This is a genomic window from Streptomyces sp. NPDC051976, assembly GCF_040680795.1.
GTDB lineage: Bacteria > Actinomycetota > Actinomycetes > Streptomycetales > Streptomycetaceae > Actinacidiphila.
Genome location: NZ_JBFAXL010000008.1, coordinates 173,015 through 228,966, shown reverse-complemented (window position 1 = coordinate 228,966; position 55,952 = coordinate 173,015). Strand labels below are relative to the sequence as shown.

Annotated in this window: 50 protein-coding genes and 1 pseudogene (2 of these 51 running past the window's edge); 31 read left to right on the top strand and 20 right to left on the bottom strand. The window is 72.6% G+C overall.

Annotation, left to right across the window (positions count from 1 at the left end; translation table 11 throughout):
* Positions 1 to 2,178, top strand: partial view of a BTAD domain-containing putative transcriptional regulator gene (locus AB0M29_RS12305; protein ID WP_365382139.1) — the 3' portion only. It extends 792 nt beyond the left edge of the window; the window shows 2,178 of its 2,970 coding nt (coding positions 793-2,970); its start codon lies beyond the left edge, outside the window; it ends in the stop codon at positions 2,176 to 2,178.
* Between the two features lie 119 nt (positions 2,179 to 2,297).
* Here the strand turns inward: AB0M29_RS12305 and AB0M29_RS12300 are convergent, their stop codons facing one another.
* Positions 2,298 to 2,894, bottom strand: coding sequence for a CGNR zinc finger domain-containing protein (locus AB0M29_RS12300; protein ID WP_365382138.1), 597 nt, complete (start codon positions 2,892 to 2,894; stop codon positions 2,298 to 2,300).
* Positions 2,895 to 2,984: 90 nt separating this feature from the next.
* On the opposite strand from AB0M29_RS12300, the gene AB0M29_RS12295 reads away from it, so the two are divergent.
* On the top strand, positions 2,985 to 4,289 hold the full coding sequence (locus AB0M29_RS12295; protein WP_365382137.1) for an MFS transporter: 1,305 nt from the start codon (positions 2,985 to 2,987) through the stop codon (positions 4,287 to 4,289).
* Here AB0M29_RS12295 and AB0M29_RS12290 read toward each other — a convergent pair.
* The 3 genes from AB0M29_RS12290 to AB0M29_RS12280 form a co-directional block, all read right to left on the bottom strand.
* Positions 4,228 to 5,889: a transporter gene (locus tag AB0M29_RS12290; protein WP_365382136.1), complete on the bottom strand. Its 1,662-nt coding sequence runs from the start codon at positions 5,887 to 5,889 to the stop codon at positions 4,228 to 4,230. The genes AB0M29_RS12295 and AB0M29_RS12290 overlap by 62 nt on opposite strands.
* Positions 5,886 to 6,743: an ABC transporter ATP-binding protein gene (locus AB0M29_RS12285; RefSeq protein WP_365382135.1), complete on the bottom strand. Its 858-nt coding sequence runs from the start codon at positions 6,741 to 6,743 to the stop codon at positions 5,886 to 5,888. The genes AB0M29_RS12290 and AB0M29_RS12285 overlap by 4 nt, the downstream gene beginning before the upstream one ends.
* 235 nt (positions 6,744 to 6,978) lie before the next feature.
* Positions 6,979 to 7,641, bottom strand: coding sequence for a bifunctional DNA primase/polymerase (locus tag AB0M29_RS12280; protein WP_365382134.1), 663 nt, complete (start codon positions 7,639 to 7,641; stop codon positions 6,979 to 6,981).
* Between the two features lie 256 nt (positions 7,642 to 7,897).
* On the opposite strand from AB0M29_RS12280, the gene AB0M29_RS12275 reads away from it, so the two are divergent.
* Both AB0M29_RS12275 and AB0M29_RS12270 read left to right on the top strand, forming a co-directional pair.
* Positions 7,898 to 9,277: a transcriptional regulator gene (locus AB0M29_RS12275; protein ID WP_365382133.1), complete on the top strand. Its 1,380-nt coding sequence runs from the start codon at positions 7,898 to 7,900 to the stop codon at positions 9,275 to 9,277.
* Between the two features lie 264 nt (positions 9,278 to 9,541).
* Complete coding sequence (locus tag AB0M29_RS12270; RefSeq protein ID WP_365382132.1) at positions 9,542 to 10,999, top strand: hypothetical protein; 1,458 nt, start codon at positions 9,542 to 9,544, stop codon at positions 10,997 to 10,999.
* A gap of 72 nt (positions 11,000 to 11,071) precedes the next feature.
* On the opposite strand, the gene AB0M29_RS12265 is transcribed toward AB0M29_RS12270, so the two are convergent.
* Complete coding sequence (locus tag AB0M29_RS12265) at positions 11,072 to 12,196, bottom strand: ABC transporter substrate-binding protein (protein WP_365382131.1); 1,125 nt, start codon at positions 12,194 to 12,196, stop codon at positions 11,072 to 11,074.
* Between the two features lie 295 nt (positions 12,197 to 12,491).
* On the opposite strand from AB0M29_RS12265, the gene AB0M29_RS12260 reads away from it, so the two are divergent.
* Both AB0M29_RS12260 and purU read left to right on the top strand, forming a co-directional pair.
* Positions 12,492 to 12,929 (top strand): hypothetical protein, encoded by a 438-nt coding sequence (locus AB0M29_RS12260; RefSeq protein ID WP_365382130.1) that lies wholly within the window; start codon positions 12,492 to 12,494, stop codon positions 12,927 to 12,929.
* Positions 12,930 to 12,974: 45 nt separating this feature from the next.
* The gene (gene purU / locus AB0M29_RS12255; protein ID WP_365382129.1) at positions 12,975 to 13,850 is read left to right on the top strand and encodes a formyltetrahydrofolate deformylase; all 876 of its coding nucleotides are present in this window, start codon (positions 12,975 to 12,977) and stop codon (positions 13,848 to 13,850) included.
* A gap of 63 nt (positions 13,851 to 13,913) precedes the next feature.
* On the opposite strand, the gene AB0M29_RS12250 is transcribed toward purU, so the two are convergent.
* Together AB0M29_RS12250 and AB0M29_RS12245 are read right to left on the bottom strand one after the other, a co-directional pair.
* Positions 13,914 to 15,284, bottom strand: a complete 1,371-nt coding sequence (locus tag AB0M29_RS12250) for an MDMPI N domain containing protein (RefSeq protein WP_365382170.1) — start codon at positions 15,282 to 15,284, stop codon at positions 13,914 to 13,916.
* Positions 15,285 to 15,337: 53 nt separating this feature from the next.
* A complete protein-coding gene (locus AB0M29_RS12245; RefSeq protein ID WP_365382128.1) occupies positions 15,338 to 15,913 on the bottom strand; it encodes a sigma-70 family RNA polymerase sigma factor in 576 nt (191 codons plus the stop codon).
* Between the two features lie 314 nt (positions 15,914 to 16,227).
* Between AB0M29_RS12245 and AB0M29_RS12240 the strand changes: the two genes are divergently transcribed.
* Complete coding sequence (locus AB0M29_RS12240; RefSeq protein WP_365382127.1) at positions 16,228 to 16,626, top strand: STAS domain-containing protein; 399 nt, start codon at positions 16,228 to 16,230, stop codon at positions 16,624 to 16,626.
* A gap of 76 nt (positions 16,627 to 16,702) precedes the next feature.
* Here the strand turns inward: AB0M29_RS12240 and AB0M29_RS12235 are convergent, their stop codons facing one another.
* Positions 16,703 to 17,404: a TetR family transcriptional regulator gene (locus tag AB0M29_RS12235; protein WP_365382126.1), complete on the bottom strand. Its 702-nt coding sequence runs from the start codon at positions 17,402 to 17,404 to the stop codon at positions 16,703 to 16,705.
* A 121-nt stretch (positions 17,405 to 17,525) separates the two neighbouring features.
* Here AB0M29_RS12235 and mca point away from each other — a divergent pair, with 121 nt between their 5' ends.
* Positions 17,526 to 18,362 (top strand): mycothiol conjugate amidase Mca, encoded by an 837-nt coding sequence (gene mca / locus AB0M29_RS12230; protein ID WP_365382125.1) that lies wholly within the window; start codon positions 17,526 to 17,528, stop codon positions 18,360 to 18,362.
* A 14-nt stretch (positions 18,363 to 18,376) separates the two neighbouring features.
* A complete protein-coding gene (locus AB0M29_RS12225; protein ID WP_365382124.1) occupies positions 18,377 to 18,892 on the top strand; it encodes an O-acetyl-ADP-ribose deacetylase in 516 nt (171 codons plus the stop codon).
* 2 nt (positions 18,893 to 18,894) lie between these two features.
* Here AB0M29_RS12225 and AB0M29_RS12220 read toward each other — a convergent pair whose 3' ends face one another.
* Positions 18,895 to 20,412, bottom strand: a complete 1,518-nt coding sequence (locus AB0M29_RS12220; RefSeq protein WP_365382123.1) for an AMP-binding protein — start codon at positions 20,410 to 20,412, stop codon at positions 18,895 to 18,897.
* 193 nt (positions 20,413 to 20,605) lie between these two features.
* Between AB0M29_RS12220 and AB0M29_RS12215 the strand changes: the two genes are divergently transcribed.
* From AB0M29_RS12215 to AB0M29_RS12195, 5 genes and pseudogenes are all read left to right on the top strand, one after another.
* Positions 20,606 to 21,796 carry an amidohydrolase family protein gene (locus AB0M29_RS12215; protein ID WP_365382122.1) on the top strand — a complete coding sequence of 397 codons (1,191 nt, stop codon included), beginning with the start codon at positions 20,606 to 20,608 and terminating at the stop codon, positions 21,794 to 21,796.
* Entirely contained in the window at positions 21,786 to 22,667 is an 882-nt protein-coding gene (locus tag AB0M29_RS12210) for an SDR family oxidoreductase (RefSeq protein WP_365382121.1), read from the top strand. Before AB0M29_RS12215 ends, AB0M29_RS12210 begins: the two co-directional genes overlap by 11 nt.
* Positions 22,668 to 22,673: 6 nt before the next feature.
* A pseudogene (locus AB0M29_RS12205) lies at positions 22,674 to 23,843 on the top strand (acyl-CoA dehydrogenase family protein); the annotation flags it as partial.
* 62 nt (positions 23,844 to 23,905) lie between these two features.
* The gene (locus tag AB0M29_RS12200) at positions 23,906 to 24,922 is read left to right on the top strand and encodes an acyl-CoA dehydrogenase family protein (RefSeq protein WP_365382120.1); all 1,017 of its coding nucleotides are present in this window, start codon (positions 23,906 to 23,908) and stop codon (positions 24,920 to 24,922) included.
* Between the two features lie 372 nt (positions 24,923 to 25,294).
* Positions 25,295 to 25,711 carry an ATP-binding protein gene (locus tag AB0M29_RS12195; RefSeq protein WP_365382119.1) on the top strand — a complete coding sequence of 139 codons (417 nt, stop codon included), beginning with the start codon at positions 25,295 to 25,297 and terminating at the stop codon, positions 25,709 to 25,711.
* 67 nt (positions 25,712 to 25,778) lie between these two features.
* On the opposite strand, the gene AB0M29_RS12190 is transcribed toward AB0M29_RS12195, so the two are convergent.
* The gene (locus AB0M29_RS12190) at positions 25,779 to 26,705 is read right to left on the bottom strand and encodes a cyclase family protein (RefSeq protein WP_365382118.1); all 927 of its coding nucleotides are present in this window, start codon (positions 26,703 to 26,705) and stop codon (positions 25,779 to 25,781) included.
* 135 nt (positions 26,706 to 26,840) lie between these two features.
* Between AB0M29_RS12190 and AB0M29_RS12185 the strand changes: the two genes are divergently transcribed.
* The 4 genes from AB0M29_RS12185 to AB0M29_RS12170 all read left to right on the top strand — a co-directional run bounded on the left by AB0M29_RS12185 (position 26,841) and on the right by AB0M29_RS12170 (position 30,944).
* Positions 26,841 to 27,752, top strand: coding sequence for an SDR family oxidoreductase (locus AB0M29_RS12185; protein WP_365382117.1), 912 nt, complete (start codon positions 26,841 to 26,843; stop codon positions 27,750 to 27,752).
* 27 nt (positions 27,753 to 27,779) lie between these two features.
* Complete coding sequence (locus tag AB0M29_RS12180) at positions 27,780 to 29,033, top strand: acyl-CoA dehydrogenase family protein (protein ID WP_365382116.1); 1,254 nt, start codon at positions 27,780 to 27,782, stop codon at positions 29,031 to 29,033.
* On the top strand, positions 29,030 to 29,824 hold the full coding sequence (locus AB0M29_RS12175; RefSeq protein ID WP_365382115.1) for an SDR family oxidoreductase: 795 nt from the start codon (positions 29,030 to 29,032) through the stop codon (positions 29,822 to 29,824). Before AB0M29_RS12180 ends, AB0M29_RS12175 begins: the two co-directional genes overlap by 4 nt.
* 70 nt (positions 29,825 to 29,894) lie before the next feature.
* On the top strand, positions 29,895 to 30,944 hold the full coding sequence (locus AB0M29_RS12170) for a Zn-dependent alcohol dehydrogenase (RefSeq protein WP_365382169.1): 1,050 nt from the start codon (positions 29,895 to 29,897) through the stop codon (positions 30,942 to 30,944).
* Here the strand turns inward: AB0M29_RS12170 and AB0M29_RS12165 are convergent.
* Entirely contained in the window at positions 30,934 to 31,974 is a 1,041-nt protein-coding gene (locus tag AB0M29_RS12165) for a helix-turn-helix domain-containing protein (protein WP_365382114.1), read from the bottom strand. The genes AB0M29_RS12170 and AB0M29_RS12165 overlap by 11 nt on opposite strands.
* Before the next feature lie 70 nt (positions 31,975 to 32,044).
* On the opposite strand from AB0M29_RS12165, the gene AB0M29_RS12160 reads away from it, so the two are divergent.
* Complete coding sequence (locus tag AB0M29_RS12160) at positions 32,045 to 33,373, top strand: MFS transporter (protein ID WP_365382113.1); 1,329 nt, start codon at positions 32,045 to 32,047, stop codon at positions 33,371 to 33,373.
* On the opposite strand, the gene AB0M29_RS12155 is transcribed toward AB0M29_RS12160, so the two are convergent.
* From AB0M29_RS12155 to AB0M29_RS12140, 4 genes are all read right to left on the bottom strand, one after another.
* The gene (locus AB0M29_RS12155) at positions 33,363 to 34,088 is read right to left on the bottom strand and encodes a flavin reductase family protein (protein ID WP_365382168.1); all 726 of its coding nucleotides are present in this window, start codon (positions 34,086 to 34,088) and stop codon (positions 33,363 to 33,365) included. The two genes, AB0M29_RS12160 and AB0M29_RS12155, sit on opposite strands and share 11 nt — an antisense overlap.
* Before the next feature lie 151 nt (positions 34,089 to 34,239).
* Complete coding sequence (locus tag AB0M29_RS12150) at positions 34,240 to 35,079, bottom strand: enoyl-CoA hydratase-related protein (protein WP_365382112.1); 840 nt, start codon at positions 35,077 to 35,079, stop codon at positions 34,240 to 34,242.
* 199 nt (positions 35,080 to 35,278) lie between these two features.
* Positions 35,279 to 37,456 carry an acetate--CoA ligase family protein gene (locus tag AB0M29_RS12145; RefSeq protein WP_365382111.1) on the bottom strand — a complete coding sequence of 726 codons (2,178 nt, stop codon included), beginning with the start codon at positions 37,454 to 37,456 and terminating at the stop codon, positions 35,279 to 35,281.
* A gap of 182 nt (positions 37,457 to 37,638) precedes the next feature.
* The gene (locus AB0M29_RS12140; RefSeq protein ID WP_365382110.1) at positions 37,639 to 38,826 is read right to left on the bottom strand and encodes an NAD(P)/FAD-dependent oxidoreductase; all 1,188 of its coding nucleotides are present in this window, start codon (positions 38,824 to 38,826) and stop codon (positions 37,639 to 37,641) included.
* Positions 38,827 to 39,008: 182 nt separating this feature from the next.
* Between AB0M29_RS12140 and AB0M29_RS12135 the strand changes: the two genes are divergently transcribed.
* Together AB0M29_RS12135 and AB0M29_RS12130 are read left to right on the top strand one after the other, a co-directional pair.
* Complete coding sequence (locus tag AB0M29_RS12135) at positions 39,009 to 39,461, top strand: DoxX family protein (protein ID WP_365382109.1); 453 nt, start codon at positions 39,009 to 39,011, stop codon at positions 39,459 to 39,461.
* On the top strand, positions 39,458 to 39,931 hold the full coding sequence (locus AB0M29_RS12130; RefSeq protein WP_365382108.1) for a Zn-ribbon domain-containing OB-fold protein: 474 nt from the start codon (positions 39,458 to 39,460) through the stop codon (positions 39,929 to 39,931). The genes AB0M29_RS12135 and AB0M29_RS12130 overlap by 4 nt, the downstream gene beginning before the upstream one ends.
* Here the strand turns inward: AB0M29_RS12130 and AB0M29_RS12125 are convergent.
* Positions 39,915 to 40,826: a trypsin-like serine protease gene (locus tag AB0M29_RS12125; RefSeq protein ID WP_365382107.1), complete on the bottom strand. Its 912-nt coding sequence runs from the start codon at positions 40,824 to 40,826 to the stop codon at positions 39,915 to 39,917. The genes AB0M29_RS12130 and AB0M29_RS12125 overlap by 17 nt on opposite strands.
* Before the next feature lie 191 nt (positions 40,827 to 41,017).
* Entirely contained in the window at positions 41,018 to 42,196 is a 1,179-nt protein-coding gene (locus AB0M29_RS12120; protein WP_365382106.1) for an acetyl-CoA acetyltransferase, read from the bottom strand.
* Positions 42,197 to 42,365: 169 nt separating this feature from the next.
* On the opposite strand from AB0M29_RS12120, the gene AB0M29_RS12115 reads away from it, so the two are divergent.
* On the top strand, positions 42,366 to 43,619 hold the full coding sequence (locus AB0M29_RS12115) for an acyl-CoA dehydrogenase family protein (RefSeq protein ID WP_365382105.1): 1,254 nt from the start codon (positions 42,366 to 42,368) through the stop codon (positions 43,617 to 43,619).
* Positions 43,616 to 44,095 (top strand): nitroreductase family deazaflavin-dependent oxidoreductase, encoded by a 480-nt coding sequence (locus tag AB0M29_RS12110; protein WP_365382104.1) that lies wholly within the window; start codon positions 43,616 to 43,618, stop codon positions 44,093 to 44,095. Before AB0M29_RS12115 ends, AB0M29_RS12110 begins: the two co-directional genes overlap by 4 nt.
* 235 nt (positions 44,096 to 44,330) lie before the next feature.
* Here the strand turns inward: AB0M29_RS12110 and AB0M29_RS12105 are convergent, their stop codons facing one another.
* Both AB0M29_RS12105 and AB0M29_RS12100 read right to left on the bottom strand, forming a co-directional pair.
* Complete coding sequence (locus AB0M29_RS12105; RefSeq protein ID WP_365382103.1) at positions 44,331 to 44,978, bottom strand: TetR/AcrR family transcriptional regulator; 648 nt, start codon at positions 44,976 to 44,978, stop codon at positions 44,331 to 44,333.
* A gap of 4 nt (positions 44,979 to 44,982) precedes the next feature.
* Complete coding sequence (locus AB0M29_RS12100; protein ID WP_365382102.1) at positions 44,983 to 45,765, bottom strand: SDR family oxidoreductase; 783 nt, start codon at positions 45,763 to 45,765, stop codon at positions 44,983 to 44,985.
* Positions 45,766 to 45,823: 58 nt separating this feature from the next.
* Between AB0M29_RS12100 and AB0M29_RS12095 the strand changes: the two genes are divergently transcribed.
* The 5 genes from AB0M29_RS12095 to AB0M29_RS12075 all read left to right on the top strand — a co-directional run bounded on the left by AB0M29_RS12095 (position 45,824) and on the right by AB0M29_RS12075 (position 50,210).
* Positions 45,824 to 46,573 (top strand): enoyl-CoA hydratase family protein, encoded by a 750-nt coding sequence (locus AB0M29_RS12095; protein ID WP_365382101.1) that lies wholly within the window; start codon positions 45,824 to 45,826, stop codon positions 46,571 to 46,573.
* Positions 46,570 to 47,442 (top strand): CoA-transferase, encoded by an 873-nt coding sequence (locus AB0M29_RS12090; RefSeq protein WP_365382100.1) that lies wholly within the window; start codon positions 46,570 to 46,572, stop codon positions 47,440 to 47,442. The genes AB0M29_RS12095 and AB0M29_RS12090 overlap by 4 nt, the downstream gene beginning before the upstream one ends.
* Positions 47,439 to 48,206, top strand: a complete 768-nt coding sequence (locus AB0M29_RS12085; protein ID WP_365382099.1) for a CoA-transferase — start codon at positions 47,439 to 47,441, stop codon at positions 48,204 to 48,206. Before AB0M29_RS12090 ends, AB0M29_RS12085 begins: the two co-directional genes overlap by 4 nt.
* Positions 48,203 to 49,276: a nitronate monooxygenase gene (locus AB0M29_RS12080; protein ID WP_365382098.1), complete on the top strand. Its 1,074-nt coding sequence runs from the start codon at positions 48,203 to 48,205 to the stop codon at positions 49,274 to 49,276. Before AB0M29_RS12085 ends, AB0M29_RS12080 begins: the two co-directional genes overlap by 4 nt.
* 139 nt (positions 49,277 to 49,415) lie before the next feature.
* Entirely contained in the window at positions 49,416 to 50,210 is a 795-nt protein-coding gene (locus tag AB0M29_RS12075; RefSeq protein WP_365382097.1) for a VOC family protein, read from the top strand.
* Between the two features lie 24 nt (positions 50,211 to 50,234).
* On the opposite strand, the gene AB0M29_RS12070 is transcribed toward AB0M29_RS12075, so the two are convergent.
* Positions 50,235 to 51,386 (bottom strand): acetyl-CoA C-acetyltransferase, encoded by a 1,152-nt coding sequence (locus tag AB0M29_RS12070; RefSeq protein ID WP_365382096.1) that lies wholly within the window; start codon positions 51,384 to 51,386, stop codon positions 50,235 to 50,237.
* 72 nt (positions 51,387 to 51,458) lie between these two features.
* Between AB0M29_RS12070 and AB0M29_RS12065 the strand changes: the two genes are divergently transcribed.
* The 3 genes from AB0M29_RS12065 to AB0M29_RS12055 form a co-directional block, all read left to right on the top strand.
* Positions 51,459 to 52,601, top strand: a complete 1,143-nt coding sequence (locus tag AB0M29_RS12065) for an acyl-CoA dehydrogenase family protein (protein WP_365382095.1) — start codon at positions 51,459 to 51,461, stop codon at positions 52,599 to 52,601.
* Positions 52,598 to 53,947, top strand: a complete 1,350-nt coding sequence (locus tag AB0M29_RS12060; RefSeq protein WP_365382094.1) for an acyl-CoA dehydrogenase family protein — start codon at positions 52,598 to 52,600, stop codon at positions 53,945 to 53,947. The genes AB0M29_RS12065 and AB0M29_RS12060 overlap by 4 nt, the downstream gene beginning before the upstream one ends.
* A gap of 417 nt (positions 53,948 to 54,364) precedes the next feature.
* A protein-coding gene (locus AB0M29_RS12055; RefSeq protein ID WP_365382093.1) for a PQQ-binding-like beta-propeller repeat protein crosses the window boundary here: on the top strand, positions 54,365 to 55,952 show its 5' portion. It continues 845 nt past the right edge of the window; the window shows 1,588 of its 2,433 coding nt (coding positions 1-1,588); its start codon is at positions 54,365 to 54,367; its stop codon lies off the right edge, out of view.

The window sequence follows — 55,952 nt, the reverse complement described above, 5'->3', positions numbered from 1 at the left end:
TGGGTGATGGAGATGCCCGGCGACGCGCACGGCGGCGACCTGGTGGAGATGCCGGTCGCGTCGCCGCACGTCGCCCACGACGTCAAGCACTACGCCGAGCACGGCGGCGCCAAGGACACCGTCGCCGAGGGCGCGCACGCCCAGGCGCAGCCCGCCGGCCAGGAGGCCGACGGCGGTACGGGCGGCACCGGTTCCGGCTCCGGTGGCGGCGGGCGGCACGCGGGTGGCGCCGAGCAGGTCGCGGAGCAGGGCGGAGCGGCGGGCGGGGCGCACGCGCTCGCGGCCCACGGCGCCTCGCACGGTTTCGATCTGTCCGAGGCGCTGATCGCCGCCCCGCTGCTGGCCGCGGGCCTGCTGGCGGCGCTCGGCAGGCGGCGCCGTACCGCGCTGTGGCAGTCGGTGACCGCGGGCATCCTGCGCACACCGCGCACCCCCACCGGGCCGGAGGCCGATGTCGCCGACGCGCTGCGGATCGGCGCCGACCCGGACAGCGTGGCCTTCCTCGACCGGGCGCTGCGCGCGCTGTCCGCGCTGCTCGACGCCGAGGGCCGCCAGCTGCCCACCGTCTACGCGTCCTGGCTCACCGAGGAGTCGCTGCACCTGCAACTGGCCTGGCCCGAGGGCCAGCCGCCCGCGCCCTGGCAGCTCGGCCAGGACGAGACCTTCTGGCGTCTCGACCGCCGTGACCTCGGCGAGAGCGCCGATGTGTCGGCGGCGGCCCCGTACCCCGGTCTGGTCGCGCTCGGCATGCTCGACGGGGCGCGGCTGATGCTCAACCTCGAAGCGGTGCCCGGCATCGTGTCGCTGGCCGGAGCGCGCGCCGACCGCGAGGCCGTACTCGCCTCCGTCGCCGCCGAACTGGCCACCAACGGCTGGTCGGACCGGATGACGGTCACCCTCGTCGGCTTCGCGCAGGACCTCACGGCGCTCGCGCCCGCCCGCGTCCGGCACCTCCCTGACGTGCCCGCGGTGATCGAGACGATGTCCGCGGAGACCGTGCAGCGCGCGGGCGCGCTGCGCAACGCCGGGCAGGACAGCGTGCTGACCGGCCGCACCGGCCAGGCCCAGCACACCCAGTGGGCGCCGCACCTGGTGCTGCTCGCCGCCGAGCCCACCGAGGCGGAGGCGGAGCGGCTGGCCGAACTCGCCGCCGACGCGGGCCGGCTCGGCATCGGCTACCTGGTCGCGTCCGACCGCAGGGACATGCCGGGCGCCGCCTGGGAGCTGGAGGTCACCCCCGCCGGCCGGCTGCTCGCCCCGCTGCTCGGCCTCGACCTGGAGGCCCAGGTGCTGCCCGCCGCGCAGTACGAGGCGGTGCTGCAGCTCTTCGCGCAGGCGGGCGGCGACGACGGCCCCGGCCCCGACGCCCCGCCGTTCCTGGTCGACCTCAGCGACCAGGGCCGCCCCGGCGTCTACGCCCGGCTGCTCGGCTCCTTCGAACTCGTCGGCATCGAGGCGCCGTCCGCCGAGCGCAGCGCCCTGCTGCACGAGGCGCTCGCCATGCTGCTGCTGCACCGCGAGGGCGTGCACCCGCGGGTGCTGGCCGCCGCGCTGTGGCCGCGCGGCGTCACCGAGGACGTCCGCGACGCGCTCATCGAGCGGCTGCGCGACTGGCTCGGCACCGACCCCGGCGGCGCCTCCCGGCTCTCCTTCGACGCCACCGGCCGCATCGTGCTGTCGACCTCCGTGGTCTCCGACTGGGACGTGCTGCAGACCCTGCACCACGAGGCCACCGAGGGCAGCGCCGCGGGCGACCCGACCGCCCGCAGGCGGCTGCTCACCGACGCCCTCTCGCTGGCCCGCGGCCCGCTGCTGGAGGACCGCGCCAGCGGCCGCTACGGCTGGCTCGCCCACGAGATCGTGGACGCGCAGCACCCGGTGCTGGTCGCGGAGATCGCGCTGGCCCTCAGCGAACTGCACCTGGGCGCCTCGAAGCCGAAGGCGGCCGTGGCCGCCATCGAGACCGGCCTGGCCGTCTCGCCCAACGACGAGCGCCTCTGGCTGGCCCTGCTCCGCGCCACCCAGGCCACCGGCGACCCGGCCCGCCTCGAGGCCGCCGCCAACTCCCTCATCGCCCGCAGCAACTCCCTCAACGGCCCCGCCCGCGGCCTCCCGCCCCGCGTCGAGGCCCTCCTGGACGAACTCCTCCCCGAATGGCGCGGCCGCATCGCCAACTGACCGACCCCATCCGGCGACGGAGGCTTCCGCCCCAGTGGCGGCGAACGCGTTCCAGACCGTCGTACGGTGACGGCCGCCGCTCGCTGAACCGGGAGCGGGAGCCGGGGTGCGGGCTCGGCTTACCGCGCCCGGAGGGCGGACTTCTTGGCGCGGTTGCCGCAGATGTCCATGGAGCACCAGCGGCGGGTGCCGGGGCGGGAGTGGTCGAGGAAGAGGGCGCCGCAGGTGGGGGAGGCGCAGGGGCGCAGGCGCGGGAGGAGCGCCGGGCTGGTCGCCAGGTCGAGGGCGTCGCGGGCGACGAGGGCGAGGGTGGCGGGGACCGGTTCGTCGGCGTGCCAGGTGAGGGTGGACGAGGGGCCGAGCCGGGGGATGGGCACGGGGAGCGCGGCGGCCTGGTTGAGCCGCGCGCGGGCCGCGGCGCTCAGGGGGTTGAGGATGCCGCCCTCGGGGGCGCCCATGGCGGCGGTGAGCAGCTCGTGGACGGCCTCGCGCAGCGCGCGGGCGTCGCGGACCTCGTCCTGCGTCGGCGGTGTGCCGGGCGGCGTCGTGCACGGGCCGCACTGGCGTACCCAGGCGGACAGGGCCGCGGGATCGGCCAGTTCCTCGCTGACCTCGCCCTTGCCGCGGTGCCGCAGGGTGCGCACGAAGTCCAGGCACAGCCGCCCCGCGCCCTCGCGGAAGCGGGAGCCCTCGGCGGGTGCCGCGCTGTCGCTCATACCGACCACTCTACCGCTGGAACCGGTTTAACTGGTACCTTCGAGGAACCGGTTTAACTGGTGCTGCCTTCGAGAGGTGCAGAGGTACCGATGTCCCAACCGTCCGACGCCCCGGCTCCCCCTTCGCCCCCCACCGCTCCCGGGCCGCCCCGCGCCCTCATCGTGCTGCTCGCCGTCGCCTGCGGCCTGACCGTCGCCAACCTCTACTACGCCCAGCCGCTGCTCAGCGAGCTGGGCCGGACCTTCGGCGTCGGCACCGTCACCGCGGGCGCCCTCGTCACCGTCTCCCAACTCGGCTACGCCGCAGGGCTGCTCTTCGTCGTTCCCCTCGGCGACGTCGTCGAGAAGCGGCGGCTGGCAACGATCCTGCTCTCGCTCACCGTCGGCGCCCTGGTGCTGGCCGGTGCGGCACCCGGCTTCGCCGTGCTGCTCGGCGCCCTGCTCATCGCCGGGACCACCCTGGTCGTCACCCAGATCCTGGTGCCGTTCGCCGCCGACCTGGCGCCGGACGAGAGCCGCGGCCGGGTCGTCGGCCAGGTGATGAGCGGCCTGCTCACCGGCATACTGCTCTCCCGCGCCGTCGGCAGCCTCCTCGCCGACGCCACCAACTGGCGCGTGGTGTACCTGACATCGGCCGGGCTGATGACCGTACTGACCCTGGTGCTGCGCTCCGCCCTGCCCCGCCGCGCGCCGCACCCCCACGCCGCCGCCCTGTCGTACGGGCAACTGCTGCGCTCCACCGCGCGGCTGCTGCGGGTGCACCCGGCGCTGCGCCGCCGCGCGCTCTACCAGGCGGCGATGTTCGGCGCGTTCAGCGCCTTCTGGACGACGATCTCCTTTCTGCTGACCCGGGCGCCCTTCCACTACAGCCAGTGGCAGGTGGGGCTGTTCGCCCTGGCGGGCGCGGGCGGCGCGGCGATCGCCCCGCTCGCCGGACGCTGGGCCGACCGCGGGCTGGTGCGCCCGATGACGGCCGCCGCCTTCGTCGCGGCCGCGCTGGCCTTCGCGGTCGCGGGGCTCGGACGGCACAGCATCCTCGCCCTCGGCGCCGCCGCGGTCGTGCTCGACATGGCCGCGCAGACCACGCTCGTCCTCGGCCAGCACGTGGTCTTCCAGCTCGACGGCCGGGCCAGGGCCCGGCTCAACAGCGCCTTCATGGCCGTCTTCTTCGTCGGCGGCGCGGTCGGCTCACAGGCCGGGTCGTACGCCTACCACGCCGGCGGCTGGACGGCCGTGACCCTCTTCGGCGCCGCGCTGCCGCTCCTCGCCCTCCTGTTGTGGACCACGGACCGCACGCACCACCGCAAGGACAGCCGGGTGGCGCGGACCGTGCTCACGTCTTCGACACCACGCTCAGAATCTCCGGAAGACGGTCGAGCAGCAGCGGAGCGGTGAACCGCAACGCCAGTGCGGCGGACGCGAGTCCGTAGACCGCGCCCAGCGGGAGTATCAGCCAGAGCAGGTCGTGGTGGCCGCCTGTGTGCAGGACGATGTCGAGGGCCAGCACCGGCGCGCAGAGCGCGGCGCCGCAGAGCGTGCCGCCCAGCACGTTCAGCATCACCAGACCGGTCTGGCCCGGTGCCGCGTTCCCGAACGGGTTGTTCTGCGGCACCGCGTACGGGAAGCGGACGCTGGCGAAGGCGCCGGTGGCGATCAGCGCGCCGAGGAAGGCGAAGGCCAGCCCGAGGGTCTCGGCGAGCGCCGAGGCGTGGTTCAGCAGCAGGGCGGCGCCGGTCGTCACGACGGTCACGTACGGCACGGCGATGGCCGCCAGGGTGAGCGCCCGGCCGCGCAGCTCCTGGGCCGCGTCCCGGCGGGTGCCTATCGTCGCGGAGACGGTCCAGAAGGCCGAGCCGTCGAGGCCGAACTGGTTGTACATCTGCATGCCGAGCAGCCCCGCCGCCCACAGGCACTGGTAGACCGAGCCGTGCTGGACCACCGCCACCAGCGGCAGCAGCAGGCCCACGGCGAGGCCCGATGCCCACGACGCCTTCGAGCGCGGGTCGCGCCACAGATAGCGGAACTGCCGCTCCATGACGGTGCCGGTGCGACCGCCCACCATCAGACCCGGCAGCAGCCCGCCCAATAGGGACGGCCGCGCCGCCGCCTCCTTGTCGGGCGCCGCCTGGATCGTGGAGGCGTCCGGCGTCACCATCAGCCGGAACAGGCTGCGGTACCACCAGCGTAGGATCAGCAGCAGCACGGCCACGGTGAGGGCCAGTTGGACGGCGGCCAGACCGTACGCCCCGCGCGCGGTGGAACGCACCGCGTCGACAGCGGGCGCCGGGGGGATCCAGCGCAGAACGCCCGCCACCGAAGTGGCGCGGTGCAGACCGCCGTTGGACGACAGCGAGCTGAGGCCCAGATTGACCAGCTGCGCGCCGACCGCCACGAACAGACCGCTCAGCAGCGCGAGGTCGCGACCCTTGCGGCTGGTCAGCAGCCGGGTGTTGGCGGCGGCCACCGCCCGTGACAGGGCCACGCAGACCAGCAGCACCAGCGCGACGGCGACCGCGGCCACCACCGCCGACGCCCAGCCGTGCGCGACCGCGGTGACCGCGCCCGCCGAGACCAGCAGGGTGAAGAGCGGGCCGATGCCGATCAGGGACGACGTCAGCAGGGCCGTGATCAGCGGGCGGGGGCGCAGCGGCAGCATCGCCAGCCGGGTCGGATCGAGCGTGTCGTCGCCGCCGAAGAAGAACAGCGGCATGACCGCCCAGCCCACGACGAGGATGACGGCGTTGGTGACCGCGGCCGCCTGGGCGTAGTGGTTGCCGCGCAGCGCGATCATGCCCGCGCCCAGGCCGAGGGCGTACAGCATCGCGAAGGCGACGCCGATGGACCAGCCGACGGTGCGACCGGTGGACTGGCGCAGGCCGTTGCGCATGATGGCGAGCTTCAGCCGGACGAAGACCGGCGTGAGGGACGGTGCACCGGCCGGCGTGGGAGCGGTCGCCGGGGCGGGCAGCGGCGCGGTGCCCGGGGCGGCGGTCATCGCTCGCCGCCGCTCAGCCAGTCCAGATTCTGCCCGTCCCGCCGGTCCGCCCCCACCAGCGACAGGAAGGCGTCCTGCAGGCTGGCAGCCGCCCCGCGCACCTCGGCGATCGGGCCGCGGGCCACGATCCGGCCCGCGGCCATCACCGCGACCCAGTCGCACAGGCTCTCCACCAGCTCCATCACGTGCGAGGAGAAGACGACCGTGCCGCCCGACTCCGTATAACGCACCAGCACACCGCGGATGACCTGCGCCGACACCGGGTCGACGCCCTCGAACGGCTCGTCCAGGAAGAGGACTTCCGGGCTGTGCAGCAGGGCCGCGGCCAGGCCGATCTTCTTGCGCATACCGGTGGAGTAGTCGACGACCAGCTTGTTCTGCGCGGCGGACAGATCGAGGACGTCGAGGAGCTGCGCCGCGCGCTTGTCGACCTCGTTGCCCGGCAGACCGCGCAACCGGCCCGTGTACGCCAGGAGTTCCCGCCCCGACAGCCGCTCGAAGAGCCGCAGCCCCTCGGGCAGTACGCCGATCCTGGACTTCACGCCGACCGGGTCCGACCACACGTCGCGCCCGACGATCTGCACAGCGCCGTCGTCCGGCCGCAGCAGACCGGTGATCATGGACAGGGTGGTGGTCTTCCCCGCCCCGTTCGGCCCGACAAGGCCGATGAAGCGGCCCGATGGCAGCTCCAGATCGATCCCGGCCACCGCCACCTGCTCGCCGAACCGCTTCCACAGGCCGCGCACCCGCACCGCCGCAGGCGGCGCTCCCGCGGCGACCCCGCCGGACGCCTCCGCCGCGCCCGCCGTGTCGTCGGCCCGCTTGCCGTACGCCTCAGGCTGGTCATGGCCCATGACGCGCACCTCTCTCCCCGCTACCGCTCCCCGTGGATGTTCACTGCTCGCAACAGTAGACGCGACCACTGACAGTGACGATCGATCTGAGCGTCAATTGAGGATCGGCGGCCGAAGAGGCCACGTCAGCGGCGGATGAGCGGCGGCAAACAGGGGCGAAACGGGGCGCGCGGTGGCGGTACCGCGGCGTCACGGCGGCGACGGCGCCAGGCCATGACCGGCGCCGCCGCAGACCTCAGCGGCCGCGCGCCGCCGCCAACTCACGCCCGCAGGCGTACGCGAGCGGGCTGAGCAGCTCCTCCACATCGGGCAGCCAGCGGTTGAGCGTGGTGGGCTGCCGGGCCCACTGCACGCAACCCGAGCCGGTCCGGGTCGGCGGCGCGACGACCCACTCGCCCTCCCCGCGTACCTTCAGATCGAGGGTGTCGGGGGCCCAGCCGAGCCTGCGCAGCAGGTCGGGCACCTTGACGGTGGCGCCGGGCAGGACGAAGAAGACCAGCCGCCGGTCGGGGGCGCACATCACCGGGCCGAGTGGCAGGTCCATCCGCTCCATCCGGGCCAGCGCGAGGCAGCCCGCCACCTCCGGCACGTCGATCGCGTCGAACGTCCCGCCGGTGGGCAGCAGGATCGAGGACCGCGGCTGCTTGTTCCACATCCTGCGCACGGCGGGCGCGCTCCCGCTGGCCTGCCCCGCCCAGTCGGGGCGGGTCGGATGGGCACCGGGAGCCGGGCAGGCGGCCGACCCGCAGGAGCAGCGGGCGAGCCCGGCCGGCCCGCCCGGGTCGTCCTCCAGCCAGGAGCCGGGCAGCACCTCCCAGTGCCGCTCCTCCGCGTAACGGACCGCTGAGTCGAGAAGTTGGCCGGTGAGCTGCCGCGGCGCCCCGATGGTGTCTTCCACGTGCTGCTCAACTCCCGCCACCAGCGGTGGTTACGGGGTGAAGTCGCGGCTCATGGCAGGCGCACGGATGCACGCCCGGGGGCGCGTACGGGCATCCGGCTCCCGATGCGGGTAGTCACCTGGGGGCCGCGCGGCGGTCGAACGGGGGCGGATGTGTGGGAATTGCCCTGAGATCGGGGCATTTTTCGCTTCCGGGATGGGCACGAGTCACCAGGACGGGCCTGGGGGCACCGAGGGACGTTGATAGGGGGCACAGATGGCCGCACGACCACTGGTGGCGCGTCAGCCGAACGAACGGCTCCAGGCGCTCATCCAGGAGGCAGGCTGCTCCAACGCCGGTCTCGCCCGCAGGGTCAACATGTGCGGGGCCGAACACGGCCTCGACCTGCGGTACGACAAGACGTCCGTGGCCCGCTGGCTGCGCGGCCAGCAGCCGCGCGGACGCGCGCCGGCCATCATCGCCGAGGCGCTCGGCCGCAAGCTCGGCCGCGCGGTGTCCATCGACGAGATCGGCATGGCCAACGGCAAGAACCTCGCCACCGGCATCGGACTGCACTTCGCGCCGACCGTACTCGGCGCGATCGAGCAGGTCTGCGAGCTGTGGCGCAGCGACGTCGGCCGCCGCGACTTCCTGACCGGCTCCACGGTGGCCGCGTCCGCGCTGGTCGAGCCCAGCCGCGACTGGCTGATCACCCGCCCCGACCAGGGCGTCGCGCGCAACGGCGGCGCCAGGGTGGGCATGTCCGACGTGGAGGCGGTCAAGGCGACCACCCAGGCGCTCACCGACCTCGACCACCGGTTCGGCAGCGGCCACGTCAGGCCGGTCGTCGTGCACTACCTCAACAGCGTCGTCTCCGGACTGCTCGCGGGCACCTACCGCGAGTCGGTGGGCCGCGAACTGTTCTCCGCGGTCGCCAGGTTGACTGAACTGGCGGGCTACATGGCGGTCGACACCGGCCAGCCCGGGCTCGCCCAGCGCTACTACATCCAGGCCCTTCGGCTCGCCCAGGCGGCCGGTGACCGCGGCTACGGCGGCTACATCCTCGCCGCCAGCATGAGCCACCTGGCGGCCTCGCTCGGCAACCCCCGGGAGATCGCCCAACTCGCCCGCGCCGCCCAGGAAGGGGCCCGCGGCCAGGTCACCCCCACCGCGCAGGCGATGTTCTACGCGGCGGAGGCCCGCGGGCACGCGCTGCTCGGCGACGCCCGCACCTTCGCCACCGTGGCGGGCCTGGCCGTCGAGGCGATGGAGCAGTCGCGGCCCGACCAGGACCCGCCCTGGATCGCGCACTTCGACCACGCCTACCTCGCCGACGAACTGGCGCACTGTCACCGCGACCTGGGGCAGGCCGTACCCGCCGCGCGCCGCGCGGAGGAGGCGCTCGCCGCGCACCCCGCCTCGCGCTCGCGCCGCCGCGCCATCGACCTGCTGCTGCTCGCCGACGCCCAGGTGCAGCAGCGCGACCTGGAACGCGCCTGCCACACCGGCAGTCAGGCCGTCGCCCTGCTGTCCGGCCTGCGCTCCAACCGCGGCGCCGAGTACCTGGACGACTTCCGCCGCCGCCTGGAGCCGTACGCCGCCGAGCCGGTGGTCCGCGAGTTCGGCGCCCGGCTGGTGGAACAGGAGGCCGCGTAAGAGCCGCCAGGAGACAGACGACGCCTCAGGAGCCGAATCGTTACCCGAACGACACCCGCACACCCCGCCCAGCCGCGGAACCCCCGCAGAGACCCAGGCGAGACCGGCCGGGCCCCTGCGGGGAACGGGCCGGGCGGGACCGGGAATTGCCCCGGAAACCTGTGCGGCACCGCTCAGTCGTTCGGGTACGTGGCCGGTGTTCCGGTTGACCCGGTAGCGTGGGCCGACGGTACCGACGACAGGTAGAGGCGGGAGTCAGCGGCGATGCACAGCGACGGACGCGGCGAGGAGACGCCTGAGGCGTACCGGGGCGTCGTGCTCCCCGCAGAGCGGCAGCAGCAGGCGCCCGGCACCTACGGCGAGCACGTCCAGCCGTCCGGCGGCACCCCCTGGGGCCAGCCCGCGGGCGGCCCGGAACCGGCCGACGCGACGCAGATGCTGCCGCCCTACCCGGGCTCGACGCCGCCGCCGTCCGCTCCGGTGGCCGACGCCACCCAGATGCTGCCGCCGTACCCGGGCTCCACGCCCCCGCCGTCCGCTCCGGTGGCCGACGCCACGCAGATGCTGCCGCCCTACCCCGGTGGCGCCCCGGTCGCTCCCGCCGCCGCGGGCCCCGGCCCCGTACCGCCGCTGCCGCCCGTGCCGCCGCAGGCACCGGCCGCCCCCCACCTGCCGCCGCAGCCGCCCGCCGCCGAGTCGACCCAGGCGCTGCCGCTGTCGATATTCCACGAGGAGCCGCAGCAGCAGCCCTTCGGGCAGCAGGGACAGCACGGGCAGCAGGGCCAGCACTTCGACGCGTACGGCGGCCAGCAGGCCCCGCAGCAGCCCTACGGGCAGGGCTACGACTACGGCCAGCCGTCGTACGAGCAGGAGCAGCAGACCGGCCCGCAGCACGACAGCGACTACGACCACCTGTTCCGCAGCGACGTCCCCGGACCCGAGCCGCTGCGGCAGCGCATCATCCAGCCGCCGTCCCAGCAGCAGGCGCCGCCGCAGTACGGGCAGCAGCCGCCGCAGGGCTACGACCCCGGCTACGGCTACGACGACGGCGGTGACGACCGCGGCAGACGGCGCCGGATGTCACCGGGTGTGCTGATCGGGATCGCGGTGGCCGGAGTGGTCGTCGCCGGTCTGATCGTCGGCGCCCTGATGAACGGCGGCGGCAACGCCAGCGCCGACAACACCGGCGACAAGGGCGCGACCAAGCCCCCCGCCTCGTCGAGCGCCTCCGCCACCGGCGGTGCGGGCGACGGCACCGACAGCGTCGCCAAGCAGCAGGCGCAGGCGCTCGACGCGCTCCTGAAGACCAGCGGCAGCAGCCGCAGCTCCGTGGTGAGCGCGGTCGAGTCGATCAAGAACTGCCAGAATCTGGGCACCGCCGCCTCCGACCTGCGGTCCGCCTCCAACCAGCGCACCGGCCTGGTCACCCAGCTCGGCACGCTCGCCGTGGACAAGCTGCCCGGCCACGCCGAACTCACCGACGCGCTCACCAAGGCGTGGCAGGCGTCGGCCGCCGCGGACGGCCACTACGCGAGCTGGGCCGACCAGGCCGCCCACAACCACAAGGTCTGCAAGGGCGGCCACGCCCGCGCCACGGACGAGGCGCAGGCGGGCAACCGGGAGAGCGGTTCCGCCACCGAGCAGAAGAAGCGCGCGGTCCGGCTGTGGAACACCATCGCCAAGCAGTACGGGCTCACCGAGCGGCAGTACAGCCAGCTCTGAGGCGTACGGGCGCCGCCGGTCCGACGGCGCCCCGCTTCCGGCCGGTGGTGCCGACCGCTACCGGCCGCGCGGTCAGTGCTGGCGCAGGGTCGCCGTCACGTCGACGAACCCGGGGCGCGACGGGATCAGCCGCCCCTCCCGCACCGCCTGATAGGTCACCTTGGCGTTCACCATCCGGGGGTGGTCCGGGATGCCGAGCAGATCGGCGTCGGTCCAGCCGAGGTCCGGGGTCAGGCCGCCGGTCGACAGATGCGTCGTCTTGTCCAGCGCCAGCCGCAGGCTGTTCGCCGTCACCTTGGTCTTGGAATCCGCCATCGTGCGCACCACCGTCGCGAAGGCGGAGTACGCGATCCACGTGGTCTGCACCCCGGGGTCGGCCACGTCGATCCGGTCGTCGTTGAAGGCGTACTTCTTCACGACCGCCTTGAGCTGGTCCCACTTCGGGTCGGACGCGGGCGGGTACCAGCCGGTGACCAGCGCGTTCTCCAGCGGGCTGCTCGGCCCGCCGGTGGAGTCGACGAGCGACTGCTGGACGCTGCCCAGCACCGAGGACACCTTCACCCGCGGCGCCGTGTCGCCGATCCTGCGCAGGGAGTCGAAGAACGTTCCGGTGCGGTCGCCGAGCACCGCGGTCACGCAGGTCGACGCCTTGTTGTTGCCTATCGCGTGCTCGGCGATCTGCGAGTAGTCCGTGGCGTCGTCCGGCGCGAGCAGGTCGTTGGCCTTCGCCCGTCCGCCGGCGGTGAGCCCCTGGTCGAGGAAGATCGGGAACTGGTCGCCGGTGATCGAGTCCGGCCGCACCAGGTTGACCTTCTTGCAGCTGTCCGCCAGCTGCCGCCCGTTGCCCGCGAGGAGCGTCGGCAGCCCGCCGTTGACGGGATACGACATCGGGCTCTGGAACTCGTCCTGGGTGATGCCGTAGCCGCCCAGGTACGGGATCCCTGCCGTGTCCAGGGCGGTGGTGAAGGTGCCGCCCTGCTCGCTGTACGAGCCGACGACGGCGACCACGCCCGCCTCCGTGGCCCGCTGCACGCAGCCCGCCACGGTGACGGAGTCGTCGCGGTCGTTGCAGGTGAGCACCTTCAGCTTGCGTCCGCCGAGACCGCCCTGGTCGTTGACGTACGCCTCGAATGCCTGCGCCATGGCCAGCATTCCCGGCATATTGGTGGATTTCGTGTCGACCGGTGCCCAGGTCATCACGACGATCGGCCCCGGGGAGCCCCCCGTGCCCCCCGGGATCACGCCACAGCCACTGAGCAGCGCGCCGGTGGCCAGCAGTGACAGGGCACTCAGACGGGCCCTACGCATACGCCGTTCAGTCATGTACCTGGAAGATTCCGGTTCGCACCGAACTTGGGGGTTACCGCGAGCGAATGAGAGCTCACTTTCAGGTGAATTACAGGTGTCGCCGTTCGGGAACGTACGATCCTGCGTTGTGCAAGGTTCGGAGAAGTCTTCCCGTCGCGGCCATCGCTCCTCCACGATGGGGGGCATGCCGCTCAATGACATGCCGTGGTGGCGCTGGCGCAGCAATGTGCGCTCGGCGCTGCACATGATCAGCGATCCGGTGTTCCAGCAAGAGGTATGGCAGTCCGGCCGCGAGGGATACGGCGACGTCACCGACGCCGTCTACCGCCTTGTCGAGGACACCTGGCTCGACAACTGGTCCGCCGAGAAGTACGTGGGCACGATCTTCCGCGACTCCCAGGAAGCCGCGCTGGTCGATGTCGCGGTGCTGCGCGTCCTCAAGATCCTGCACCAGGTGGGCGCCGACGCACCCGTGTCGGCCTATCTGGAGCACCACGCCTGGCCCGAGGCGGTCCGCGCGGCCCGCGAGGCCCACGTCCGGCTCGCCGCCAACGACGGCGAGGACCCGGACGCGCCGCCGCGGTCCCTGGAAGTGCTGGCGATCTACACCCGTTCCGCGTGACGGACTGATCCCCCTCGCCGGGCGTGTCTGTGCGAGGCTGGCGCGGTGAACGAACAGCAGCCGCCGCAGCCTGAACCGCAGTACGTCCTCACGCTGTCCTGCCCGGACAAACAGGGCATCGTGCACGCGGTCTCCAGCTATCTCTTCATGACCGGCTGCAACATCGTCGACAGCCAGCAGTTCGGCGACCAGGACACCGGCCTGTTCTTCATGCGGGTGCACTTCTCCGCCGGATCCGCCGTCACCGCGGACAAGCTCCGCGCGAGCTTCGCGGCGATCGGTGAGGCGTACGAGATGGACTGGCGGATCCATCCGTCCGACGAGCGGATGCGCGTCGTCCTCATGGTCAGCAAGTTCGGCCACTGCCTCAACGACCTGCTCTTTCGCACCAGCATCGGCGCCCTCCCGGTCGAGATCGCCGCCGTGGTCTCCAACCACACCGACTTCCGCGAACTGGTCGGCTCCTACGGCATCCCGTTCCACCATGTGCCGGTCACCCGGGAGACCAAGGCCGAGGCCGAGGCGCGGCTGCTGGAGATCGTGGAGAAGGAGGGCGTGGAACTCGTCGTCCTCGCCCGCTACATGCAGGTGATCTCCGACGACCTCTGCCGCCAGCTGTCGGGGCGCATCATCAACATCCACCACTCCTTCCTGCCGAGCTTCAAGGGCGCCAAGCCCTACCACCAGGCGCACGCCCGCGGGGTGAAGCTCATCGGCGCGACCGCCCACTACGTGACGGCCGACCTCGACGAGGGGCCGATCATCGAGCAGGAGGTCGAGCGCGTCGGGCACGAGGTCACTCCGCAGCAACTCGTGGCGATCGGCCGCGATGTGGAGTGCCAGGCGCTGGCCCGCGCGGTGAAGTGGCACAGCGAGCACCGGGTGCTGCTCAACGGCCGCCGCACGGTCGTCTTCGCCTGAGGTTCAGCGCACTGAGGTCCGCGCGCCTGAAAACGCGCACCTTTGGTGCCGTAATCCGCTTCCTCAGAGGCGGGAAAGGGACGCCGCGGCGAAGAGCACGTCACGAATGGCGTCGCGGTCGCCGTCCTGGCCGATGGCGATCCGCTCCGGTTCGATGTGCCCCGCGGCCAGCTGGCAGAACTCGACGCCGTCCATCGCCACATGGGCGACCATCTCGTCCTCCGAGGCGACCGCGCCGGGCGAGTCCAGCGGCAGGTACCAGCGACCGCCGCCGCTGCCCTCGACCTCCAGCAGCAACGACCGGCCACGCGTCCCCGCCGCCACCAGGCGTGAGGGCGAGGTGGCCAGACCTGCCCTGCGGCGGTCGGCGAGCGCGGACGGCAGCATCCGCGCCGCCAGGTCGATCATCCGGTTGAGGTTGCGCGGCGCGGGCGGGTCGTAGGGGTAGTCCACCGCGTCGGCGATGTCCGAGGCGTGGATCCAGCACTCGAACGCCCGGTCCAGAAAAGCGTCCTGGAGCGCCAGCTGGAAGTGGCCGTAGTCCACGTCGAGCCCGGCCGCCCCGCCGCCCGCGAACGACACCGTACGGACCAGGTTGTGGCTCTGCTCCCGCCACAAGGACCGCAGCGTCGCGCCCGGAAGCTTCCCGTACGCCGCCCAGTGCGCCGCCGTCCGCTCGGACGGCGGCAGCGGGAACTCGGCCTCGCCCCGGGCACGCCGCATCCGGGCACGCGCGGCGAGACCCATCCCGACACCCATGCCCATGCCGTGCCCGGTACGCGGGCCCTCCGACACCGGTTCCGTGCCGGGCGCGGGCAGCCCGAGCGACCTGGCCACCAGACCGTCCACCGCCGTGAGGTGGGCGATCACCTGCGCGACGGTGAACTCCGTGGACACCGGCCCGTTCTCGTGCCACTGCAGGGCGACCGGCGCCTTCCAGTAGGTGTCGCCGAGGTCCCGCAGCAGCGCGTCCAGCCGGGCGGCCTCCGCGTCGTACGGTCCCGCCCACTCGGGCACCGGGATCCGGGCCGGACGGCGGCCCAGACAGCCTTCGAGCACCCGGGCGCGCAGCAGCGGGTCGAGGTCCAGCGACTCCTCCTGGTGCAGCAGCCCCACCGCGTCCCGCAACCGCAGCGCCTCCTCCGCGCAGGTGGCGCAGTCCGTGAGGTGCACCTCGACGGCCAGCGACTCGTCCCGTGAACATGCCGCCAGCGCCCACGCGCCCAGCAGCGACTTGAGCGTGCGGTGGTCGTAGTGGGGCAGCGCCTGCTGGGGCTGCGGCCGCTCCCACGACTGCTGCTCCGGCTCGGGCCCGCTCTCCCGCGGCGCCTCCGGCGGAAGCGGCCGCGCCTGTGGGCGCCCCATTTCCGGCTCCCGTTCGGGCTCCGGCGCCGGGGAGTTCCGCTGCTCGCGCTGGTACGGCACGCGGGGCATCCCGTCGCCGTCCCCGCCGCGGGGTCCGTCGCCGTTGTGGAACGCCGGGCCGCTCACCGTCGGCCCCGCTGTCCCCGCGGTTCGAGCGCGTGGTCCGTCCTGCTGCCCGGTTCCATCGCCGTCGAGAGCATCTGGAGGCCGAGCCGCAGCCGGCGGCGCGCCTCGTCCTCGCTCACGCCCAGCCCCGCCGCCGCGGCACGGTAGTCGAGCCGCTCGCGGTAGGCGAGTTCGAGCGCGGCGCGCAGGGGCGCCGGCATCGAGGTGACGATGAAGTCCGCGCGCGCCGCCGTGTTGGCCTCCCGCACCCGTGCCTCCACCTCGTCCGGCGTCGACCGCCCGCGGTTCTCGTACTGCCGCAGCCGGTGCACCGCCTGGCGCTGGGTCAGCGTCGCGATCCACGAACGCAGCGAACCGTGCTTGGGGTTGTACGCGTCCGGGTTCTCCCAGATGTAGCCGAACACCTCTCGCGTGATGAGGTCGGCGGCATCGTCGTCGTCCATCACCCGGTGGGCGAGGCTGTGCACGAGTGACGCGTAGCGGTCGTAGAGCTCACCGAGTGCGGCCTCCTCGCCGCGCGCCAGCCGCTGCTGCATCTTGCGGTCCCAGCGCGGTGGTGCGGGTGTCGCCATGTGCACCGGCCCCCTTGCCTCGCTTCGTCGCCGCCCTTGCCGACCGTGCTCAACCCGAGGCCCCCGGCGGACCGTCCGTCATGAACACCGACCGTAGCCGAGTGTGTTCGGTCCGCCCGAACGCGCTCACGTCGAATGTAACGGCCCCCCTGGGCGACGTGCGCTGCTTTGCACCAACCTGGCGCTGCATGTGATCGGTTTTGGCGGTCTGTTATCCGGGTGTGACCAGAAGGTTGCAGAGTTACGGCTGAGAACGGGCATAGGGTCAGGATGATGACGTTGCTGAAATCGAAGCCGAGGCGAGGTGGGTGCCGATGCTGGTGACCCAGGCCGAGCGAGAAGGCTGGGTGGTGGTCACGGTCGCAGGCGAGATGGACCTGATCTCGTCACCGGCCGTCCGGCAGAAGGTCCACGACGCCGTTGCCGCCGGCCGTCGCCAGGTCGTACTCGACCTCGCTGACGTGCGCTTCTGCGACTCCAGCGGAGTCGGCGTACTCATCGGCGCCCGACGGCTGATGCGCTCCTGCGCGGGCCGCCTCCGCATCGTGCTGCCCGAGGACACCGCGCCGGACAGCCGCGCCCTCGCCGAGGGCTACGGCGGTGGCGCCCACGTCAACCGTGTGCTCGCCGCGCTCGGCGTTCGGCGGCTTTTCGAGGTCTTCCCTGACCTGACGGCCGCCACCGACGACGCCGCAAGGCCGCTCTCGGCCTGAATCAGCCGCTGTTTTCAGCCATTCCCCCTCCTTCTTTACCCTTGGTGGTCGACGCGGCACGCGTGATCACGCGCACTCATTCCACGTCTCCGGGTCCCGCTGCCCCCTGGGCTTCTTCGGGCGCCTCGCATCCGTCCGGTCCCTCCGCGGGGAACTCCCGCACCGCATAGGCCCCCAGGGAAGGCTCCAGCCGGGCGAACGCCTGCCGGGCCGTACGTCCCAGCGCGTCGAACAGCTCGACCTCCGTGGTCCCCTGCCGGACCCGGCGCTGCGCCTCACCGAACAACAGCCGCAGCACCGTGCTGAGTTGAGCGGCCGCATGGCGCGGCTCGAACGCGTCCGGTTCCTCGCCGACGGCGACGGCAAGGGTCACGGACAGCGCCTGCTCCTGGTGGTCGTACATCTCGCGCAGCCGCGCACGCAGCACGGGACTCTCGTCGATCAGCCGGGTGAAGCCGGGCTGCGTCCAGCCCAGCAGCGCGTCATGCCGCTCGACGGCCCGGAGGTAGTCGCCGCGCACCGCGTCCAGTGCCGAGTCGCCGACGGGACGGGCGGCGACGGCACGGGCGGGGCCCGTGACCACCTCTTCGTGCATGTCGAAGAACAGGTCCTCCTTCCGCGGGAAGTAGTTGGTGACGGTCATCTTCGAGACCCCGGCGGCCTCCGCGACGTCGGCGATCGTCGTGGCCTCGAAGCCCCGCTCGACGAAGAGAACGGTGGCCGCGTGGGTGATTGCCTGCCGGGTCTGCTGCTTCTTCAACTCGCGGAGTCGGGCCATGGTTCCCACATTACTAGGTCGGACCTAAAAATCCTCTTGACGGGATCTGTCGGTCCGACCTAAATTTAGGTCCATGATAAAGAACAGTACGCGGGCGCCGTCGGGCGCCCCACTCCGTCTCATGGCCGTCCACGCCCATCCCGACGACGAGTCGAGCAAGGGCGGCGCGACACTTGCCCACTACGCCCACCACGGCGTCGAGGTCACGGTCGTGACGTGCACGGGAGGTGGGCGCGGTGACGTGCTCAACCCCCTGCTCGACACGCCTGACATCCGGGCCGCGCTGTCCGAGGTGCGCCGCCGCGAGATGGCGGCCGCCGCGGAGGTGCTCGGCGTGCGTCAGCGGTTCCTCGGCTTCACCGACTCTGGCCTGCCGGGCCCGGGGGAGCCCCTGCCGGACGGCTGCTTCGCCGTGCAGGAGGTCACCACTGCCGCGGAGCGCCTGGTCGAGGTCATCCGCTCGGTCCGGCCCCATGTCCTCATCACCTACGACTCATCGGGCGGCTATCCCCATCCGGATCACCTCCAGACCCACCGCGTCGCGGTCGAGGCGTTCGACGCCGCGGGAGATCCCGCGCGCTTCGTCGGGGCGGGCCCCGTCTGGCAGCCGTTGAAGCTGTACTACCTGGTGGCCTTCTCCCGGACGTGGTTCGAGACCCTGCACCGGGGGATGACGGCACAAGGCATCCCGTCATCGATAGGCCCGGTGCTCGAGGGCTGGCCCGACTGGGCGGCCGAGCTCACCCCGACCACGCGCATCCGCTGCGACGACCACTTCGCCACCCGGGACCGCGCCTTCCGCGCCCACGCGACGCAGGCCGCGCCCGACAACCCCTTCTTCTCCCACCCCCGCGACCTGGAACGCGCCCTCTGGCCCACCGAGGACTACGTCCTCGCGCGCTCCCACGTCACCGCCCGACTGCCCGAATCCAACCTTTTCGCCGGAATCAAGGAGTGAGGCACGATGTCCCCATGGTCCAGATCACCTTCACGCAGGGCGACATCACCGAACAGCAGGTGGACGCGGTCGTCAACGCGGCCAACTCCTCCCTCCTGGGCGGTGGCGGCGTCGACGGCGCCATCCACCGCAAGGGAGGCCCGGAGATCCTCGCCGCCTGCCGTGCCCTGCGGGCCTCGCACTACGGAGGCGGACTGCCCACCGGGCAGGCGGTCGCGACCACCGCCGGCCGGCTCCCCGCCCGTTGGGTGATCCACACGGTCGGCCCGGTCTGGCAGGCACACCAGGACCAGTCGGATCTCCTGGCGTCCTGCTACCGCGAGTCGCTGCGCGTCGCCGAGGAGCTCGGCGCCGCCACCGTTGCCTTCCCGGCCATCTCCACCGGCGTCTACGGCTGGCCGATGGACGACGGCGCCCGCATCGCGGTCGAGACGGTGCGCGGCTCCGGCACTGCGGTGGAGGAAGTCCGCTTCGTGCTCTTCGACGCGTCGGCGTACGCGATCTTCGTCGCCTCAGGCGAGGGCAGCTGACGTCAGGCGACGCCGAAGCGCTCGCGGAGCTTGAACTTGAGGACCTTCCGCAAGGCTTCATTGCGGGGCAGGGCGTCGACGATCTCCAACTGCTCCGGCAGCTTGTGCACGGCGAGCCCTGCCTGCCGGAGGTGGTCGGTGACGGCGCGAAGGGTCAGGACGGGAGCACCCGGCGGCTGTTCGACGACGGCGCAGACGCGCTCACCGCGCTCGGCGTCCGGTAGGCCGATGACGGCGACATCGCCTACCGACGGGTGCTCGTAGAGGAGTTCCTCTATCTCCTTCGCGGAGATGTTCTCGCCCTTGCGGATGATCACGTCCTTGAGTCGGCCGGTCAGGACGAGATGGCCCGACTCGGTGAGGTGGCCGAGGTCCCCGGTGCGGAAGAAGCCCTTGTCGTCGAAGGCGGCGGCGGAGAGCGCCGGATCGGTGTAGCCCTGGCAGACCGCCTCGCCGCGCAGCCGCACCTCACCGTCATCGGCGATACGGATCTCCATACCCGCCGGAGGGCGCCCTTCGGTGCCTGCGCGCTGTTCGACGGTGTCGCGGGGGGAGCCCATGGTGATCATGGGGGCCTCGGTCATGCCGTAGCCGTGGGCGAGTTCGCAGCCCAGTTCGCGGACGACCTCGTGGTAGAGCTCGGGCGGCTTGGGGGCACCCCCGCCGGAGAGCAGGCGCAGGGTCGGGATCAGTTTCACGCCGGGTTGCTTGCGCTGCTCGGCCAGGAAGAGCGAGTAGAAGGCGGTGGAGCCGCCCGCCATCGTGACGCCGTGTGTCCGGTAGGCGTCCAGAGAGCCGGGGAGGGAGAACTGCTCCAGGAGCAGGGCCGGGAAGCCGTACAGCAGCAGCATCACCAGATAGTCGGGGCCGCCGATGTGGGCGAACGGAAAGGCGATCGACCCGATGTCCTCCGGTCGCATCTCCAACGCGTGTGCCAGACAGGAGCCGCCGGCGATCAGGCTGCGATCGGTGTGCAGGACGCCCTTCGGGTCCGAGGTGGTCCCGGAGGTCCAGTAGATCCAGCGGACCGCCGTGCCGTCCGACGGTGGGGCGGGGAGGACGGCGGGATCACCCTCGGGAAGGGAGTCATAGGTGACAAGAACCAGCGGTGGGACGGCGAGTTCGAGGCGCTCAGCCATCGCGGTGTAGTCGAAGCCGCGCCAGAGGCCGGGTACGGCGAAGAACTCGGCCTCGGTGCGCCGCAGAGCGTAACCGACCTCGCGATCACGGTAGATCGGGATGATCGGGACCTGGACCGCGCCGAGCCGCGCGAGGGCCAGGGAGAGGATCACGCTCTCGACGCGGGTGGGCAGTTGCCAGGCGAAGCGGCTGCCGGGCCGTACACCCAGCTCGTACAGCCCGGCGGCCGTGCGCACAGCGGCGGCCCGCAATTCGCCGAACGTGACGCGGCGGCCTTCGGTGTCGAGCAGCACGGGGGTGTCGTGGCTGAGGGCGGCGCGGTGGTCGAGCAGTTCCCAGAGGGTCCGGGAGTTGCCGAGCGTTGCGATGGTCGGGTCCATGCCGGTGCCCTCCTGGCGGTCTCCTGGCCGGAACAGGCCCTGGTCGCCTCGGTCAGGGCTCAGTCGCACCGACCGTGAACTGACGTAGCGTCAGATTGTTCAGAAGGGTAGAACGCTGCCGCTTGTCGGTCCAGAGGCTGGTCGATACGGTATATCTGACGATCCATCAGATTCGTGGATAGGGGAGTGGTCGATGGAACTGCCCAGGATCATCAGCGTCGATGACCACGTGATCGAGCCCGCGCATCTCTTCTCGACCTGGCTCCCGGCCAAGTACCGCGAGCGGGGCCCGCAGCCCCTCACCGCGGGCATCGGCGAACTCGCCTACGTCGGCGGCAAGTACCAGATCACGATGGACCCGGACGGTCCGCCGACCGACTGGTGGATCTATGAAGACCTCAAGTTCCCGTACAAGCGCAACATCGCGGCGGTGGGCTTCGACCGGGACGAGATGACGCTGGACGGGATCACGCGGGAGCAGATGCGGCGTGGTTGCTGGGATCCGGTCGAGCGGCTCAAGGACATGGATCTCAATCATGTGGAGGGCTCGTTGTGCTTCCCGACGTTCCCGCGGTTCTGTGGGCAGACGTTCGCGGAGGCGCACGACAAGGACGTGGCGTTGGCGTGTGTGCGGGCCTACAACGACTGGATGGTGGAGGAGTGGTGCGGTGACAGCGGGGGCCGGCTGATCCCGTTGTGCCTGATCCCGCTGTGGGATGTGCAGTTGGCCGTCGCTGAGATCCGGCGGAACGCGGCCCGGGGGGTGAAGGCGGTGACGTTCAGCGAGATCCCGACGCATCTGGGGTTGCCGTCGATCCACTCCGGGTACTGGGACCCGTTCTTCGCGGTGTGCCAGGAGACCGGCACCGTGGTGAACATGCACATCGGGTCGTCCTCGCAGATGCCCGCCGCCTCCCCCGACGCGCCCCCGGCCGTACAGGCGTCCTTGAGCTTCAACAACGCGATGGCGTCGATGATGGACTTCCTGTTCTCGGGGGTGCTGGTGAAGTTCCCGCGGCTGAAACTGGCCTACAGCGAGGGGCAGATGGGCTGGATCCCCTATGCGCTGGAGCGGGCCGACGACGTGTGGGAGGAACACCGGGCCTGGGGCGGGGTGAAGGACCTGATACCCGAGCCGCCGTCCACGTACTACTACCGGCAGATCTTCTGCTGCTTCTTCCGCGACCGGCACGGCGTCGCGTCCCTCGACACCGTCGGCGTCGACAACGCGACCTTCGAAACCGACTACCCCCACGTCGACTCCACCTGGCCCGACACCCGGGCCGTCGCCGAGGACCATGTGAAGAGGCTCGACGACGAGACGGTCTACAAGCTCATGCGGGGCAACGCGATCCGGATGCTGGAGCTGGACCTTGACCGGTGAGGCCGGGGTCGGCGGCCGGATCGTCGCGGTCACCGGCGCCGGGCGCGGTATCGGCCGGGAGCACGCCCTCGCCTTCGCCGCCGAGGGCGCGAGAGTCGTGGTCAACGACGTGGAGTCCGCCGACGGCGTGGTCCGGGAGATCCGCGCCGCGGGCGGCGAGGCGATCGCGCACGACCGGTCCATCGCCACCTGGGAGGGCGCGCGGTCTCTCGTGGACACGGCCGTCGGCGTCTGGGGACGGCTGGACGTGCTGGTCAACAACGCGGGGATCCTCCGCGACCGCATGGTGGTCTCGATGACCGAGGAGGAGTGGGACGCGGTCGTACAGGTCCATCTGAAAGGGCACTTCGCGACGTTGCGGCACGCGGCGGCGCACTGGCGGGAACGGCGGAAGGCGGGTGAGGCGGTGGAGGCGAGCGTCATCAACACGACATCGGGCGCGGGCCTGCTCGGCAGCGTCGGCCAGGGCAACTACGCCGCAGCCAAGGCGGCGATCACCGCGCTCACCCAGGTCGCCGCGGTCGAACTCGCCCGCTACGGAGTGACCGTCAACGCCATCGCCCCCGCCGCCCGCACCCGGATGACGGAACAGGCCATGCCGGAGCTGGTCGCGCGCCCGGCGGCGGGCTTCGACGTCTACCACCCCGGCAATGTGTCACCGCTCGTGGTCTGGCTGGCGAGCCCGGACGCACGTGAGGTGACGGGGCGGGTCTTCGAGGTCGAGGGCGGCGCCGTCTCGGTCGCCGACGGCTGGCGGCACGGCCCCCGGGCGGACGCCGGCCGCCGCTGGCGCCCCGCCGAACTGGGCCCCGTCGTGCACAAGCTGCTTGCCGAGGCGCCCGCCCCCGAACCCGTCTACGGCGCGGGGTGAGGCCGGATGGACCTGGACTACACCGAGGAGGAGGAAGCCTTCCGCGCGGCACTGCGTGACTGGCTGCGCAAGGTGCTGCCCACGCTGCCGCCGCCCCCGGACCCCGGCGACTGGCCGGGCCGCCGCGCCTACGACACGGGCTGGCAGCGGCTGTTGTACGACGCCGGTTACGCAGGTTTGCACTGGCCCGCCGACGCCGGGGGCCGCGGCGCCACGCCCACCCAGCACCTGATCTTCCTGGAGGAGACCGAGCGGGCCGGGGCGCCCTATGTCGGGGCGAACTTCGTCGGCCTGCTGCACGCCGGCCCGACGATCGCCGCCGAAGGCACCGACGACCAGCGCCGCCGCTGGCTGCCGCCGATCCTGCGCGGTGACGAGATCTGGTGCCAGGGGTTCAGCGAACCCGGCGCGGGCTCCGACCTGGCGTCGCTGCGCACCAGGGCGGTCCGCGACGGCGACACCTATGTGGTCACCGGTTCCAAGATCTGGACCTCGCACGCCGAAGTCGCCGACTGGTGCGAACTGCTGGTGCGCACCACCCCGCGTGACGCGGCCACGTCCAAGCACCACGGCATCAGCTGGCTGGCGATGCCGATGGACGCACCGGGCGTGACCGTACGGCCGCTGCGTACGCTCGCCGGGTCCACGGAGTTCGCGGAGATGTTCCTCGACGAGGTGCGGGTGCCGGTGGGCAACCGGGTGGGCGCGGAGGACGACGGCTGGCGGGTCACCATGGTCACGCTGTCCTTCGAGCGCGGTACGGCCTTCGTGGGTGAAGTCGTCGCCTGCCGCCGCACTCTGGGCGAGGTCGCCAGGGCGGCCCGGGCCAACGGGCGCTGGGACGACCCCGTCATCCGCCGCTCGCTGGGCCGGTTGGCCGCCGAGTTCTCGGTGCTGTGGCGCCTGACCCAATGGAACGTGAGCGCGTCCCAGCACGCCCTGCGTACCGGCGGCAGCGGCACTCCGGGTACCGGCGGGTCCGTTTTCAAGCTCCGCTACTCCGAAGCCCGCCAGCGCCTCTACGACACCGCCGCCGCCGTCCTCGGACCGTACGCGTGCGACGCGGCCCAGCCTTGGACGGCCGACCGGCTCAGTTCGCTGTCCTACTCGATCGCCGCGGGCACCTCGCAGATCCAGCGCAACATCGTGGCCGAGCGGATCCTCGGCCTCCCCAAGGACACACAGGGGCCGGGCACTCCACAGGGAACGCACAGCATCAAGGAAGGGGGTGCCCCGACATGGACTTCCGGGTGACCGGTGACCAGCACGCGCTGGTCACCGCGCTGCGGGACCTGCTGGCCGCGCGCTTCGACCGGGACGCGCTGCGTGCGGCCGTGGACGGGCCGGGCGGCCTCGACCGCACCTTGTGGCGGGCGCTCGGCGACGCCGGGTTCTTCGCGCTGCGACTGCCCGAGGAGAAGGGCGGGGTGGGCCTCGGCATGCCCGAGGCCGTACTGCTCTTCGAGGAGGCCGGACGCGCCCTGCTGCCGGGTCCGCTGGCGGCCACGCACCTTGCCGCCGGTCTGGTCGACGGCGCGGCGACAGGCGAGGCCGTGGTGACCGTACTCGACCTGGCGGGACAGGGGCCGCACACAATCGCGCACCTGAGTGCGGCCGACGCCGTACTCGTCCTCGGGCCCGATACGCGTGATACACCCGATATGCGAGATATGCGTGCCCATGGTGACGGAATAGAGGCCGTCGTCATGGAAGGGGAGGCCGTTGAGCAAGCGGCCGAGCCCCTGCGGTCGGTCGATCCACTCACCGCGCTGCACCTGGTGCAGTCCATGGGCATATCGGAAATATCGACCGCAAGGTATGCACCCGTGTCGGCCGTACGGCTGCGCCAGGAGGCCGGGCTGCTGGAGGCGGCGCAACGGATGGGGAGTGCGGCGCGGACGCTGGAGATGGCGGTGCAACACGCCCGGGAGCGCGAGCAGTTCGGGCGGCCCATCGGAGCCTTCCAGGCGGTCAAGCACCTGTGTGCGGAGATGCTGGTGCGCGCCGAGCTGGCCCGTACCGCGGTCTACGCCGCAGCGGTCAGCGCCGATCCGTACGAAGGCGCCGCCGCCCGGCTGCTGGCCGACGAGGCCGCGACCCGCAACGCCCGTGACTGCCTGCAGGTCTTCGGCGGCATGGGCTTCACCTGGGAGGCGGACGTGCATCTGCACATCAAACGGTCCTGGGTGTCCACCCTTGGCGGCGGAGCGGCCGGCGCGGACGAGGAAGTTCTGGCGGAGGGGCTGTTGCGATGACTCTGCGTACACAGAGTTACCGTCCGTTGACGGTGAGATCGCGGAGTGATCGCACGGTGTTGTGTCCGAGGCGTGACGTGCTACGGACTGGAGTCGGCATGTGGCTCGGGTACGCTCCATCGGGTGCGCGTGCGTTCCAGGCTCCCCAAAGGTGCCGCCCGACCGAGTCGGGCGGGCATCACGGCTGGGCGTTCGGTTCCCCGGCGGATGTGCCGCACAGTATGCAGCACGCCTACTCCGTTGCGCTGGAATATGCCCGAAGCGCTTGTTGGGGTGACTGTCGGTCAATCATGCTGTGTGGTGCCGAGGTCACGCACGGTGATCTCGGGCAGGCGCGAGGCGTTGTGTCCGCCGGTTCGGATGGTGTGAGCAGTGCAGGTGCTTCAAGTTCAGCTTGAGGTCGGTGTGGACCCCGCGGAGGTCGGTCGCGCCCGCCGCTGGGCGCGTTCCCGGCTGGCGGGTTCCGGCATAGGAGCCGATGAACCAGTCGCGGAGACGTTGATCCTGCTCATCTCCGAACTGGTGACGAACGCGGTGGTGCACACCGGCTGCCCCGCGGTCCTGCGGATGCTCTTCCCGACCGCCCCCGCGAGCGCGGTCCGCGTCGAGGTGGCGGACGCCAGCGAAGCCCCGCCCGCCCCCCGGCACGCGACCCGCGACGAGACCGGCGGACGCGGCCTGGAGCTGGTCGACGGACTCGCCGACCGCTGGGGCTGGCAGCCCGAGGGCGCGGGCAAGCAGATCTGGTGCGAGGTCGACCGCGCCAAGGCCCAGGCGGTCCTCTCCTAAGGGCGGCTGCCCCGGACCGACCAGGCCCGACACTCGGGCGCGCTCACCCCGCCCCGCTCCTACCGCCTCACAGCACCGCCACCGGCGCCACCGGCGCACCCGCCCCGCCGACGAACGGCTCGGGGGTGGCGTCCAGCCAGAACTCGCGCCGCCCCGCCTCCGCGCAGGCCGCCGCCAGGCCCTCCAGATTCCAGTTCTGGCCCTGCAGCATGCCCATCTCGACCAGGTCGAGCCCGTGCACCGGCAGCCACAGATCCTCGACTTCCGGCGGGAAGATCTCGAAGGTCAGCGTGTCGTTGGCGACCGCCGCCACATCCCTGGCGTGGAACCACTCCGGGGTACGGATCGACAGCCCGGGTGACGGATAGGCGTACGCCTGCTTGTCGCCGCCGAGATACGCCTGGATCTGCCCGGTGCGCACCAGCACGATGTCCCCGGCCCGCACCTTGGTGCCCGCCAACTCCTCCGCCGCGTCCAGGTCTTCCGGCGTGACCGCGTGACCACCCGGCAGCCGGTCGACGCCCAGCGCGGCTGCCACGTCGAGCAGTACGCCGCGCGACACCAGGGAGCTGACTTTCTCGATACCGCTGAACTCGGCGCCGGAGTGCGCGGTCACGGTGTCGGCGGGGCGGCCGTTGTAGATCCGGCCCGAGTGCGAGACATGGGTGAGCCCGTCCCAGTGGGTGCCCGCCTGCAGGCCGAGGGTGACGACGTCGTCGCTGGTGGCGATGGTGCCGGGCCCGAACATCTCCAGGTTGAGCGCGACCATGGTGCGCAGCGGGTTGACCCGGCCGGGGATCATGCCGGTCTGCACGCCGTCCTGCCGCAGCGGCACCGCCAGGGGTACGCGGCGCCCGCTGCGTACGGTCGCGGCCGCGGCGCGCACCACCTCGTCGGTGATCAGGTTCAGGGTGCCGATCTCGTCGTCAGGCCCCCAGCGGCCCCAGTTGTTGACCCGTCGAGCGATGTCGAGGAAGGCGTCGGGCAAGGTCACCGGGACCTCCAAGTCGTGGGCGGAAGCGGTCGGCCGTGGTGTGTCGGAACCCCGGCCGGCAGGGGTCTTGTGCTGGGTGTGGTGAGCACTCGTAAAATCTAACGGTCCGTCAGAAACCATGAGAAGGGGCGGGACGTGGGCAACTTCCTGGCCGGAAAAGTCGTGGCCGTCACCGGAGCGGGACGCGGGATCGGGCGCGCGATCGCCATCGCCTGCGCCGCGCAGGGAGCGAGCGTCGTGGTGAACGACTACGGCGTCTCCATGGATGGCACGAGCGAACCGGCGAGCGAGATCGCCGAGTCGGTGGTGAAGGAGATCGAGGCCGCCGGCGGGCAGGCGGTGGCCGTCGCCGACGACGTGTCGACGATGGCGGCGGGCGCCCGGATCGTTGCCGCTGCCACCGAGCGCTGGGGACGGCTCGACGGTGTCGTCTGCGTCGCCGGAATCCTGCGCGAACGCATGCTCTTCAACATGGCAGAGGACGAGTGGGACCCCGTCATCGCCACCCACCTCAAGGGCACCTTCACCGTCTTCCGGGCCGCCGCCGCGGTCATGCGCAAGCAGGGCTACGGCACGCTGATCGGCTTCACCAGCGGCAACCACCAGGGCAGCGTCTCCCAGGCCAACTACTCGGCCGCCAAGGGCGGCATCATCTCCCTGGTCCGCAGCGCCGCACTGGGGCTGCACAAGTACGGCGTCACCGCGAACTGCGTGGCGCCCGTGGCCCGGACCAGGATGTCGGCGGGCGTGCCCATGGAGCTGAAGGAGATCGGCGAGCCCGAGGACGTGGCCGCCTTCGTCGTCTATCTGCTCTCCGACCGCGCCGCCGAGGTGACCGGGCAGGTCTACACCGTCGCGGGCCCCAAGATCGCCCTCTGGGCGCAGCCCAGGGAGATACGCACCGCCTGGTCGGACGGCCCGTGGACGCCCGAGAAGCTGGCCGACGTCCTCCCGGGCACCCTGGGCACCGATCCCATGCCGCTGCTGGAACAACTCGGCGCGATGCGCCGTGCCGCTGCCGCGAAAGAGCGGCCCAACGCGCGGTGACCACCGCCCCGTCCTGTAGGGAGCGCCATGGACTTCACCTTCGGACCCGAGGTCGACGCCTTCCGCGCCGAGGCGCGTGAGTGGTTGGCCGCGCATGTGCCCAGCGCGCCCGTGACACAAACCCGCACCTCACGGGTGCCGGGCACGGGCGGTTCCGGCACCGCGCTCGCCGCCGCCCCGGCCGCCGCTCCCGGCGCCGCCGCACCTGGTGTCGCCGACGCGCCCGACCGCCGCGCCTGGGAGCGCACGCTCGGCGCCGCGGGCTGGATCGGCCTCGGCTGGTCGGGGGAGTACGGCGGTAACCGGCGCGCCTCGCTCGCCCAACAGGTCGCGTGGGGCGAGGAGTACGCCCGCGTCGGCGCCCCCGTACGAGCCGGGCACATCGGCGAGAAGCTGCTGGCGCCCACCCTGGAGGCGCACGGCACACCCGAGCAGTGCGCGCGCTTCCTGCCCGCCGTGGCACGCGGCGAGGAGCTGTGGTGCCAGGGCTACAGCGAGCCGGGCGCGGGCTCCGACCTGGCCGGGGTGCGTACCGCGGCGGTCCGTGACCCGTCGGACGGCTCGTACCGCGTATCGGGGCAGAAGATCTGGACGTCGCTGGCGCGCGACGCCGACTGGTGCTTCGTGCTGGCCCGCACCGAACCCGGCTCCCGGCGCCACCACGGCCTGAGCTTCCTGCTGCTGCCCATGGACCAGCCGGGCGCCGTCGAGGTGCGCCCGATCCGGCAGATGTCGGGTGCCGCCGACTTCAACGAGGTGTTCTTCGACGGCGCTCGCGCCACCGAACTCGTCGGCGCCGAGGGCGGCGGCTGGCAGGTCGCGATGGCGCTCCTCGGCTTCGAACGCGGGGTGTCCACGCTGGTCCAGCAGATCGGCTTCACAAGGGAGTGGGAAGAGGTCGCCGAGGCTGCCCGGCGCAACAACGCACTCCACGATCCGATCATCAGGCAGCAGTTGATCCGTCTGTGGGCCGAGCTGCGCACGATGCGCTGGAACGCGCTGCGCACCCTGGGCACCGCCGACACTGCCGCGCCCAGCACCGCCAAACTCCTGTGGGCGGGCTGGCACCAGCGGCTCGGCGAACTGGCGATGACGGTACGCGGCCCCGCCGCAGCGACCGGACCGCGCGACTGGCGGCCCGAGACACCGTACGAACTGGACGCCGCCCAGCACCTGTTCCTGTTCTCCCGCGCCGACACGATCTACGGCGGGTCGGACGAGGTGCAGCGCACGATCATCGCCGAGCGCGTCCTGGGGCTGCCCAAGGAGCCGCGCGGATGACCGGCGGGACGAGCGCCGGGCCGCCGCCTTACGAGCCCGCACACGGCCTCCTGAGCGGCCGTACGGTCCTCGTCACGGCCGCGGCGGGCAGCGGGATCGGCTTCGCGACCGCGCGGCGGTGCGCCGAGGAGGGCGCCGTCGTGGCGATCAGCGACCGGCACGAGCGGCGGCTGGAGCAGTCGGCGGCCGAACTGGAGAAGCTGACCGGCGAGCCGCCCGTCGCCGTGGTCTGCGACGTCACGGTCGAGGACGACGTGCAGCGGCTGTTCGACGAGGTCACCCGGCGGCTCGGCGGAATCGACGTGCTGGTCAACAACGCCGGGCTCGGCGGCACCGCGCCGCTGACCGAGATGACCGACGCGCAGTGGTCGTCCGTCCTCGACGTCACCTTGAACGGCACTTTCCGCTGCACCCGCGCCGCGCTGCGCCATATGCGCGCCCGCGGCGGCGGCGTCATCGTCAACAACGCGTCCGTGCTGGGCTGGCGGGCACAGGCCGGGCAGGCGCACTACGCCGCGGCCAAGGCGGGCGTGATGGCCCTGACCAGGTGCGCGGCGGTGGAGGCCGCGGAGTTCGGCGTACGCGTCAACGCGGTCGCGCCGTCGCTCGCCCTGCACGCCAACCTCGCGAAGGTGACCAGCGACGAACTGCTGGCGGAGCTCACCGCGCGCGAGGCGTTCGGCCGGGCCGCGCAGCCATGGGAGGTCGCCAACGCGATCGTCTTCCTGGCCAGTGGATACAGCTCCTATCTGACCGGCGAGGTGGTCTCCGTCTCGTCCCAACACCCTTGAGGGAGACCGTATGAGCGGGCAGGCGACAGAGCTGGCGGCCGGGTCCACCGGCGGATCCGCGCACGAGCTGATCAGAGGGGTGGTCTTCGACGGCAAGCAGCCGCAGGTCGTCGACGATCTGGAGGTACGCGGTCCCGGTCCGGGCGAGGTGTCGGTGCGCATAGCGGCGGCGGGACTGTGCCACAGCGACCTGTCGGTCATCGACGGCACGATCCCTTTTCCGGTACCAGTGGTGCTGGGTCACGAGGGCGCGGGTGTCGTGGAAGAGGTCGGCGCCGGGGTGGTGCATGTGGCGCCCGGCGACCATGTGTCGCTGTCCACGCTCGCCAACTGCGGCACCTGCCCGGAGTGCGACCGCGGCCGCCCCACCATGTGCCGCAAAGCGATCGGCCGCCCCGGACGGCCTTTTTCGCGACAGGGACTGAGCCTGTTCAATTTCGCGTCGAACTCCGCCTTCGCCGAGAAGACCGTGGTGAAGGCCGTGCAGGCGGTGAGGATCGCGCCGGAGATCCCGCTGACGTCGGCGGCGCTGATCGGCTGCGGCGTGCTGACGGGCGTCGGGGCCGTGCTGAACAGGGCGAAGGTGGGCCTCGGCGAGAGCGTCGTGGTGATCGGCACCGGAGGCATCGGCCTCAACGTCATCCAGGGTGCGCGCATCGCGGGCGCGTCCCGGATCGTCGCCGTCGACAACAACCCGGCCAAGGAGGCGCTCGCCCGGCAGTTCGGCGCCACCGACTTCGTGCCCACCGCGGAGGCCGTACGCGACCTGCTGCCGCAGGGCGCCGACCACGCCTTCGAGTGCGTCGGCCACACCGCGCTCATCCGGCAGGCCATCGACCTCCTCGACCGGCACGGCCAGGCCATCCTGCTCGGCGTGCCGCCCGCCGACGCGGAGGCGTCCTTCCAGGTCTCCTCGATGTACCTGGACAAGTCGATCCTGGGCTGCCGTTACGGTTCCTCCCGCCCGCAACGGGACATCGCGCTCTACGCCGACCTGTACCAGCAGGGGCGGCTGCTGCTCGACGAACTCGTCACCGAGACCTATCCGGTGGAGGACTTCGCCAAGGCCGTCGACGACGCGCGGCACGGGCGGGTGGCACGCGGCGTCCTCACGTTCTGAGACCGGCCGGCGTCTCCTCGGCCGTATGAGGAGCCTGGCCGGGGCTCGCGCCGTGGAAGGTGCGGCGGTACGCGGTCGGGGAGACGCCCAGCGCCGACTGCAGGTGCTGGCGCATGGAGGCGCCGGTGCCGAAACCGGCCTGATGGGCGATCCGGTCGACGCTCAGGTCGGTGGACTCCAGCAACTGCCGGGCGAGTTCGACGCGCTGCTGGGTGAGCCACTGGCCGGGGCTCATCCCCACCTCCTCGCGGAACCGCCGGGTGAAGGTGCGCACGCTCATCGACTCCCGTGCGGCGAGCTGCGGCAGGGTGAGCGCCTCACCGAGCCGGTCGAGCGCCCAGGCGCGGGCCCGCTCGGTGCTGGCGAGCTGCGGGTCGGGCAGCGGCCGCCGGACGTACTGCGCCTGGCCGCCCTCGCGGTGCGGGGGCACCACGGTGCGGCGCGCGACCGAGTTGGCCACCGCCGTACCGAAGTCGCGGCGCACGATGTGCAGGCACAGGTCGATGCCCGCGGCCACGCCCGCCGACGTCAGCACGTCGCCGTCGTCGACGTAGAGCGCATCGGGGTCGACCTTGACCTGCGGGAAGAGCCGCTGGAAATGGTCGGCGCTCGTCCAGTGGGTGGTCGCGGGGCGGCCGTCGAGCAGCCCGGCGGCCGCCAGCAGGAACGATCCGGTGCAGATCGACACGGTCCGCGCGTCCGGCCGGATCGCGGCGAACGCCCTGGTGAGCGGGGTGGTCAGCCTGCCCTCGGTGTAGACGGGGCCCAGTTCGTGCGAGGCGGGCACCACCACGGTGTCCGCCTCCGCGAGCGCCTCGATCCCGTGCTCGACCACGATCGAGAAGTCCGCATCGGTACGGACCTGGCCCGGCCGCAGACCGCAGGTGACGATCTCGTACAGGTGGTCGCCCTCCTCGACGCTCCGGGCGGCACCGAAGATCCGCAAGGGGATGCCCAGTTCGAACGGGATCACGCCGTCGAGGGTGAAGACGGCGACCTTGTGGCGGTCGGCATGACGGAACACGGTCATGGCCCGATTCTTTCACATCATGGCCATCGGGCCACTCGTCGCGCGGAACCGGCCCCCGGAGACTGATCCGGTGACGCAGACCTCGCAAGCCCCCGCATCCGCTGCCGACGCCATACCGACGACGCCCGGCCGCCGTCCGCGCGTGCGCCCGCACCGGGCCTGGGCGGTCGCCGTGGTCACCTTCGTGACGATCATCGGCGCCGCGGCCTTCGCCTCCCTCCCCGGTCTGCTGATCGACCCGCTGCACAGCGAGTTCGGCTGGTCCCGCGGCGCGATCGGCTTCGCCGTGTCGATCAACCTCGCCCTGTACGGGATCACCGCGCCGTTCGCGGCCGCGCTGATGGACCGCTTCGGCATCCGGCGCGTGGTGGTCTGCGCGCTGACCACCATCGCGCTCGGCGCCGGGCTGACCGTCTACATGACCCAGCTCTGGCAGCTCATCCTGTGCTGGGGCGTGCTGGTCGGCCTCGGCAGCGGCTCGATGGCGCTGGCCTTCGCCGCCACCGTCACCAACCGGTGGTTCGTGGCCCGCCGCGGCCTGGTCACCGGCATCCTCACCGCCGCGGGCGCGGCGGGGCAGCTCGTCTTCCTGCCCCTGCTGTCCTGGATCACCGAGCACCACGGCTGGCGGCCCGCCGCCGCCATCGTGGCCTGCGCCGCCCTGGCCGTCGTGCCCTTCGTCTGGCTGCTGCTGCGCGACCACCCGGCCGACGTGGGCCTGTCCGCCTACGGCGCCGAGGAGTTCACGCCCAAGCCGCCGCCGGTCACCGGCGCCGCCCTCCGCGCCCTGCGGGCACTGCGCGACGCCTCCCGCACGGGGACGTTCTGGCTGCTCGCCGGGACCTTCGCGATCTGCGGCGCCTCCACCAACGGCCTGGTCAAGACGCACTTCGTGCCCGCCGCGCACGACCACGGGATGCCGGTCACCGCCGCGGCCTCGCTCCTGGCCGTCATCGGCGTCTTCGACATCGCGGGCACGGTCGCCTCGGGCTGGTTCACCGACCGCATGTCGCCGCGCCGCCTGCTCGCGATCTACTACGGCCTCCGCGGACTGTCGCTGATGTTCCTCCCCATGCTGCTCGCGGACAGCGTCCACCCGCCGATGGTGCTGTTCATCGTCTTCTACGGCCTCGACTGGGTGGCCACGGTGCCGCCGACCATCGCCCTGTGCCGTGAGCACTACGGCGAGGACAGCGCGATCGTCTTCGGCTGGGTGCTCGCCTCCCACCAGATCGGTGCCGCCCTGGTCGCCTACCTCGGGGGTGTCGCGCGTGACGCGCTGGGTTCCTACGACGTCGTCTGGTACTCCTCCGGTGCGCTGTGCGCGGTCGCCGCGCTGATGGCCCTGGTCATCCGCCGCGTACCGGTCGCCGCTCCGGAACTGGCGGTTACGGGGTGAACGGGCCGAAAGCGGAGAAAGTTCCGAAACCGCCGCGATAGAAGAGCAGGGGATCGCCGGCGCCTTCGCCGGCGCCTTCGCCGGCGCCTTCGCCGGCGCCTTCGCCTTCGCCTTCGCCCTCGGCGCCGCCGGTCCCCGCCGTCCCGCCGGATTCGTCGGCGGTGCCCAGCGCCACCACTCGGCCCACGACGACGAGATGGTCGCCGCCGGTGTGCACCGCGTGGATCTCGCAGTCGATCCAGGCGGGCGCGCCCTCGATCATGGGGGAGCCGGTCACGGGCGCCGGCGCCCACGCGACGCCGGCGAACTTGTCCGCGCCGCTCACCGCGAACTGCCTGCACAGTGCGGTCTGTCCGGCGGCCAGCACATTGACGCAGAAGACGCCCGCGCGGGCGATCCGCGGCCAGGTGGTGGAGGTACGGCCCACCATGAAGGCCACCATCGGCGGGTCGAGCGACAGCGACACGAACGACTGGCACGCGAACCCGGCGGGCCCCTCTCCCGGCGCGCCGCCCGCCGTCACCAGCGTCACTCCGGTCGCGAAGTGCCCGAGCACACCACGGAACTCACCCTGGTCCACGGCCGCCCGCTCGTCCGGCCGCACGGCCCGCAGGGGTGCCCGCGCGGCCCGCGGCACCACCGGAGGCTCGCTGTCCGGAGCCGCGGCCGTCGTGGCCCCGACCGACCTCAGATACCGCACGGCCGTGGCCGCCATACCCGCATGTCCCATCACCCCTCCATTGAATCTGACGGATCGTCAGATGGGAAGCCCGATGGGAGTGCGAAATGCGCTGGTCGCGGCGGTCGCGGTGGTCGCGGCCCGCCCCCGGTGGTCCCGCCGGCGGTGCCCGTCGGCGGCGTACGGCCTACCGGCCGCGAAAGTGCGGTGGGCGGCGCTCGACGAAGCTCCGGACGCCCTCCTGGGCGTCGTCCGTCGTCATGTTGATCTCCTGGGCGGCGGCCTCGGCGGCGAACGCGGAGGCGCGGTCGCCGTCGAGCGAGGTGTTGACGAGGTGCTTGGTCAGGGCCAACGCGCGGGTGGGGGAGGCCGCCAGCCGCTCCGCCCAGGCGCGAGCGATCGCCTCCAACTCGGCGGCGGGGACGACGCGGTTGACCAGGCCGAGGCGTTCGGCCTCGGCGGCGGGCAGGTCGTCGCCGAAGAACAAGAGCTCCTTCGCGCGCTGCGGGCCGATCAGCCGGGGCAGCAGATACGCGCCGCCGCCGTCCGGGACCAGCCCGCGGCGGACGAAGACCTCGATGAAACGGGCCCGGTCGGAGGCGAGTACGAGATCGCACGCGAGCGCGAGATGCGCCCCGATCCCGGCCGCCGTGCCGTTCACCGCCGCGAGCACCGGCTTCTCGCAGTCGAGGACCGCGGCCACCAGCCGCTGCGCGCCGCGCCTGATCGTCCGCGCGACATCGCCCGCGACCCGCTCGGCGGGTGCCGCCGCGCCCCCGCTCAGGTCCGCGCCCGCGCAGAACGCCCGGCCGGTGGCGGTCAGCACGACCGCCCGGACGTCCGGGTCGGCGGAGGCCGCGTCGAGCAGGCCGATGAGGCGCTCGCGCTGGTCCCAGGTCAGGGCGTTCATGGCCCGTGGCCGGTCGAGAGTGATCCACGAGACCCCGTTGTCAGTGGCGTGACGTACAACTGACTCAGCGGAATCATCCGGTGACTCTTCGGGGTCGCGAGGGCGGGAGTCGGTCATGGGAATCCTCGGTTCGGGCAGGTCGCGGGGGCGGAGAGGCGCGTCGTCGGCGCGCGGCGGTGCGGGGCGGTCGGCGGTGGGGTGCCTGCGGTGGCGAGTGCGGCCGCCGGACAGGCCGAGGACCCGGCCGCGGGCCGGGCCTCGGTCGTCAGCGGTGGGCGTGTGCGTGGGCGTGTCCGCGGGTGTGGGCGCCACGTGGTCAGTAGCAGACGGCGAGTGCGTCCAGCGCGACCGCGCCCTGCCCGCGGGGGAGCACCATCAGCGGGTTGATGTCGAGTTCGGCCAGCGAGTCGCCCAGTTCCATGGCCATCCGCTGCACCCTCATGACCACGTCGACGAGCGCGTCGGTATCGGCCGGTGGCGCGCCCCGGACGCCGTCGAGGAGGCGTCGGCCGCGCAGGTCGTCGAGCATGCCGCGAGCCGTCTCCGGGGCGAAGGGCGGTACGCGTACGGCGGTGTCGGCCAGGACCTCGACGAGGATCCCGCCGAGGCCCACGGTCACGGTGGGGCCGAAGAGCGGGTCGGGCGAGACGCCGACCACCATCTCGACGCCGCGTTCGACGAGTTGGCACACCAGGATGCCGTCGAGGTCGATGTCGGCGAGCCGGGCGGTGTCGGTCAGTTCGCGGTAGGCGTCCCTGACCTGACTGGCCGAGGTGAGGCCGATCCTGACGAGCCCGAGTTCCGTCTTGTGGCCGAGCTGACCGGCGGACGCCTTCATCACCACCGGGTAGCCGACCAGGCCCGCGGCCCTGACCGCCCCGGCCGCGCTGGTCACCAACTGCTCGCGCGGCACCCGGATCCCGTACGCCCTCAGGAGCTGCTTCGCCGCGTGCTCGCTGAGCTGGTGGCCGGCGCGCAGCAGGCCGCGCGCCTTGCGCGCGGACGACGACGGGGTGCGCGGGGCCTCGTCGAAGGGGGAGCGGTAGGCGGCGGTGAAGCGGTGGTGGTCGAGATAGGCCTTCACGGCGGTGATGCAGTTGCCGAAAGTGCGGAAGGTGGCGAGCCGGGAGGAGCCGAGCAGCGTCGTCCGGTAGGCGTCCTCGGTGCCGACGGGGGAGCCCCACACCACGCAGATCAGCTTGTCGGTGCGCTCGGCGGCGTCCACCAGGTCGCGGGCCAGCTTGTCGCTCATCGGGGGGAAGGGGCCGGTGATCGGGCAGATGAGCACACCGACCTCGGGGTCGGCGAGAATCGCCTCGATGATCTTGGCGCCGCGCCAGTCGCCCACCGGGTGGCCGCCGTTGTCCACGGGGTTGGCCACGTTCAGATACTCCGGGATCCACTGGTGCAGTTCGGCGCGCTTGGGCTCCGACAGCGCGGGCAGCCGCAGTCCGGCCGCCGTGGCCAGGTCGGCGAAGTGCGCACCGGTCCCGCCGGATATGGAGTAGACGACGACCCCGTCCGCGGTGGGCGGCTTGGCCCGCGCCAGCAGCGCGGCGGTGTCCTGCAGTTCGTCGAGCCCGTCGACGCGGATCACGCCGAACTGCCGCAGGGCGGCGTCGATCACCGCGTCGGAGCCGGTGAGCTTGCCGGTGTGCGAGGCGGCGGTCCTGGCGCCCGCGTCGGTGCGGCCGACCTTGACCATCACCACGGGCACCTTGCGCCGCGCGGCCCGGTCGGCGGCGAGTGCGAACGACCGTCCGTCCTTGAGCCCTTCCACATAGGCGGCGATCGCGCCGACCTCGGGCTGCCCGGCGAAGTAGGAGATGAAGTCGGAGGTCTCCAGGTCCGCTTCGTTGCCGGTCGGGGCCCAGTGGCTGAGCCGGATACCGAGTTGCTGAAGGGAGTGCAGCGGGCGGCCCTGGTGCCCGGACTGGGTGATCAGCGCGATGGCCGGTCCCGTGAGGTCCTCGCGGAACTCCTCGAAGGCGTTGAGGTTGGTGTTCGGCCCGAGCAGCCGCAGCCCGGAGCGGGCGACGACCTCGGCGAGCCGCTGTTGGGCCGCCGCGCCCTCCGTGCCGGTCTCGGCGAAACCGGAGGCGAAGGCGACGGCGAAGGAGACCTTGGCCTCGCCCAGTTCCTCGATGACCGGCAGCGGGTCGGCGACCAGCAGCACCGCCAGGTCCACGGCTTCCGGCAGATCGGCGACGGACGCGTGGCAAGGCAGGCCGAAGACGGTCTCCCGGCCGGGGTTGACCGGCAGCAGACGGGCACCGACCCGCTGCGACCAGGCGAGGAGCTGGCGGGTGATGCCGGTGTTCGGCCGCCCCTCGGTGTCGGACGCGCCGACCACGGCGACCGTCCTCGGCCGGAAGAACCGGTCGAGATCGGGCACCGGCGCGTGCAGCCGGCGGCCGCCCACATCGGTGTCGGAGGTGTCCCGTGCGGCGGGCCCGGGGCCGGGACTGCGGGTGCTGAACGTGGATCCAAGCATCGGTCTCGCCCGCCCCTGCTGGTAGGTCTACAGAACTGACGCATAGTCAGATTACTGAACTGACGACCTGTCAGGAACACTTGGGTCATGGAAAAGATACAGAGGAAGGGACTGGTGTTGTCTGGAGTGGTTGATGGGGCGGGCTGGTTGTCATCCGGCGGCGGACCGGCCGCGGACACGCCCTAGCGGGTGCGGGCCACCGCGCGGGCGATACGGCGGGCGTCGATGGCCATCTCGCGGAGCATCCCGCTGATCGGGTTGGTGAACCCGGTGAAGTACAGGCCGGGCGCTCCCTGGGGGGCGCGGGCGCCGTGCACCACCGGACGGCCGCGCTCGTCGAGCACGCCCAGGTGGCCGACGAGGGTCTCGAGGCCGCGCCGGTATCCGGTGGCGGCGATGACGACCTCGGGGCTGATCTCCGAGCCGTCGGCGAGGCGGACCTTGTCGCCGTCGAAGCGTTCGACGGCGGCGACCGGTTCGACGCGGCGGGAGCGTACGGCGTCGATCAGGCCGACGTCCTGGACCGGGATGGCGCCGTCGAGCACCCTCGCGTACAGGCCCTGTTCGGGCCGCGCCAGGCCGAACTCGGACAGGTCGGGCACGCTGGTGCGCTCGATGTACGGGGCGACGCGGTCGACCAGTCGGGGCGGCAGGCGGCGGACCAGGATGCCGCTGGCCTGCGCGGGCCAGCCCGCGGTGGTGCGGCGCATGATGTGCGGCGGGGTGCGCACGGCGAGCCGCACCCGGGAGGCGCCGCCCTCCACCAGGTCGACGGCGATCTCGGCGCCGGTGTTGCCGACGCCGACGACGAGGACGTCACGACCGGCGTAGGGGGCAGGGTTGCGGTACTCGGAAGCGTGCAGCAGCTCGCCGGGGTAGGCGTCGCGCCCGGCCCAGTCCGGCAGGTACGGGGTGTGGTTGAACCCGGTGGCCACGACGACGACCGGGGAGGTGAGTACCCGGCCGCCGGTGGCGGGCAGCGCCCAGCCGGAGGCGGCACCGGAGGCGGTGCCGGCGCGGTCCACCCGGTCGACGGCTATGCCGGTGGTGATGTCCAGGTCGTGGTGGGCGGCGTACTGCTCCAGGTAGCGCACCACGTCGTCGCGGCCGACCCAGCGGCCGTAGGAGCGCGGGATGGGCAGGCCGGGGAGGGCGGACAGGCGGCGGGTGGTGTGCAGGTGCAGCCGGTCGTAGTGGCCGCGCCAGGAGGCGCCGAGGTGTTCCGCGCGCTCCAGCACCAGCGGCCGGATGCCCCGGTGCCGGAGCGCCGCGGCCACGGCGAGCCCGCCGGGGCCGGCGCCGATGACGATGGCGTCCGGTTCCGCTGTGGTCACGGAGGCGCCCGGGGCGGCGGTGATGGGGTCGGCCATGAGGAACTCCTGGAACCTGAAGGTCGTACGCAGGCGGCAAGCGGTGTATCGGAAGGTAACCCCTCACTCAGGGCTGAGGGTAACCCCGGGGTGTGCCGGTCGGCGAGGTTGCCCCCGGCCCCTTGCGCGGGGGCCCGGTCGTCCGGTGAACTGACGTACCGTCAGATTTTGGGAGGTCCGGTATGCGCGCGATCTGGCTCAGTGGTCCGCAGTGGCTGGCGGTGCTGCGCATCGGGCTGGGGCTGTGGTGGCTGGAGAGCTGGCGGCACAAGGACAAGGAGGCGTGGTTCGTGCGGGGCACCGGGATCGCCTGGGCCAAGGACGTGGCGGACAAGCACCGCTGGGAGTTCGTCCGCGGCGGCTTCGCCACCGTGGTCGCGCCGCGCCCCAGGGTGATGGCGTACGTGGTCGTCTACGCGGAACTCGCGCTCGGCCTCGGCCTGGTCGCGGGCCTGCTGACGCCGGTCGCCCTGGTCTGCGGGCTGCTGCTCAACCTGCTCTACCTGGTGCTGATGATCCACGACTGGGCCGAGCAGGGACAGAACGGGATGATGGCGCTGATATCCGTCGTCGGGCTGTTCGCGGTGAGCTGGCAGACCTGGTCGCTGGACGACGCGTTCGGGCTCTTCCGGTGAGCGGGCAGGCGAGGTTCGACCGGCCGGAGGTGGACGCCTTCACCCGGCCGTACTGGGCGGCCGCCGCCGAGGGCAGGCTGCTGATCCGCCGCTGCCGGGCCGCCGGGTGCGGCGTCGCGCACCACTACCCGCGGGAGTTCTGCCCCGATTGCTGGAGCGAGGACGTGGTCTGGGAGCAGGCTTCGGGTGCCGCCACGCTCTACACCTGGTCGGTGGTCCATCTCAACGACCTGGCGCCGTTCCGCGACCGCGTGCCCTATGTCGCCGCCGTCGTCGACCTCGCCGAAGGGCCGCGCATGATGACGGAGGTCATCGGCTGCGCGACGCAGGCATTACGGGTGGGCATGCCGCTGCGGCTGGACTTCCGCGGCGACGACGAGTCGCCCGACGCACCCGCGGTCCCCGTCTTCCGCCCGGCCGACGACCCCGACGACCCCGACGACCCCGGCGGCCTCAGCGCCTCGCCGTGATCCTGGGGCCCATCGCCTTGACCTGTTCGTCGACCGCGTGCTGGTAGACGGCCTGTATGGCGTCGTCGAAGAACGGGCTGTACGAGATGCGGTCGGTGAGGCCGCCCGCGTCCTCGCCGCCGATCACCCCGATCACGGTGCCGCTTCTGGTGCGGGAGTTGTAGTTCAGCAGCCAGGGGCTGCCCGAGGTGCCGCTGAAGAAGCCGGCGCAGTCGAACTGCAACTGGCGCAGCCCCTCCAGCCGTGAGGTGGTGGTCGTGCAGCTCACGGCCTGGTCGTCCGGGTTCTCGCTGGCGTGCGGGTAGCCGATGACGGTGACGCGGTTGTGGTAGCCGGGAGTGCGGGACAGCCGGTTGGCGCCCGTCACGTCCTCGATCCGTTTCCCGCCCGGCGCCGGCGCCACCCGGGCGAAGGCGAAGTCGTAGTCGGAGCTGGCGTCGTCGTCCGGCACCCAGCGCGGGTCGGTGAAGACCTGCGTGACCGCCCAGACCCCGTACGGCTGCTTGGCGGCGCCCGCGTGGTAGTCGGGGACGAAGCCGATGTCCGTGCCGGGGCCGCAGTGCGCGGCGGTGAGGATGAGATCGCGGCCGGGGCTGTGCACCACGCTCGCCGAGCAGAAGTGCGCGTTCAGGTCGTCGCCGATCGAGAAGAGCACCCCGACGGTGGGCACTCCGCCGAAGTGCACCGCGGCGCCCGCGGGCGCGAACGGGCCGGGTATCGAGCCGGGCTCCGCCACGGTGTCTATCTCCCGGGCCGACGACGGCATGGAGTCGGCCATCCGCTCCGGTGTCCAGAAGCGCGCCGCGGCCTTGTTGGTCCAGGCCGCCGGCGCCGGGCCCGGGCCCGCGACGGGCAGCAGCACCGAGGCCAGGGCGAGCACGGCCGTGCACGTCACCGGGAACAGGAAACGTCGGAGCACACGAGCCCTTTCGTACGCCGGTCACGGGGGCACTGGCCTGAGGCGGGCTTCGGAGCAGGCCAGAGCCGGTCACCGGCGGCCGCGGCAGGTGTCCGACACGACCACCGACCCGGGCAGCGTACATAGCGGGGCGCCGAGGGCGCGGACGCACACCCCGGGGAGTGGCGTCAGCCGCGGCCGAGTACCACCGTGCCGGAGGAGCAGAACCATCCGCCGGTCCCCGAGGCGACGGCCAGTTCCGGCAGCCGTCCACCGGGTCCGCGCACCTGCCGGCCGTCCGCCTCGCCCCGCAGCTGGCGCACCGCCTCGACCAGCAGGAACAGCCCGCGCATGCCGGGATGGCAGGCGGACAGGCCGCCGCCGTCGGTGTTCACCGGCAGCTCGCCGTCGATGGTCAGCCGCCCCTTGGCGGCGAAGGCGCCTCCCTCGCCCTTGGCGCAGAAGCCCAGGTCCTCGAGGGTGACCAGCGTCATGTAGGTGAAGGCGTCGTAGATCTCCGCCAGGTCGATGTCGGCCGGTGTCACCCCGGCCCGGGCGAACGCCTGGCGGCCCGACTCCGCGGCCGGGGAGACGGTGAAGTCCTCCCACTGCGACATCGAGGTGTGCGAGACCGCGGTGCCGCTGCCCAGCACCCATATGGGGCGCTTGGCGCAGTCGGCCACATATTCCTCGGCGGCCAGCAGCACGGCGCCGCCGCCGTCCGAGCGCACACAGCAGTGCAGCTTGGTGAACGGGTCGGCGATCATCGGCCCGGACAGCACCTCGTCGACGGTGATGGGGGTGCGGTACATGGCCTCCGGGTTGCGGGCGGCGTTCGACCGCGCCTGGACGGCGATTTCGGCGAGCTGCTCCAAAGAGGTGCCGTATTCGTGCATATGACGGCGGGCGGCCATCGCGTACTTGGCGATCAAGGTGTGGCCGTAGGGGACCTCGAACTGCAGGGGGCCGCCGGAGCCGAAGGAGAGGTTGGCAGTGCGGCGACGGGCCTTGAGGTCCGCGCGGGCGGTGGAGCCGTAGACGAGCAGGACGGCGTTGGCGTGGCCCGCCGCGATGGCGTCCGCGGCGTGCGCGGCCATCACCTCCCAGGTGGAGCCGCCCACCGAGGTGGAGTCCACCCAGGTGGGACGCAGCCCCAGGTACTCGGCGACCTCGACCGGCGCCAGGACGCCGAGGCCGGCCGACGCGAACCCGTCCACCACCGATTTGTCGAGCCCGGCGTCGGCGAGCGCACGCCGCGCCGCCTGCGCGTGCAAGGCGTACGGGGTGGCGTCGTCGACCCGGCCGCAGTCGGACAGGGCGACGCCGACGACGGCGACGGAACGGTGTCCACGGGGAGCGGAAGCCATGAATCTGACGGTACATCAGATTTGGTGGACGTCACCAGGGTGGCCCACGACGGCCGCCCCTCGGTGATCGCGCTTCGAAGGCGTGGTGATGCGCCTCTGGGCATCGCGGCACGCGGCACCTAAGATGACGGCCCGTCAGATAGCACCGGGTGCGGGGAGGAGTCGGCCGATGGACGCCGCGTTCACCGAAGAACAGGACGAGATCCGGCGCACGCTGCGGGATCTGCTGCACAAACGCTGCGGGCCCGACGAGCTGCGCGCCGCCGTCGCCACGCCCGCCGGTCACGACGCGGCCCTGTGGCGGCAGCTCGCCCAGTCCCTCGGCCTGCCGGGACTGGCGCTGCCCGAGACCGTCGGCGGCGCCGGGTGCGGCCCCACCGAGCTGGTGCTGGCCTGCGAGGAGAGCGGACGCGCCCTGCTGCCGTCCCCGCTGCTCGGCACCTCGGTGCTGGCCGCCCCGCTGATCACCGCGCTCGGTACGGACGCCCAGCGGGCCCGTCTGCTGCCGCGGATCGCCGACGGCACCCTGACCGCCGCGCTGGCCACCGCTGCCCCCCTGACCGCCGCTCTGGCCCTCACGGGGCCCAACGACGGCGACTGGGCCGGTGGCGGCCGTGCGGGCGGCATCCAGGCCCGTCCGGCCGCCACCGGCGCTGACGCCACCCGGCCCGCCGGTGACGCGGCGGCCCCGTATCTGCTCTACGGGCAGGCCGAGCAGGTGCTCGGCGGGCACAGCGCCGACCTGCTGCTGGTCGCCGCGCACACCGGCGGGTACGCGCGCACCGGAATCCGGCTCTTCCTGGTGGAGGCCGGGGCCCCCGGCCTGGTGCGCACCCGGCTCACCGCGCTGGACGAGACACGGCCGCTGGCCCGGGTGGAGCTGCGTGACACCCCGGCCGAGGCGCTCGGCGGATCGGGCGCGTCGGCCGGTGGGGACCCGGCCGACGCGCTGGCCCGCACCGGGTGCCTGGCTGCCGCCGCGCTCGCCGCGGAAGCCGTCGGCGCCGCCGATCTGGCGCTCACCTCGACGGTGGACTACGTACGGGTCAGGGAGCAGTTCGGCCGCCCCATCGGCTCGTTCCAGGCGGTCAAGCACCGGCTCGCCGACCTGTACGTCCAGCTGCAGGCGGCGCGGTCCGCCGCGTACTACGCCGCGTGGGCGGCGGGAGCGGACGGTACGGAGCTTCCGGTGGCGGCCCCGCTGGCGCTCGCCCAGGCGCTGGAGGCGCTGCGCGCGGTCACGGGCGCGGCGATCCAGTTGCACGGCGGGATCGGCTTCACCTGGGAGCACCACGCCCATCTGTACTTCAAGCGGGCGGTGGCCGACGACCTGCTGTTCGGCCCGGTCGACGCCCTGCGCGCGCACGCCGCCGGCCGCGCCGGGCTCTTCCCGTCCGAGACGGCCGTCAGGAGAGCCGCGTGATCACCAAAATCGTGCAGAAGGTGTCGTCCACCCGTGCCTTCGCCAGGATCGCGCCACACGTCGTGCCCGCGATGGACACCGGGATCCACCGGCTGACCAGGGGAAAGGTGCTGCTCAGCGCCACCATGCTGCCAGGCGTCGTCCTCACGGTGACCGGCGCCCGCAGCGGGCTGCCGCGCCGGGTGCCGCTGGCGTGCATGCCGGAGGAAGGCGGCACCTATGTGCTGGTCGGCAGCAACTTCGGCCGCACCGACCACCCGGCCTGGTCGGCGAACCTGCTCAAGAACCCGGAAGCGGAGATCAGCCACAAGGGGCACGACGTGCCGGTGACGGCCCGCCTGCTCAGCGGAGACGACCGCACGGCCGCCTGGGCCGCGCTCGTCGCCTTCTGGCCGCCCTATGCCACCTATGCCAGCCGCGCGCCCCGCGAGATTCGGCTCTTCCGGCTCACACCGCGGGAAAAGAGCCCCCAGTGATGCACCGGTGACCTATAGTGATGCCTGGACCCGTACCGGACGTACAGAGGCCCCAGGTGCCGCAGGGGTTGTGTGCCCCCTGGCCGTCATGGGCACAGACGAAGACGCGGACGCCGCCGACCTCCCCCGAGGAGCGTGCGACGCCCGCGTCAGGGCGTGATGTGCTGGCAGGACAGCAGGAAGCGAGCACCGTAAGGCGGGCAATGGGTACCGCGAGCCCGAAGGGCGGCGTGCGCTACTTCGCCGGCTTCTTCCCGGTGACGCCGAGGTGCACGAGCAGCGCCAGGTTCGGCTTCAGCTCGGCTTGCTTGACACCCCAGCTCGTGAAGCCCTTTTGGTGCGCGGCGACCGCGGCCAGCATGGCGACCAGGGAACCGGCGACGGCCGCCGGACTGACTTCCTTGTCGACCTTGCCCTTGCTCTGCAGGTCCTTGATGGAGTCGGTGAGGGAATTGGTGACGGCGTTGAGGATCTTCATGCGGATCTTGTAGAACCGCTTGTCCCCTTCCGCTGCTCCGAGGTCGACGACGCGCAGGATGGCGTCGTTCTTCCGCCAGAAGGAGAGGAAGCCGTCGACGAGTTCCTCCGCCGCCTGGGCGCCTGACTTGCCGACCCAGGAGCGACCCGCGACCAGTTCGGTCAGGCTCGCTCCTTCCTTGGCCATTTCGTCGGCGAGTTCGAGAACGGCGCCCTCGACGTCGGGGAAGTACTGGTAGAACGTTGCGGGGGAGGTGCCCGCCATCCGGGCGACGTCGATGACCTTGACGTCCCGGTACGGTGACGTGCTGAGCATCTCGCCCAGGCAGTCGAGCAGCTTCTGCCGCGTCGCCTGCCCGCGGCGACCGGCAACACGGCCGTCGACGGTGCGAACTTGTCCTGTCATGCCGTCAGTTTACCGGCGGGTGATCAGCGCGCGATTCGGCAGCCTGCAAATGGGGTGGCAGCTCACCTCCGCCGTGAACCTGCAGCTCAGCGCCGCTTATATAGCGCGCGGCCGAAGAGGCCAGGAACAGTACGGGACCGGCGATGTCGGCCGGGTCCGCCAGTCTGCCGAGCGGAACGGCCGCACTGATGGCTCGTTGCACTTCCGCGTCTCCGTCCCCGTAGTGCTCGGCCGAGCGCTCCGTCAGCACCAGCCCCACGACAAGACAGTTCACCCGCACCGAAGGGCCCCATTCGGCGGCCAGGGAGCGGGTCAGGGAGGCGAGACCGGCTTTCGCGGCACCATAGGCGGCGGTTCCCGGTGACGGCCGCACTCCGCTGACGCTTCCGATGTTGACGATGGATCCGCCGTCCGGCTGGCGGGCCATCAGGGCGTACGCGGCCTGGGAGCAGTACAGCGGTGCCAGCAGGTTCAGCTCGATGACAGCCCGGGACAGCCGCGGCGAGGCGGTGGCGGCGTCGGCGTAGGGTGCGCCGCCCGCGTTGTTCACCAGCAGGTCGAGGCGGCCGTACGCGTCGCCCAGGTGCGCGAAAAGGTCCTTCACGGCGTCCGGGTCGCGGACGTCCGCGGAGCGGAACGCGACACCTGGTGGCAGGTCGTGCGGGGGCTTGCGGCCGCAGACCAGCACCTGGGCGCCGGCCGATGCCAAGGCGCCGGCGATGGCCCGGCCGATGCCCCGGGTGCCGCCGGTCACGAGCGCCACTCGCCCTTCCAGGTCCTCCGTCACGTGGGCTATCGTGCCAGAGAAACTGACGCTGCGTCAGATCTCGGGCGGAGGAAGGCGTATGGCGATACAGGTGGCGCGCCACGGACCGGGCATCGCGGAAGTGGTGATCGAGGCCCCGCCGGTCAACGCGATCGATGTGAAGGGGTGGTTCGCGCTCGCCCGCGCACTCGCCGAGCAGGGCGCCGACCCCGGGGTGCGGGCGGTGGTGCTGCGTGCGGAAGGACGTGGATTCTGCGCGGGTGTCGACATCAAGGAGATGCAGGACACGGAAGGGTTCGACGCGCTGCTCGGTGCCAACGCGGGCTGCGCCGCCGCCTTCGCGGCTGTCTACGACTGCCAGGTGCCGGTGATCGCCGCGGTACACGGCTTCTGCCTCGGCGGCGGCATCGGCCTGGTCGGGAACGCCGACCTCGTCCTCGCCTCCGACGACGCGTACTTCGGTCTGCCCGAGGTCGACAGAGGTGCCCTGGGTGCGGCCACCCATCTGTCCCGGCTCGTGCCGCAGCACCGGATGCGGCACATGGTGTACACCTCGCAGAACGCCACGGCGGCCGAGCTGTACGGCTACGGCTCGATCCTCACCGTCACCTCCCGCGATCGTCTGCGCGACGCAGCGATCGAGACCGCCACCGCCATCGCCGCCAAGGATCCGCAGGTCATCAGGGCCGCCAAGCAGTCGCTGAACGGCATCGACCCGGTCGACGTCAAGCGCTCCTACCGCTACGAGCAGGGCTTCACCTTCGAACTCAACCTCTCCGGCGCCGGCGACCGGCTGCGGGACGCCTTCACCCAGGGTGGTGCCCGATGAGCGACAAGCGGATGACCGCGGACGAGGCCGTCGCGCGCCTGAGCGACGGCATGACCGTCGGCATCGGCGGCTGGGGCTCGCGCCGCAAGCCCATGGCCCTGGTCAGGGCGATCCTCAGGTCGCCGCTCACCGATCTCACCGTCGTCTCCTACGGCGGCCCCGACGTCGGCCTGCTGTGCGCGGCGGGCAAGGTCCGCAAGGTCGTCTACGGCTTCGTCACCCTCGATTCCGTCCCCCTGGAGCCGCATTTCCGCGCCGCCCGTGAGCAGGGCGCCGTCAAGGCGCTCGAACTCGACGAGGGCATGTTCCTGGCCGGGCTGCGGGCGGCGGCCCTGCGGCTGCCCTTCATGCCGATACGGGCCGGGCTGGGCGCCGACGTCCTGCGCAACGCGCCGCAGCTGCGCGTGCTGCCGGACCCGTACGGCACCGGGGACGAGGTGGTCGCCGTGCCGCCGCTGCGGCTGGACGCCGCCCTGGTGCACGCCAACCTCGCCGACCCGGCGGGGAACGCCGCGCTCACCGGTCCCGACCAGTTCTTCGATGACCTGTTCTGCCAGGCGGCGGACGCCGCCTATGTGTCGGCCGAGCGGGTGGTGCCCACCGCCGACCTGCTCAAGGAGGCGGGGTGCGTGCACGCCCTGGTGCTGCACCGCCATCTCACGCACGGCGTCATCGAGGCGCCCCGGGGCGCGCACTTCACCGAGTGCCTGCCGGAGCACGGCCGCGACGAGCGGTTCCAGCGCGCCTACGCCGCCGCGGCGACCGACCCCGCCGCGTGGGACGCCTTCGCCGAACGCTTCCTGCGTCATGTGGATGAATCGTCTTATCAACAGGCTGTGGACAACTTTCACGAGGAGGCCGCGTCGTGACGGCGGTACCGCAGGCCACCCGGGCCGAGATCTGCGTCGCCGCCTGCGCGGACGCCTGGCGCGGCGACGGCGAGATCCTGGCCAGCCCGATGGGCGTCATCCCCACGCTGGGCGCCCGGCTGGCCCGCGCCTCCTTCGCGCCCGACCTGCTGCTCAGCGACGGCCAGGCGTATCTGCTCGCCGGGGACGTGCCCCTGGGCGCCGCGCCGGACGCCCTCACCGTCGAGGGCTGGCTCCCGTACCGGGCGGTCCTCGATCTCGCCGCGGGCGGCCGGCGGCACGTCATGATGGGACCCAGCCAGATCGACGCCCACGGCAACGCCAACATCTCCTGTGTCGGCCCCTGGTCCCGCCCCATTCGGCAACTCCTCGGCACCCGCGGCGCCCCGGGCAACACCGTCAACCACGCCACCAGCTACTGGGTGCCCAAGCACGCGCCACGCACCTTCGTCGAGCACGTCGACGTGGTCTGCGGCCTCGGGTACGACCGGGCCGCCGCCGTCGGCCACGCCGCCCGCTTCCACACGCTGCGCCGCGTCGTCACCAACCTGTGCGTGCTGGACTTCGGCGGCCCCGGGCACCGCATGCGGCTCGCCTCCCTGCATCCGGGCGTCACCGTGGACCAGGTCGTCGCGGCGACCGGCTTCGACCTCACCCTGCCCGCCCGGATCCCCGCCACCCGGCAGCCCACCGACGCCGAACTGCGCGTCCTGCGTGACGTCCTCGACCCGCGCGCCGCCCGTGACCGGGAGATCCCGGCATGACCGGCGTCGCACCGCTGGCGACCCGGCTCACCGCGCTCACCGGTGTCCGCCATCCCCTCGTGCAGACCGGGATGGGATACGTCGCCCGGCCCCGGCTGGTGGCGGCCACCGCCAACGCCGGCGCCCTGGGCATCCTGGCGGCCGCCACGCTGTCGTACGACGAACTCGCCGCGGCCATCGCCGAGGTACGCCAGGCGGCCCCCGGGCGGCCGTTCGGCGTGAACATACGGGCCGACGCGGGGGACGCGGCCGAGCGGATCGCGCTGATGGGCAGGGAAGGCGTCCGGGTGGCGTCCTTCGCGCAGGCGCCGACCAGGGAGTTGATCGCGCGCGCCCACGACCACGGCATGGTCGCCGTGCCGTCGATCGGCGCCCGGCGGCACGCCGAGAAGGTCGCCGAGTGGGGCGCGGACGCGGTCATCGTGCAGGGCGGGGAGGGCGGCGGCCACACCGGCGCCGTCCCCACCACGCTGCTGCTGCCGCAGGTGGTCGACGCCCTCCGGGGCAGTCAGGTGGCCGTCGTCGGCGCGGGCGGGTTCTTCGACGGGCGGGGGCTGGTGGCGGCGCTCGCCTACGGCGCCGACGGCATCGCGATGGGCACCCGCTTCCTGCTGACCTCCGACGCGCCCGTGCCGCGCGTGGTCCAGGACCGTTATCTGGCGGCCGACGTGAACGGCACCCTCGTCACCACCGAGGTCGACGGCGTCCCGCACCGGGTCCTGGCCACCGACTTCGTCCGCTCGCTCGAACGCGGCGGCCCGCTGGTCCGCTATCCCCGGGCGCTGCGCAACGCCCTGCGCTTCTCGCGGCTGTCCCGGACGCCGCTGCGCGTGCTGCTCCGCGAGGGCAGGGCCATGCGCGCGGCCCGCGAACTGACCTGGCCGCAGACGCTGATGGCGGCGAACACCCCGGTGCTGCTGCGCGCCGCGATGGTCGAGGGCCGCGCGGACCTGGGCGTCATGGCCTCCGGACAGGTCGCCGGAGTGCTGTCCGATCTGCCGTCCTGCGAGGAGCTGGTGGCCCGGATCGCGGCCGAGGCACAGGAGATTCTGGGGCGCCTCAAGAATTGACCGTATGTTCGAATTGAAGGCCGTGCGGCGGGGAAGATCACTGGTTACGGTGGCAGTGCGAGCGTGTGATCCAGCACACACGCGGCGCGTCGAAGTCGCGCGCACCCACACACATCCACGGCACGGAGAGGACCCCCTCATGTCCGCATTCGGCGATGGCGCCCCTTGTTGGGCCGATGTCTCGCTGCCCGATCTGGACGCCGGCCGGCGCTTCTACGGCGAGCTGTTCGGCTGGACGTTCCAGGACCAGGGCGAGCAGTTCGGCCACTACACGATGGCCCTGCAGGACGGGAGGAACGCGGCGGCGCTGATGGGCAAGATGGACCCGTCGATGCCCACGGCCTGGAGCGTGTACTTCGCGACGTCGGACATAGCGAAGCTGGCGGCCAGGATCGGGGACGCGGGCGGGCAGGTCGTGTTCGGTCCCGACGCGGTCGGCGACACCGGCATCATGCTGGGTGCGCTCGACCCGGGCGGCGCGTTCTTCGGCGTCTGGCAGCCGGGCACGCACCCCGGCTTCGACGTGGTCAACCAGCCCGGTGCCTTCTGCTGGGCCGAGAACCACACCAAGGACGCGGACGCGGTCGACCCCTTCTACTCGGCCGTGTTCGGATACGACGCGCAGCAGGTCGGCGACGGCGTGGACTTCGACTACAAGGTCTGGTCGCTGCCCGGCGACGCGGACGGCCAGGTCGTCGGCCGGATGAACGCCGCCACCAGCCTTCCCGCGGACCACCCGTCGGCCTACCAGGTCTACTTCGACGTGGACGACTGCGACGCCACCGCGGCCACCATCGCCCGGCTCGGCGGCCAGGTGCGGCGGGAACCCCAGGACTCGCCCTTCGGCAGGATGGCCGTCGTCGCCGACGACCAGGGCGCGAACTTCGCGATCATCGACACGCGGCGCAGGTCCGAGGCGATACCCGGGCAGTAGCGGCGGGCGGGAGCGGGGGCGGGTTCAGAGCCGCTCGATCACCGTGACATTGGCCTGGCCGCCGCCCTCACACATGGTCTGCAGGCCGTAGCGACCTTGGTTGCGTTCCAGCTGGTGCAGCAGGGTGGTCATGAGCCGGGCCCCCGTGGCGCCCAGCGGGTGCCCCAGCGCGAGGGCGCCGCCGCACGGGTTGACGACGGCGGGGTCGGCGCCCGTCTCCTTCAGCCAGGCCAGCACCACGCAGGCGAACGCCTCGTTGATCTCCACCGCGTCGAAGTCGCCGATGGACATGCCGGTTCTGGCGAGGGCGTGCGCGGTCGCGGGGATCGGGCCGGTCAGCATGCGGATCGGGTCGCAGCCGCGGGCGGAGAGATGGTGGATGCGGGCGCGCGGGGTCAACCCGTGGTCGCGGACCGCCTGTTCGCTGGCGATGAGCAGGGCGGCGGCGCCGTCGGAGATCTGTGAGGCGAGCGCGGCGGTCAGCCGTCCGCCCGGGGTGAGCGCAGGCAGCGCCGACATCCGGGCCGCGGAGGTGTCGCGGCGCGGTCCTTCGTCGGCGGTGACGCCGGCGAGTGGGACGGTCTCCCGGGCGAACCACCCGCTGTCGCGTGCGTGCAGGGCGCGGTGGTGGCTGGTGAGGGCGAAGCGCTCCATGTCCTCGCGGTCGATGTCCCAGTCGCGGGCGATGAGTTCGGCGCCGTGGAACTGGCTGACGGGCTGGTCGCCGTACCGGGCACGCCACCCCTCGGAGCCGGAGAACGGATCGTCGAAACCGTAGGGGCGGCCGGCCGTCATGGCCGCGGCTATGGGGATCCGGGACATGTTCTGGACGCCGCCCGCGACCACCAGGTCGCTGGTGCCGGACAGCACGGCCTGGGCCGCGAAGTGCACGGCCTGCTGCGAGGAGCCGCACTGCCGGTCGACGGTCACCCCGGGCACGTGCTCGGGCAGTCCCGCCGCCAGCCAGCAGGTGCGGGCGATGTCGCCCGCCTGGCCGCCAATGGCGTCGACGCAGCCGAAGACCACGTCGTCGACGGCGGCGGGGTCGAAGCGGCCGCGCTCGACCAGCGCGGTCAGGACGTGGGCGCCGAGGTCGGCGGGGTGGACGGCGGCCAGACCGCCGTTCCTGCGGCCGACCGGGGTGCGTACGGCTTCGACGATGTAGGCCTCGGGCATCGTGGAACTCCGTTCCTCGCAAGGCGAGTCGACTATCTGACGATCCGTCAGATAGTCGGTTATCCTAGCGCGGTGACCGACCTTTCCTTCAGTGCCGGGCAGGACGCGTTCCGCAAGGAGATACGGGGGTGGCTCGCCCGTCACGTGCCGGACGAGCCGCTGCCGTCGATGGACACCGAGCCCGGCTTCCGCGCCCACCAGGCGTGGGAGCGGACGCTGTACGACGCCGGGTGGGCGGTGGTGGGCTGGCCGCCGGAGTACGGCGGGCGCGGGCTGGGCCTGGACGAGTGGCTGATCTTCGAGGAGGAGTACTGGCGGGCGGGGGCACCCGGCCGGGTCGGGCAGAACGGGATCTTCCTCTTCGCCCCGACCGTCTTCGCCTTCGGGACGAGCGAGCAGCAGGCGCGGGTGCTGCCGCCGATGGCCCGTGGCGAGGAGGTCTGGGCGCAGGGCTGGTCGGAGCCGGAGGCGGGTTCCGACCTGGCGAACCTGCGGTCGCGCGCGGTACGGGACGAGGCGCGCGGCGGCTGGCTGCTGAGCGGGCAGAAGACCTGGAGTTCGCGGGCGGCGTTCGCGCACCGGCTGTTCGGGCTGTTCCGTACCGACCCGGACGCCGGGCGCCACCACGGCCTCACCTATTTCATGGTGGACCTGGCCGCACCCGGGGTGACCGTCCGCCCGATCCGGCAGCTGGACGGCGAACCGGGCTTCGCCGAGATCTTTCTGGACGAGGTGTTCGTCGCCGACCGCGACGTGCTGGGGGAGGTGGGGCAAGGATGGCGGGTGGCGATGTCGACCACCGGGAGCGAGCGCGGGCTGAGTCTGCGCAGCCCCGGCCGGTTCCTGGCCGCGGCCGACCGGTTGCTCGCGCTCTACCGGGAGCGGCCCGCGCCCGCGCACCGTGACGCCGTGGTGGACGTGTGGATGCGGGCGGAGGCGTACCGGCTGTTCACGTACCGGACGGTGACACGGATGCGGGACGGCAATGCGGCCGGGCCGGAGTCCTCCCTCAACAAGGTCTTCTGGTCGCAGCTCGACCTCGACCTGCACACCACGGCGCTGCGGCTGCTCGGCCCCGAGGCGGAGCTGGCCGGACCGTGGCTGGACGGCTACCTCTTCGCCCTCGCCGGTCCGATCTACGCGGGCACCAACGAGATCCAGCGCGATGTGATCGCCGAGCGGCTGCTCGGCCTGCCCCGGGAGCCGCACCGATGAGACTCGCGCCGTCCGCCGACGACCTGCTGTTCGCCCGCACCACCCGGGAGCTGCTGGCCGCGCACTGCACACCCGCCGAGGTGCGGGCCGGTTTCTCCCGCGACCGCTGGCAGGCGCTCGCGGCGGTCGGCGCCACCGCGCTGTTCGTCCCCGAGGCGCACGGTGGCCTCGGGCTGGGCGACCAGGGCCTCGGCGCACAGTCCCTGGTCGCCCTGGCCGAGGAGGCGGGCCGCGCCTGCCTCCCCGAGCCGCTGATCGAGGCGGCCGTGGCCGCCGTGCTGCTCGCCGCGCGGCAGGGGCCCCCAGCCCCGGCCCCCTCCCGGGACGGGGACGCGCTGCTGCGGGGCCTGGCCGACGGCGCCGTCACTGTCGCGGTGTCGCTGCCGGTCGACCGGCCGGCCGGGGCGCCCGGGCCTGACGGGGCGGTGGTGGCGCATGCCGCGTACGCCGACCATGTGCTGGTCCTCGCGGACGACGGTGTCCTGACGGACTGGGCGCGGGACGGCGGCCAGGACCCGCACCCGAGCCCGGACCCGCAGCCACACCTGGACCTGAACCCGCGCCCGGACCCGCACCCGGACCCGCGCCCGGACCTGGACCCGCACCCGAGCCCGGACCCGCAGCCACACCTGGACCTGAACCCGCGCCCGGACCCGCACCCGGACCCGCGCCCGGACCTGGACCCGGACCCGCGCCCGGACCTGGACCCGGACCCGCGCCCGGACCTGGACCCGGACCCGGACCCGCGCCCGCACCCGGACCCGGCCCCCCGGCCCGTCGTCGCCGGGGTCGATCCGGGGCGGGCGCTGGGGCGGGTTCGGGCAGGTGGGGAGAGGAAGCCGGTCGTGCTGGGCAGGGGCTGGGGGCCGGTGGGGGAGCGGGCCGGGCGGCTCGGGGCCGTCGCGGCCGCCGCCGATCTGCTGGGCGCGGCGGCGGCGATGCTGGAGCGGACGGTGGAGTACGCCCGGCAGCGGGTGCAGTTCGGGCGGCCCATCGGCTCGCAGCAGGCGGTGAAGCACCAGCTGGCGGACGTGCTGCTGGCGCTGGAGTTCGCCAGGCCGGTGGTGGCGCGGGCGGCGTACTCGTACGATCTCGGGCTGCCCGGCCAGGCGCGGGACGCGGCGATGGCGAAGGTGTTCGCCACGGAGGCGGCCCAGACCGCCGCCCGCACCTGCCTCCAGGTGCACGGGGCGATCGGATATACGGACGAGTGCGATCTTTCGCTCTGGCTGCGCAGGGTGTGGGCGCTGTCCGCGGCGTGGGGCGACGCCGCGCACCACCGGGCCGTGGTGGCCGCCGACCTCCTCGCGCCGACCGGCCCCTCGCCCTCCTGCCCCACCCGCTGACGGCCGCGGGCACGGCCCGGCCCGGGACCCGGGCACCGTCACATCCGCCGCCCCGGCGGCTCCCTGCCCCACTCCGTCCCGGGGCGCCGCGGCGCGTGGGCGGAGGGCGGCCGTCCGGTTGGGGATGGTTCGGTGAACGCGCGGCGCGCCGCGCTGGCCGTACCGGGGGTGATGGCGGATGATAACGAGTTCGCTCTGCGGGCGTGTCGTGGCGGCCCCGGGTTCGCAACCGGCGCCCGTCCCAGGAAGAATCAGGGCCGTACCCTGGCGCGGGACCCGGCGACGGGCACCCACCGGTACGGAGCAAGGACAGCACGGACCGGTAGGGAGCACGGCTGGCGCGAGGCGCGGAACACGGAGCGCCGAGCGTGGGGCAGGGCCGCAACAACGCGGGCACGGGGAGGTGGCAGGGCAGTGATGGAGCAGCTTACGCAGCATGACCCGAGACGGATCGGCCCTTTCGAGGTGCTGGGGCGGCTCGGGGCCGGCGGCATGGGGCTGGTCTATCTCGCGCGCTCGGCGTCCGGCCGGCGGGTGGCGATCAAGACCGTGCGTGCCGAGCTCGCCGAGGACCAGCTCTTCCGGGTCCGCTTCACGCGTGAGGTGGAGGCGGCCCGCGCCGTCTCCGGCTTCTACACCGCCGCCGTCGTGGACGCCGACCCGCGCGCCGCCGTCCCGTGGCTGGCCACCGCCTACGTCCCCGCGCCGTCGCTGGAAGAGATCATCAACGAGTCCGGACCGATGCCCGCGCAGGCGGTCCGCTGGCTCGCCGCGGGTATCGCGGAGGCGCTGCAGTCGATCCACGCCGCCGGGCTCGTGCACCGCGACATGAAGCCGTCGAACGTCCTCGTCGTCGAGGACGGCCCCCGGGTGATCGACTTCGGTATCGCGTCCGGCGTCTCGAACACCCGGCTGACCATGACGAACGTCGCCGTCGGCACCCCCGCGTACATGTCGCCCGAGCAGGCCAGGGACTCGCGCAGCGTGCGCGGCGCCAGCGACATCTTCTCGCTCGGCTCGACGCTGGTCTTCGCGGCGACGGGGCACGCGCCGTTCCACGGCGCGAACCCGGTGGAGACCGTGTTCATGCTGCTGCGCGAGGGCCCGGACCTGACCGGTCTGCCGGACGAGCTGCGGCCGCTGATCGAGTCCTGCATGCGGATGGAGGCCGAGCGCCGCCCCACCCCCGCCGACCTGCAGGCCCAGCTCGCGCCGCATCTCTTCTCGACCGGGAACGACGACACGGGGACGGCCTCCGCGTGGCTGCCGCCCGGCGCGGTGGCGCTGATAGAGCAGCGCCGCAGCGGCCGGCCCGCCGTCGCGCCCAGCGGCCGGGGCGCGCACGCCGCGGGCCCGCAGGTGCCGGTGAACGCGCCGCCCCCGCCGCACTCCCCGCCCCGGCCCCAGCAGGCCCCGCACGGCGCCGCCGCCCACGCGGGTCCCGGCCACGGCGGGCCCGAGGGCCGTCGTCCCGACGGTCGCGGCAGCCATCGCGGCCAGAACCACGAAGGGCCGGTCCAGTTCGCCGGTTCCGCGCCGATCGGCCCCGGCCTGCGGGTCGCGGACGCCACCGACCACAGGGCGTCGGCCGCCGCGATCTCGGTGCCCGGTACCGACTGGGTACGGCGCCGGGCCGGTGCGCACCGCGGCGGTGAGCCGGTGCCCGGAGCGGCACCCGCCTCCTCGGCCTCGGTACCGGCCCAGCAGGGCGCGGTCTCCGGCGAGTGGCGGCCGTGGCGGTTCCGGATGTCCAACGACGTGTGGGGCACGCCGGTCGTGGCGGGCGGCCTGCTCTACGTCACCTCCTTCGAGGTGCACGCGCTCGACGTGGCGAGCGGGCGCCGCCAGTTCAAGACCCGCGACGTCGCCTGGACGATGGCCGTGGACGGCGGGCGGATCCACGCCTCCGACGGTCCGAGCCTGTTCGCGCTCGACGCGGTCGACGGCGGCGAGCGGTGGCGTACGGCGATCGACGGCTGGGTGTACGCGCTGCGCGCCGACAGCG

What these genes read in the sequence shown, in the direction of transcription:
- AB0M29_RS12105 (WP_365382103.1), bottom strand. Translation starts at nt 44,978, where the DNA reads ATGACAGGACAAGTTCGCACCGTCGACGGCCGTGTTGCCGGTCGCCGC.
- AB0M29_RS12220 (WP_365382123.1), bottom strand. Translation starts at nt 20,412, where the DNA reads ATGGACCCGACCATCGCAACGCTCGGCAACTCCCGGACCCTCTGGGAA.
- AB0M29_RS12290 (WP_365382136.1), bottom strand. Translation starts at nt 5,889, where the DNA reads ATGACCGCCGCCCCGGGCACCGCGCCGCTGCCCGCCCCGGCGACCGCT.
- AB0M29_RS12070 (WP_365382096.1), bottom strand. Translation starts at nt 51,386, where the DNA reads ATGCCCGAGGCCTACATCGTCGAAGCCGTACGCACCCCGGTCGGCCGC.
- AB0M29_RS12145 (WP_365382111.1), bottom strand. Translation starts at nt 37,456, where the DNA reads ATGCTTGGATCCACGTTCAGCACCCGCAGTCCCGGCCCCGGGCCCGCC.
- AB0M29_RS12180 (WP_365382116.1), top strand. Translation starts at nt 27,780, where the DNA reads ATGGACTTCACCTTCGGACCCGAGGTCGACGCCTTCCGCGCCGAGGCG.
- AB0M29_RS12090 (WP_365382100.1), top strand. Translation starts at nt 46,570, where the DNA reads ATGAGCGACAAGCGGATGACCGCGGACGAGGCCGTCGCGCGCCTGAGC.
- AB0M29_RS12250 (WP_365382170.1), bottom strand. Translation starts at nt 15,284, where the DNA reads ATGCCCCGCGTGCCGTACCAGCGCGAGCAGCGGAACTCCCCGGCGCCG.
- AB0M29_RS12245 (WP_365382128.1), bottom strand. Translation starts at nt 15,913, where the DNA reads ATGGCGACACCCGCACCACCGCGCTGGGACCGCAAGATGCAGCAGCGG.
- AB0M29_RS12200 (WP_365382120.1), top strand. Translation starts at nt 23,906, where the DNA reads ATGGACTTCCGGGTGACCGGTGACCAGCACGCGCTGGTCACCGCGCTG.
- AB0M29_RS12080 (WP_365382098.1), top strand. Translation starts at nt 48,203, where the DNA reads ATGACCGGCGTCGCACCGCTGGCGACCCGGCTCACCGCGCTCACCGGT.
- AB0M29_RS12120 (WP_365382106.1), bottom strand. Translation starts at nt 42,196, where the DNA reads ATGGCTTCCGCTCCCCGTGGACACCGTTCCGTCGCCGTCGTCGGCGTC.
- AB0M29_RS12275 (WP_365382133.1), top strand. Translation starts at nt 7,898, where the DNA reads ATGGCCGCACGACCACTGGTGGCGCGTCAGCCGAACGAACGGCTCCAG.
- AB0M29_RS12215 (WP_365382122.1), top strand. Translation starts at nt 20,606, where the DNA reads ATGGAACTGCCCAGGATCATCAGCGTCGATGACCACGTGATCGAGCCC.
- AB0M29_RS12155 (WP_365382168.1), bottom strand. Translation starts at nt 34,088, where the DNA reads ATGGCGGCCACGGCCGTGCGGTATCTGAGGTCGGTCGGGGCCACGACG.
- AB0M29_RS12060 (WP_365382094.1), top strand. Translation starts at nt 52,598, where the DNA reads ATGAGACTCGCGCCGTCCGCCGACGACCTGCTGTTCGCCCGCACCACC.
- AB0M29_RS12140 (WP_365382110.1), bottom strand. Translation starts at nt 38,826, where the DNA reads ATGGCCGACCCCATCACCGCCGCCCCGGGCGCCTCCGTGACCACAGCG.
- AB0M29_RS12095 (WP_365382101.1), top strand. Translation starts at nt 45,824, where the DNA reads ATGGCGATACAGGTGGCGCGCCACGGACCGGGCATCGCGGAAGTGGTG.
- AB0M29_RS12295 (WP_365382137.1), top strand. Translation starts at nt 2,985, where the DNA reads ATGTCCCAACCGTCCGACGCCCCGGCTCCCCCTTCGCCCCCCACCGCT.
- AB0M29_RS12270 (WP_365382132.1), top strand. Translation starts at nt 9,542, where the DNA reads ATGCACAGCGACGGACGCGGCGAGGAGACGCCTGAGGCGTACCGGGGC.
- AB0M29_RS12175 (WP_365382115.1), top strand. Translation starts at nt 29,030, where the DNA reads ATGACCGGCGGGACGAGCGCCGGGCCGCCGCCTTACGAGCCCGCACAC.
- mca (WP_365382125.1), top strand. Translation starts at nt 17,526, where the DNA reads ATGGCCGTCCACGCCCATCCCGACGACGAGTCGAGCAAGGGCGGCGCG.
- AB0M29_RS12265 (WP_365382131.1), bottom strand. Translation starts at nt 12,196, where the DNA reads ATGACCTGGGCACCGGTCGACACGAAATCCACCAATATGCCGGGAATG.
- AB0M29_RS12235 (WP_365382126.1), bottom strand. Translation starts at nt 17,404, where the DNA reads ATGGCCCGACTCCGCGAGTTGAAGAAGCAGCAGACCCGGCAGGCAATC.
- AB0M29_RS12285 (WP_365382135.1), bottom strand. Translation starts at nt 6,743, where the DNA reads ATGGGCCATGACCAGCCTGAGGCGTACGGCAAGCGGGCCGACGACACG.
- AB0M29_RS12075 (WP_365382097.1), top strand. Translation starts at nt 49,416, where the DNA reads ATGTCCGCATTCGGCGATGGCGCCCCTTGTTGGGCCGATGTCTCGCTG.
- AB0M29_RS12135 (WP_365382109.1), top strand. Translation starts at nt 39,009, where the DNA reads ATGCGCGCGATCTGGCTCAGTGGTCCGCAGTGGCTGGCGGTGCTGCGC.
- AB0M29_RS12165 (WP_365382114.1), bottom strand. Translation starts at nt 31,974, where the DNA reads ATGACCGTGTTCCGTCATGCCGACCGCCACAAGGTCGCCGTCTTCACC.
- AB0M29_RS12240 (WP_365382127.1), top strand. Translation starts at nt 16,228, where the DNA reads ATGCTGGTGACCCAGGCCGAGCGAGAAGGCTGGGTGGTGGTCACGGTC.
- AB0M29_RS12260 (WP_365382130.1), top strand. Translation starts at nt 12,492, where the DNA reads ATGCCGCTCAATGACATGCCGTGGTGGCGCTGGCGCAGCAATGTGCGC.
- AB0M29_RS12225 (WP_365382124.1), top strand. Translation starts at nt 18,377, where the DNA reads ATGGTCCAGATCACCTTCACGCAGGGCGACATCACCGAACAGCAGGTG.
- AB0M29_RS12150 (WP_365382112.1), bottom strand. Translation starts at nt 35,079, where the DNA reads ATGACCGACTCCCGCCCTCGCGACCCCGAAGAGTCACCGGATGATTCC.
- AB0M29_RS12115 (WP_365382105.1), top strand. Translation starts at nt 42,366, where the DNA reads ATGGACGCCGCGTTCACCGAAGAACAGGACGAGATCCGGCGCACGCTG.
- AB0M29_RS12300 (WP_365382138.1), bottom strand. Translation starts at nt 2,894, where the DNA reads ATGAGCGACAGCGCGGCACCCGCCGAGGGCTCCCGCTTCCGCGAGGGC.